The sequence below is a fragment of the Pseudomonas sp. No.21 genome, from assembly GCF_054558415.1.
The window spans coordinates 1-54,764 of sequence record NZ_BAAJNO010000013.1; the positions used below are offsets into that span (position 1 = coordinate 1).

Annotated in this window: 53 protein-coding genes and 2 pseudogenes (1 of these 55 running past the window's edge); 22 read left to right on the top strand and 33 right to left on the bottom strand. The window is 68.5% G+C overall.

Annotation, left to right across the window (positions count from 1 at the left end; genetic code table 11):
• Positions 1-150: 150 nt before the first annotated feature.
• The 3 genes from ACYJSS_RS24485 to ACYJSS_RS24495 all read right to left on the bottom strand — a co-directional run bounded on the left by ACYJSS_RS24485 (position 151) and on the right by ACYJSS_RS24495 (position 2,796).
• Positions 151-864: an ABC transporter ATP-binding protein gene (locus ACYJSS_RS24485; protein ID WP_178083036.1), complete on the bottom strand. Its 714-nt coding sequence runs from the start codon at positions 862-864 to the stop codon at positions 151-153.
• A 2-nt stretch (positions 865-866) separates the two neighbouring features.
• On the bottom strand, positions 867-1,706 hold the full coding sequence (locus ACYJSS_RS24490) for an ABC transporter permease (RefSeq protein ID WP_236206376.1): 840 nt from the start codon (positions 1,704-1,706) through the stop codon (positions 867-869).
• Between the two features lie 79 nt (positions 1,707-1,785).
• Positions 1,786-2,796 carry an aliphatic sulfonate ABC transporter substrate-binding protein gene (locus ACYJSS_RS24495; RefSeq protein ID WP_236206375.1) on the bottom strand — a complete coding sequence of 337 codons (1,011 nt, stop codon included), beginning with the start codon at positions 2,794-2,796 and terminating at the stop codon, positions 1,786-1,788.
• Positions 2,797-3,231: 435 nt separating this feature from the next.
• Here ACYJSS_RS24495 and ACYJSS_RS24500 point away from each other — a divergent pair, with 435 nt between their 5' ends.
• Positions 3,232-3,885 (top strand): gamma-glutamylcyclotransferase, encoded by a 654-nt coding sequence (locus ACYJSS_RS24500; protein WP_236206374.1) that lies wholly within the window; start codon positions 3,232-3,234, stop codon positions 3,883-3,885.
• A gap of 176 nt (positions 3,886-4,061) precedes the next feature.
• Here ACYJSS_RS24500 and ACYJSS_RS24505 read toward each other — a convergent pair whose 3' ends face one another.
• Together ACYJSS_RS24505 and ACYJSS_RS24510 are read right to left on the bottom strand one after the other, a co-directional pair.
• Positions 4,062-4,406 (bottom strand): cupin domain-containing protein, encoded by a 345-nt coding sequence (locus ACYJSS_RS24505; RefSeq protein ID WP_111264387.1) that lies wholly within the window; start codon positions 4,404-4,406, stop codon positions 4,062-4,064.
• 118 nt (positions 4,407-4,524) lie between these two features.
• Positions 4,525-5,283, bottom strand: coding sequence for an SDR family NAD(P)-dependent oxidoreductase (locus ACYJSS_RS24510; protein WP_111264388.1), 759 nt, complete (start codon positions 5,281-5,283; stop codon positions 4,525-4,527).
• Between the two features lie 114 nt (positions 5,284-5,397).
• On the opposite strand from ACYJSS_RS24510, the gene ACYJSS_RS24515 reads away from it, so the two are divergent.
• Complete coding sequence (locus ACYJSS_RS24515) at positions 5,398-6,297, top strand: LysR family transcriptional regulator (protein ID WP_236206373.1); 900 nt, start codon at positions 5,398-5,400, stop codon at positions 6,295-6,297.
• Between the two features lie 163 nt (positions 6,298-6,460).
• Entirely contained in the window at positions 6,461-6,622 is a 162-nt protein-coding gene (locus ACYJSS_RS24520; protein ID WP_305888072.1) for a PSPA7_2676 family Cys-rich small protein, read from the top strand.
• 67 nt (positions 6,623-6,689) lie between these two features.
• On the opposite strand, the gene ACYJSS_RS24525 is transcribed toward ACYJSS_RS24520, so the two are convergent.
• From ACYJSS_RS24525 to ACYJSS_RS24570, 10 genes are all read right to left on the bottom strand, one after another.
• Positions 6,690-7,340 carry a methionine ABC transporter permease gene (locus tag ACYJSS_RS24525; protein WP_111264390.1) on the bottom strand — a complete coding sequence of 217 codons (651 nt, stop codon included), beginning with the start codon at positions 7,338-7,340 and terminating at the stop codon, positions 6,690-6,692.
• Complete coding sequence (locus ACYJSS_RS24530; RefSeq protein WP_236206372.1) at positions 7,324-8,400, bottom strand: methionine ABC transporter ATP-binding protein; 1,077 nt, start codon at positions 8,398-8,400, stop codon at positions 7,324-7,326. Before ACYJSS_RS24530 ends, ACYJSS_RS24525 begins: the two co-directional genes overlap by 17 nt.
• A 313-nt stretch (positions 8,401-8,713) precedes the next feature.
• Positions 8,714-9,508, bottom strand: a complete 795-nt coding sequence (locus ACYJSS_RS24535) for a MetQ/NlpA family ABC transporter substrate-binding protein (RefSeq protein WP_111264392.1) — start codon at positions 9,506-9,508, stop codon at positions 8,714-8,716.
• Positions 9,509-9,532: 24 nt separating this feature from the next.
• Complete coding sequence (locus ACYJSS_RS24540; RefSeq protein ID WP_111264393.1) at positions 9,533-10,975, bottom strand: LLM class flavin-dependent oxidoreductase; 1,443 nt, start codon at positions 10,973-10,975, stop codon at positions 9,533-9,535.
• Positions 10,975-12,183, bottom strand: a complete 1,209-nt coding sequence (locus tag ACYJSS_RS24545; RefSeq protein ID WP_111264394.1) for an SfnB family sulfur acquisition oxidoreductase — start codon at positions 12,181-12,183, stop codon at positions 10,975-10,977. The genes ACYJSS_RS24540 and ACYJSS_RS24545 overlap by 1 nt, the downstream gene beginning before the upstream one ends.
• Before the next feature lie 10 nt (positions 12,184-12,193).
• Positions 12,194-13,429: an SfnB family sulfur acquisition oxidoreductase gene (locus ACYJSS_RS24550; RefSeq protein WP_236206371.1), complete on the bottom strand. Its 1,236-nt coding sequence runs from the start codon at positions 13,427-13,429 to the stop codon at positions 12,194-12,196.
• 72 nt (positions 13,430-13,501) lie between these two features.
• Entirely contained in the window at positions 13,502-14,272 is a 771-nt protein-coding gene (locus ACYJSS_RS24555; RefSeq protein WP_111264396.1) for a MetQ/NlpA family ABC transporter substrate-binding protein, read from the bottom strand.
• A 96-nt stretch (positions 14,273-14,368) separates the two neighbouring features.
• Complete coding sequence (locus tag ACYJSS_RS24560) at positions 14,369-15,034, bottom strand: methionine ABC transporter permease (RefSeq protein ID WP_111264397.1); 666 nt, start codon at positions 15,032-15,034, stop codon at positions 14,369-14,371.
• Positions 15,031-16,404, bottom strand: coding sequence for an LLM class flavin-dependent oxidoreductase (locus ACYJSS_RS24565; RefSeq protein ID WP_236206370.1), 1,374 nt, complete (start codon positions 16,402-16,404; stop codon positions 15,031-15,033). Before ACYJSS_RS24565 ends, ACYJSS_RS24560 begins: the two co-directional genes overlap by 4 nt.
• 8 nt (positions 16,405-16,412) lie before the next feature.
• The gene (locus ACYJSS_RS24570; RefSeq protein ID WP_111264399.1) at positions 16,413-17,636 is read right to left on the bottom strand and encodes an SfnB family sulfur acquisition oxidoreductase; all 1,224 of its coding nucleotides are present in this window, start codon (positions 17,634-17,636) and stop codon (positions 16,413-16,415) included.
• Between the two features lie 639 nt (positions 17,637-18,275).
• Between ACYJSS_RS24570 and ACYJSS_RS24575 the strand changes: the two genes are divergently transcribed.
• The 6 genes from ACYJSS_RS24575 to ACYJSS_RS24600 all read left to right on the top strand — a co-directional run bounded on the left by ACYJSS_RS24575 (position 18,276) and on the right by ACYJSS_RS24600 (position 23,436).
• Positions 18,276-19,619: an MFS transporter gene (locus ACYJSS_RS24575; protein WP_236206369.1), complete on the top strand. Its 1,344-nt coding sequence runs from the start codon at positions 18,276-18,278 to the stop codon at positions 19,617-19,619.
• 1 nt (position 19,620) lies between these two features.
• Positions 19,621-20,388, top strand: coding sequence for an ABC transporter permease (locus ACYJSS_RS24580; RefSeq protein ID WP_111264401.1), 768 nt, complete (start codon positions 19,621-19,623; stop codon positions 20,386-20,388).
• Between the two features lie 9 nt (positions 20,389-20,397).
• The gene (locus ACYJSS_RS24585) at positions 20,398-21,168 is read left to right on the top strand and encodes an ABC transporter permease (RefSeq protein WP_178083030.1); all 771 of its coding nucleotides are present in this window, start codon (positions 20,398-20,400) and stop codon (positions 21,166-21,168) included.
• A gap of 16 nt (positions 21,169-21,184) precedes the next feature.
• Positions 21,185-22,006 carry an ABC transporter ATP-binding protein gene (locus tag ACYJSS_RS24590; RefSeq protein ID WP_111264405.1) on the top strand — a complete coding sequence of 274 codons (822 nt, stop codon included), beginning with the start codon at positions 21,185-21,187 and terminating at the stop codon, positions 22,004-22,006.
• A gap of 10 nt (positions 22,007-22,016) precedes the next feature.
• On the top strand, positions 22,017-22,604 hold the full coding sequence (gene ssuE / locus ACYJSS_RS24595; protein WP_111264402.1) for an NADPH-dependent FMN reductase: 588 nt from the start codon (positions 22,017-22,019) through the stop codon (positions 22,602-22,604).
• Positions 22,605-22,914: 310 nt separating this feature from the next.
• A complete protein-coding gene (locus ACYJSS_RS24600) occupies positions 22,915-23,436 on the top strand; it encodes a hypothetical protein (RefSeq protein WP_111264403.1) in 522 nt (173 codons plus the stop codon).
• A gap of 254 nt (positions 23,437-23,690) precedes the next feature.
• On the opposite strand, the gene ACYJSS_RS24605 is transcribed toward ACYJSS_RS24600, so the two are convergent.
• The 3 genes from ACYJSS_RS24605 to ACYJSS_RS24615 all read right to left on the bottom strand — a co-directional run bounded on the left by ACYJSS_RS24605 (position 23,691) and on the right by ACYJSS_RS24615 (position 25,506).
• Positions 23,691-24,335: a helix-turn-helix domain-containing protein gene (locus tag ACYJSS_RS24605; RefSeq protein ID WP_236206368.1), complete on the bottom strand. Its 645-nt coding sequence runs from the start codon at positions 24,333-24,335 to the stop codon at positions 23,691-23,693.
• A gap of 3 nt (positions 24,336-24,338) precedes the next feature.
• Entirely contained in the window at positions 24,339-24,500 is a 162-nt protein-coding gene (locus ACYJSS_RS24610; RefSeq protein WP_173178928.1) for a hypothetical protein, read from the bottom strand.
• Between the two features lie 124 nt (positions 24,501-24,624).
• Positions 24,625-25,506: a LysR family transcriptional regulator gene (locus tag ACYJSS_RS24615; RefSeq protein WP_236206367.1), complete on the bottom strand. Its 882-nt coding sequence runs from the start codon at positions 25,504-25,506 to the stop codon at positions 24,625-24,627.
• 87 nt (positions 25,507-25,593) lie between these two features.
• Between ACYJSS_RS24615 and ACYJSS_RS24620 the strand changes: the two genes are divergently transcribed.
• Positions 25,594-26,298 carry a CTP synthase C-terminal region-related (seleno)protein gene (locus ACYJSS_RS24620; protein ID WP_111264871.1) on the top strand — a complete coding sequence of 235 codons (705 nt, stop codon included), beginning with the start codon at positions 25,594-25,596 and terminating at the stop codon, positions 26,296-26,298.
• Positions 26,295-26,651, top strand: coding sequence for an antibiotic biosynthesis monooxygenase family protein (locus ACYJSS_RS24625; RefSeq protein ID WP_111264872.1), 357 nt, complete (start codon positions 26,295-26,297; stop codon positions 26,649-26,651). Before ACYJSS_RS24620 ends, ACYJSS_RS24625 begins: the two co-directional genes overlap by 4 nt.
• Here the strand turns inward: ACYJSS_RS24625 and ACYJSS_RS24630 are convergent.
• The 4 genes and pseudogenes from ACYJSS_RS24630 to ACYJSS_RS24645 all read right to left on the bottom strand — a co-directional run bounded on the left by ACYJSS_RS24630 (position 26,618) and on the right by ACYJSS_RS24645 (position 30,604).
• Positions 26,618-27,247 (bottom strand): tRNA-uridine aminocarboxypropyltransferase, encoded by a 630-nt coding sequence (locus ACYJSS_RS24630; RefSeq protein ID WP_111264873.1) that lies wholly within the window; start codon positions 27,245-27,247, stop codon positions 26,618-26,620. The two genes, ACYJSS_RS24625 and ACYJSS_RS24630, sit on opposite strands and share 34 nt — an antisense overlap.
• A 742-nt stretch (positions 27,248-27,989) precedes the next feature.
• Positions 27,990-28,967 (bottom strand): annotated as a pseudogene (locus ACYJSS_RS24635) (methyl-accepting chemotaxis protein); the annotation flags it as partial.
• Positions 28,968-29,270: 303 nt separating this feature from the next.
• Positions 29,271-29,555 (bottom strand): annotated as a pseudogene (locus tag ACYJSS_RS24640) (PAS domain-containing protein); the annotation flags it as partial.
• A 155-nt stretch (positions 29,556-29,710) separates the two neighbouring features.
• The gene (locus ACYJSS_RS24645; RefSeq protein ID WP_111263544.1) at positions 29,711-30,604 is read right to left on the bottom strand and encodes a LysR family transcriptional regulator; all 894 of its coding nucleotides are present in this window, start codon (positions 30,602-30,604) and stop codon (positions 29,711-29,713) included.
• Positions 30,605-30,875: 271 nt separating this feature from the next.
• Here ACYJSS_RS24645 and speB point away from each other — a divergent pair, with 271 nt between their 5' ends.
• The 6 genes from speB (at position 30,876) to ACYJSS_RS24675 (ending at position 37,997) form a co-directional block, all read left to right on the top strand.
• Positions 30,876-31,835, top strand: coding sequence for an agmatinase (speB, locus tag ACYJSS_RS24650; protein WP_236206366.1), 960 nt, complete (start codon positions 30,876-30,878; stop codon positions 31,833-31,835).
• 2 nt (positions 31,836-31,837) lie between these two features.
• Positions 31,838-32,245 carry a YybH family protein gene (locus ACYJSS_RS24655; protein WP_111263542.1) on the top strand — a complete coding sequence of 136 codons (408 nt, stop codon included), beginning with the start codon at positions 31,838-31,840 and terminating at the stop codon, positions 32,243-32,245.
• Positions 32,246-32,269: 24 nt separating this feature from the next.
• Complete coding sequence (locus ACYJSS_RS24660; protein ID WP_236206365.1) at positions 32,270-33,787, top strand: purine-cytosine permease family protein; 1,518 nt, start codon at positions 32,270-32,272, stop codon at positions 33,785-33,787.
• Positions 33,788-33,944: 157 nt separating this feature from the next.
• Positions 33,945-35,333: a sodium:solute symporter family protein gene (locus ACYJSS_RS24665; protein WP_111263540.1), complete on the top strand. Its 1,389-nt coding sequence runs from the start codon at positions 33,945-33,947 to the stop codon at positions 35,331-35,333.
• Positions 35,334-35,467: 134 nt separating this feature from the next.
• Positions 35,468-37,069, top strand: coding sequence for a 5-guanidino-2-oxopentanoate decarboxylase (locus ACYJSS_RS24670; RefSeq protein WP_236206364.1), 1,602 nt, complete (start codon positions 35,468-35,470; stop codon positions 37,067-37,069).
• 202 nt (positions 37,070-37,271) lie between these two features.
• Positions 37,272-37,997 carry an MBL fold metallo-hydrolase gene (locus ACYJSS_RS24675; RefSeq protein WP_236206363.1) on the top strand — a complete coding sequence of 242 codons (726 nt, stop codon included), beginning with the start codon at positions 37,272-37,274 and terminating at the stop codon, positions 37,995-37,997.
• Between the two features lie 27 nt (positions 37,998-38,024).
• On the opposite strand, the gene ACYJSS_RS24680 is transcribed toward ACYJSS_RS24675, so the two are convergent.
• The 3 genes from ACYJSS_RS24680 to ACYJSS_RS24690 form a co-directional block, all read right to left on the bottom strand.
• Positions 38,025-38,159 (bottom strand): PA1414 family protein, encoded by a 135-nt coding sequence (locus ACYJSS_RS24680; RefSeq protein WP_256604856.1) that lies wholly within the window; start codon positions 38,157-38,159, stop codon positions 38,025-38,027.
• Between the two features lie 139 nt (positions 38,160-38,298).
• Entirely contained in the window at positions 38,299-39,594 is a 1,296-nt protein-coding gene (locus tag ACYJSS_RS24685; protein ID WP_111263537.1) for a PQQ-dependent sugar dehydrogenase, read from the bottom strand.
• A gap of 123 nt (positions 39,595-39,717) precedes the next feature.
• Positions 39,718-40,344, bottom strand: coding sequence for a cysteine hydrolase family protein (locus ACYJSS_RS24690; protein WP_236206362.1), 627 nt, complete (start codon positions 40,342-40,344; stop codon positions 39,718-39,720).
• 119 nt (positions 40,345-40,463) lie between these two features.
• Here ACYJSS_RS24690 and ACYJSS_RS24695 point away from each other — a divergent pair, with 119 nt between their 5' ends.
• Complete coding sequence (locus ACYJSS_RS24695) at positions 40,464-41,420, top strand: helix-turn-helix domain-containing protein (protein WP_236206361.1); 957 nt, start codon at positions 40,464-40,466, stop codon at positions 41,418-41,420.
• Between the two features lie 413 nt (positions 41,421-41,833).
• Here the strand turns inward: ACYJSS_RS24695 and ptrR are convergent, their stop codons facing one another.
• Positions 41,834-42,706, bottom strand: a complete 873-nt coding sequence (ptrR, locus tag ACYJSS_RS24700) for a putrescine utilization regulator PtrR (RefSeq protein ID WP_236206360.1) — start codon at positions 42,704-42,706, stop codon at positions 41,834-41,836.
• 102 nt (positions 42,707-42,808) lie between these two features.
• Here ptrR and ACYJSS_RS24705 point away from each other — a divergent pair, with 102 nt between their 5' ends.
• On the top strand, positions 42,809-43,978 hold the full coding sequence (locus ACYJSS_RS24705) for a YbfB/YjiJ family MFS transporter (protein ID WP_236206359.1): 1,170 nt from the start codon (positions 42,809-42,811) through the stop codon (positions 43,976-43,978).
• A 192-nt stretch (positions 43,979-44,170) separates the two neighbouring features.
• Here the strand turns inward: ACYJSS_RS24705 and map are convergent, their stop codons facing one another.
• The 4 genes from map to ACYJSS_RS24725 form a co-directional block, all read right to left on the bottom strand.
• On the bottom strand, positions 44,171-44,962 hold the full coding sequence (gene map / locus ACYJSS_RS24710; protein ID WP_111263534.1) for a type I methionyl aminopeptidase: 792 nt from the start codon (positions 44,960-44,962) through the stop codon (positions 44,171-44,173).
• Positions 44,959-45,180 (bottom strand): ParD-like family protein, encoded by a 222-nt coding sequence (locus ACYJSS_RS24715; RefSeq protein WP_236206358.1) that lies wholly within the window; start codon positions 45,178-45,180, stop codon positions 44,959-44,961. Before ACYJSS_RS24715 ends, map begins: the two co-directional genes overlap by 4 nt.
• A gap of 164 nt (positions 45,181-45,344) precedes the next feature.
• Positions 45,345-46,430, bottom strand: a complete 1,086-nt coding sequence (locus ACYJSS_RS24720) for an extracellular solute-binding protein (RefSeq protein ID WP_236206357.1) — start codon at positions 46,428-46,430, stop codon at positions 45,345-45,347.
• On the bottom strand, positions 46,427-47,467 hold the full coding sequence (locus ACYJSS_RS24725; RefSeq protein WP_043245835.1) for a histone deacetylase family protein: 1,041 nt from the start codon (positions 47,465-47,467) through the stop codon (positions 46,427-46,429). The genes ACYJSS_RS24720 and ACYJSS_RS24725 overlap by 4 nt, the downstream gene beginning before the upstream one ends.
• A gap of 434 nt (positions 47,468-47,901) precedes the next feature.
• On the opposite strand from ACYJSS_RS24725, the gene ACYJSS_RS24730 reads away from it, so the two are divergent.
• A complete protein-coding gene (locus tag ACYJSS_RS24730; protein ID WP_173178906.1) occupies positions 47,902-48,243 on the top strand; it encodes a BRO-N domain-containing protein in 342 nt (113 codons plus the stop codon).
• Between the two features lie 365 nt (positions 48,244-48,608).
• Here the strand turns inward: ACYJSS_RS24730 and ACYJSS_RS24735 are convergent, their stop codons facing one another.
• The 3 genes from ACYJSS_RS24735 to ACYJSS_RS24745 all read right to left on the bottom strand — a co-directional run bounded on the left by ACYJSS_RS24735 (position 48,609) and on the right by ACYJSS_RS24745 (position 52,403).
• The gene (locus tag ACYJSS_RS24735; RefSeq protein ID WP_236206356.1) at positions 48,609-49,628 is read right to left on the bottom strand and encodes an AraC family transcriptional regulator; all 1,020 of its coding nucleotides are present in this window, start codon (positions 49,626-49,628) and stop codon (positions 48,609-48,611) included.
• 14 nt (positions 49,629-49,642) lie between these two features.
• Positions 49,643-51,373: a bifunctional isocitrate dehydrogenase kinase/phosphatase gene (aceK, locus tag ACYJSS_RS24740; protein ID WP_111263528.1), complete on the bottom strand. Its 1,731-nt coding sequence runs from the start codon at positions 51,371-51,373 to the stop codon at positions 49,643-49,645.
• Between the two features lie 115 nt (positions 51,374-51,488).
• Positions 51,489-52,403, bottom strand: a complete 915-nt coding sequence (locus ACYJSS_RS24745; protein WP_111263527.1) for a LysR family transcriptional regulator — start codon at positions 52,401-52,403, stop codon at positions 51,489-51,491.
• A 106-nt stretch (positions 52,404-52,509) separates the two neighbouring features.
• Here ACYJSS_RS24745 and ACYJSS_RS24750 point away from each other — a divergent pair, with 106 nt between their 5' ends.
• Positions 52,510-54,252, top strand: a complete 1,743-nt coding sequence (locus ACYJSS_RS24750; protein WP_236206355.1) for an amidohydrolase — start codon at positions 52,510-52,512, stop codon at positions 54,250-54,252.
• Positions 54,253-54,353: 101 nt separating this feature from the next.
• Positions 54,354-54,764: the 5' portion of a TorF family putative porin gene (locus tag ACYJSS_RS24755; RefSeq protein ID WP_236206354.1), read on the top strand. It continues 333 nt past the right edge of the window; 411 of the gene's 744 nt are visible here — the first part of the coding sequence; it begins with the start codon at positions 54,354-54,356; its stop codon lies off the right edge, out of view.

A 54,764-nucleotide genomic window follows, 5' to 3' on the forward strand; every position in this document is an offset into this window, starting at 1 on the left:
CACCCATCCACCATTACGGAGCCCGTTTCCACACAGTGGTCGCCCGCCTGCTCTCGACGTGGGCCGGTGAAACCCGCGATGGAAATCCCATGCCCGCCGGTGAGCCCGTTTGGTGGATGAAAAGAGCGTCATCCACCCTACATCCGCCCCTCAGATCACATGCGCCAGATGCAGCTCGGTCAGCGCCTCGGCCTTGAGCCGCGCCAGCTCCGGATCGCGCCGGTCGCGGGGGCGCGGCAGGGGTACGGCCAGCTCCTGGCGCACGTTGCCCGGGCGGGCGCCCATCACCAGCACGCGGTCGCCCAGGTACAGGGCCTCGTCGATGTCGTGGGTCACCAGCAGCAGGGCGATGGCATGGCGCTCGGCCAGTTGCAGCAAGAGGTCCTGCAGCTTCATGCGGGTGAAGGCGTCCACGGCGCTGAAGGGTTCGTCCAGCAGCAGCACGCGGGGTTGCGAATAGAGCCCGCGGGCGATGGCCACGCGTTGCGCCATGCCGCCGGAAAGCTGCTTGGGCAACGCGTCGGCGAAGCCCTCCAGGCCCACCTCGCGGATCAGCCGCGCCACGCGCTCGCGGTCATAGCCGCTGTCGTCGGCGAAGCCGATGTTCTGCGCCACGGTGAGCCAGGGCATCAGCCTCGGCTCCTGGAACACGAAGGCCACCTCACCCTCGCCACGCAGGGTGCGGCCGAGGTAGTCGCGCTCCAGCCCGGCGACGATGCGCAGCAGGGTGCTCTTGCCGCAGCCGCTGGGGCCGAGCAGGCTCACCACCTCGCGCTCACGCAGCGTCAGGTGCACGTTCTGCAGCACGGTATGGCCGGCGAACTGCTTGCGCTCGACCTGGATATCCAGCAATGCCTCACCCATGTTCACCCCTCCCCGCCCTGGCCGGCGAAGGCGTCGCGCCAGGCCAGCAGCCGTGTTTCCAGCGCGGCCAGCAGGCCGTCGCTGAGCTTGCCCAGCAGCGCCAGGACGATGATCGAGGCCAGCACCAGGTCGGGCCGCGAGGTTTCACGACCGTCGGTGAGCAGGTAGCCCAGGCCCTTGGTGGCGGCGATCAGTTCGGCGGCGACGAGGAACATCCAGGCCAGGCTGAGACCGCTGCGCAGGCCGGTGAACAGCCCCGGCAGCGCTGCCGGCAGGAGGATGCGTCGCGCCAGGCGCGACGGGCCGAAGCCGTACATCTGTCCCACCTCCACCAGTTTGCGGTCGATGTTGCGGATCGCCGCCACGCCGTTGAGGTAGACCGGGAAGAAGGCACCGATGGCGATCAGCACCACCTTGGAGGTTTCGTCGATGCCCAGCCAGAGCAGCAGCAAGGGCACCCAGGCCAGGCTGGGAATGGCGCGCAGCGCGGCGAAGGTGGGTTCGAGGTAGGCCTCGGCCTCGCGGCTCAGGCCGACCCAGGCGGCGACGCCCAGGGCCAGCACCGCGCCGATGGCGAAGCCCGCCGCCACCCGCGCCAGGCTGACGCCGATATGGGTCCAGAGGGCGCCGCCGGCGAGGTCGCGCAGGGTGAGGACGATCTCGCTGGGCGCGGGCATCTGGTAGGACGGCACACAGCCGATGCGCACCAGCACCTCCAGCAGGGCGAGGGCCAGCAGCGGGATCGCCAGGCCCTTGAGGCGGCGCCGCAAGGCAACGCCGGAGAAGGTCGGTTTCCAGGTGCCGACGGGGCTCGCCGGCAGGGTCTTGCTCTTGCTGTTCATGTCTCTGCTCCCGGCGCCGGGGTGGTCCCGCAGGCGCCCATGCCGGGGCCGCGCGGACGCGCCCCGGCGGACGTGCGGATCACTGCCTGGCGATGGCCTGGGCGCTGAAGGCCGGGTCGATCAGCTGGTCCACCACCTGCTCGACCTGCACGCCACGGCGCACCAGTTCCTCGGTCACCAGGATCGGCGCGGCGGCCTTGAGCGCGGCGATGTGCTCCGGGCCCGGCTGGGCATTGGAGAAATCGGTGCGCGACAGTTGCAGGCGCGCCACCTCCAGCGGCAGGCCGGATTCCCTGGCCAGCAGCTGGGCCAGCTCCTCGGGGTTCTCGCGGGCCCATTTGCGCGCCTTCTCGTAGGCACCGAGCACGGTGGCGATGGCCTGCGGGTGCTCCTTGGCGAAGCGCTCGGTGACGTTGAGCACGCCGTAGCTGTTGAAGGCGACGTTGCGGTAGAGGATGCGCGAGCCGGCCTGGACCTGGCTCGCGGCCAGGTGCGGGTCGAGGCCCGCCCAGGCGTCGACGTCGCCCTTCTCCAGGGCCACGCGGCCGTCCGGGTGCTGCAGGTGCACCAGCTCGACGTCGTCCTTGCTCAGACCGGCCTGCTCCAGGCTGCGCAGGGTGAACAGGTAGGGGTCGGTGCCCTTGGTGGCGGCGATCTTCTTGCCCTTGAGGTCGGCGACGCTCTGGATGGGCGAGTCCTTGCGCACGGCCAGCGCGGTCCATTCCGGGCGGCTGGCGATATACACCGTCTTGATCGGGCTGCCGTTGGCGCGGCTGAGCACGGCGGCGAGGCCGGCGGTGGAGGCGAAGTCGATGCTGCCGCCGTTGAGGTATTCCAGCGAGCGGTTGCTGCCCTGGCTCAGCACCCAGCTGACCTTCGTGCCGGCCCCCACTTCCTGCTCCAGCCAGCCGAAGTGCTTGAGCACCAGGCTGGTGGGCGAGTAGTAGGCGTAGTCGAGGCGCAGCTCCTTGGGCAGCGCTTCGGCCTGGGCGGCGGACGCGCCGAACGCGAGGGCCGCCGAGGCGCCGAGCAGGCCGAACAAGCGGGCCAGTTTGCCGGGCGTGCGGGCCCGCGAGGTGAAGGTGTGCATGGTGTCGCTCCTTGCCGCTGGATGGGTGGCTGGGCGCGCCCTGCTTATTCTTTCGAGTAAGGTCCGGCCACGCTTTCGCTTTCTGCAAGGAATATTGCATCACTCGTGCCAGCGGGCCCGCAGCCCGCTCCACAGGGCTTCGCGCCCTCCTCCCCGCCATTCAACTGTCGCTGCAGCGACAGCCTGCTGATCGCCTGTTCGCCCAGCAACAGTTGCCTGTTTCACTTATGCACCCTGGTTATCAGGGCATCGCCATTCATTCCTTTATCCAGGGGTCGAGGCCGTGTTTAGCTGACCCGGCAGCAACAGCGACGGCCGCAGAGCGAAAAATCACGTCCAGGCGACGATTGCCCGTTCCTCCACAGGCCCCGCAACTGGTACAACAAGGGCGCGGCCTCGCCAGTGCCGCGCACCACCGAGAGATACGCGTCATCCATGTCAGGCCAGCACGATATTCACCCGCCCTACCCGCCCCAGCTGGATCAGCCGGTGCGGCTGACACCCGGCGAATTGCTGGCCTCCCTCGAAGCGACGATGAAAGCCCACCGTGGCGGGCCGGTCTGGCTGTTCGCCTACGGTTCACTGATCTGGCGGCCGGAATGCCCGACGGTGGAAACCCGGCGGGCACGCATCCACGGCTATCACCGCGGGCTCTACCTCTGGTCGCAGATCCACCGCGGCACCCCGGAATCCCCCGGCCTGGTGCTGGGCCTCGATCGCGGCGGCTCCTGCGCGGGCTTCGCCTACCGCCTGCCCGACGAGCAGTTGCACGAACACCTCTTCGCCCTCTGGCAACGCGAGATGCCCGACGCCGGCTACGAGCCGCGCTGGCTCAGCTGCCACCTGGCCGATGGACAGCGCGTGCAGGCGCTGGGCTTCGTGCTGCGGCGCAACCTTCCCTGCTACGCCGGCGCCCTGCCGGACCACGTGCTCACCCAGGTCTTCGCCGGTGCCTGCGGGCACTACGGCACCACCCGTGACTACGTGGAAAAGACCGTCAACAGCCTGCGGGCCCATGCGATGCCGGACCGCAAGCTGGAGGCGGCGTTGATGAGGTGCTGCAAGCAGGGGAGCCTGAGCCTGGGGTGAGGGCGGGAAACCTCACCGTAGGATGGGCGGGCGGCGTTCCGCGAGCTCCGCGAAACCCATCAATGCGAGGCCCCGGCATAAGCCTGTGCCGGTCCCGACTCCGCCGGATGAAAAAGCGCCATCCACCCGACGCCCCGTGAAGCTGGGTGCCACGCCCGGCACCCAGCGTTTCACGGTCAGGCGAAGACGAAGTACTTGCGCACCGTCTCCACCACTTCCCAGGTGCCCTTCATGCCCGGTTCGATGACGAAGACGTCGCCACCGCGCAGGTGCACCGGCGCTTCGCCTTCGGGGGTGATGATGCAGTAGCCCTCGAGGAAGTGGCAGAACTCCCACTTCTCGTAGTTCACCTCGAACGTGCCGGGGGTGCAGATCCAGGTGCCCATGATCTTGCTGCCGTCGGCCGAGAGGTAGGCGTTGAGGTTGACCGTGTGCGGGTCGCCGCCGATGCGTTTCCACTTGGTGGCGTCGACCACGGGGACGGGGCAGGTTTCGCGCAGGACGGTGATGAAATCGGACATGTGAGCTCCAGGCTTGGCGGAATCGAGCGGCCACCATAGGCAGGACGGCGGGCCGGGACTTGCCTGGAACCGCCGCCCGGGTGTCCAGAAGCGCAGCCGCTGTTTTCCCTGGGGTCGATCAGAGGAACATGCCGCCCGAGGCTTCGATGCGCTGGCCGGTGATCCAGCGACCACCGTCGGAGAGGAGCATGGCGATGGCGCCACCGATGTCGTCCGGCAGGCCGACACGGCCCAGGGCGGTGTTGCTGGCGATGAAACCGTTGACCTGGCTGTTGTCGCGCACCACGCCGCCGCCGAAGTCGGTCTCGATGGCGCCGGGGGCCAGCACGTTGACGGTGATGCCGCGCGGGCCCAGCTCCCTGGCCAGGTAGCGGGTCCACACCTCGATGCCGCCCTTCATCGCCGCGTAGGCGCCGTAGCCCGGCAGGGAGAAGCGCGCCAGCCCGGTGGAGACGTTGATGATGCGTCCGCCGTCGGCCAGCACCGGCAGCAGCTTCTGGGTGAGGAAGAACGGCCCCTTGAGCTGGATGTTCACCAGGGTGTCGAACTGCTCCTCGGTGGTCTCGGCGCAGCTGGCGTGGATGCCGATGCCGGCGTTGTTCACCAGGAAATCGAAGGTCTCGCGGCCGAAGTCCCGCTGCAGGGTCTCGCTCACCTGGGCGGCGAAGGCGCCGAAGCCCGCGCTGTCGCTCACGTCCAGGCGCAGCATGCGGGCGCGGCCACCGAGGCGCTCCACTTCGCGGGCCACGGCCTGGGCCTCGTCCGCCTTGCTGTGGTAGGTGCCGATGATGTCGACGCCCTGGGCCGCCAGGTGCAGGGCGGCGTTCTTGCCGAGGCCACGGCTGGCGCCGGTGATGAGTGCGATCTTGCGGGTCATGGGGGGCTCCTGGATGGGTTGGAAGTGGAGCCAGCTTATTGTCCGGAAGGATACTGATAAACGCCGCCAAATCGGAAATACTGATCGCCCCAACCGAACAAACGAGAGCGGGCCATGAACAAGCTCGAACTGCTGCGTACCTTCGCCCGGGTCACCGAGCTGTCCAGCTTCACCCAGGCCGGGGAAAGCCTCGGCCTGCCCCGCTCCAGTGTCTCCGAACAGGTGCAGGCCCTGGAGCAGTTGCTGGGCGCGCGCCTGCTGCAACGCACCACGCGCAAGGTGCAGGCGACCCAGGATGGCCTGGCGCTGTATGAACGCAGCAAGGCGCTGCTGGCGCAGATGGACGAGCTGGAGGGCATGTTCCGCCAGGACGGCGAAGTGCTCGCCGGCCGCCTGCGGGTGGACATGCCCAGCCGCATCGCCCGCCAGGTGGTGATGCCGCACCTGGGGGAGTTCCTCGACGCCCACCCGGGCCTGGAGCTGGAACTGAGCGGCACCGACCGCCGCGTCGACCTGGTGCGCGAGGGCTTCGACTGCGTGCTGCGCGCCGGCAACCTGGTGGACGAGACCCTGGTGGCGCGCGCCCTCGGCGCCATGCCCATGGTCAACTGCGCGAGCCCCGAGTACCTGGCCCGCCACGGCACGCCGCACAGCCTCGACGACCTCGCCCGGCACCGCCTGGTGCACTACCTGCCGGTGCTCGGCGCTCGGCCCGATGGCTTCGAGTACCTGCTGGGCGGCAAGGTCCACCGCGTGGCCATGGCCGGCAACCTGACGGTGAACAACGCCGATGCCTACGAGGGCGCCTGCCTCGGCGGCCTGGGGCTGATCCAGGCGCCACGCATGGGCCTGCGCGAGCACCTGGCCAGCGGCGCCCTGTTGGAGCTGTTGCCGGGCTACCCGGCGCCGCCGCTGCCGCTCAACCTGCTCTACGCCCACCGCCACCTGCCCCGCCGCGTGCGGGCCTTCATCGACTGGCTGGAAGGCCTGCTGGACCGCGAGAGGAACCGCTGATGCGCAACACCCTGAAGTGGCGGATCGCCCGCCGCCGGCAATTTAGGTTGTCCGTTCTAGACCGCAGCGCGGATGCTCCCCTGGCCGACACGCACAACAACAAGGCGCATGCACTGCACCCCAACCCCTGCCTGGTTGATCGGGGCGAGCCCCGGGAGGTTACATGCGACTCCATTGCTTTCTGTTCGGATGCAGTTGGACCGAAGGACACGAAACCGACGTGGGCGCCGAGCCCATGCTCTGTCAACGCTGCACACGCTGCGGCGCCCATCGCTACGTGAAGCGCGAGGTGCCCGACACGCCCGAGGAGCCTTCGCCCACTTAACAAGGCATTGAAAAACGTAGACGAGGCAGCCGTTTTCAACGCCGCAGCGGCAACGCAGTTAGTTTTTCTAGCGCTTGTTGAGCAGCCGCGCCAGGCGATCACCGCCAAACTGGATCAGGGTCACCAGCACCACCAGCAGGATGATCACCGTGAGCATGATCTGCGTATCGAAGCGCTGGTAGCCGTAGCGATACGCCAGGTCGCCCAGGCCGCCCGCGCCGATGGCACCGGCCATGGCGGAGGAGTTGATCATGGTCACCAGGGTGATGGTGAAGCCGCCGACGATGCCCGGCCGCGCCTCCGGCAGCAGCACGTTCCAGATGATGTGGCGGCGTTGGCAGCCCATGGCCTGGGCCGCTTCCACCAGGCCGAAGTCCACCTCGCGCAGGCTCACCTCGGCGATGCGCGCGAAGAACGGCGTGGCGGCGATGGTCAGCGGCACCACGGCGGCCCAGACGCCGTAGCTGGTGCCGACGATCAGCCGGGTGAAGGGGATCAGCGCCACCATCAGGATCAGGAACGGGATCGAGCGCAGCACGTTGACCACGCTGCCCAGCGAGCGATTGACCAGGCGCGCCTCGAAGATCCCGCCCGGCCCCGTGGTGACCAGCACCAGCGCCAGGGGTATGCCCACCAGGAACACGATCAGCGACGAGGCGCCGATCATCAGCAGCGTGTCGAGAATGCCCTGCAGCAGGCGGTCAAGCATGGGCGACATAGCCGAGCACCTCCGCCTTGTCCGCCAGGTGATGGGCCTGCTCCAGCACCCAGGCACCGCCCTGCCCCACATCGGCGATGCGCACCAGCAGGTGCCCCTGGGCGCGGCCCTGGATGCGGTCGATGCCGCCATGCAGCAGGCTCACCCGCGTGCCCAGGGCCTGGGTGATGGCCAGCAGGTCCGGCTCGCGGCCGCTGGCGCCGGTGAAGTGCAGGTCCAGCAGCAGGTCGGCGCCGGGCACCGGCTCGCCGGTCAGTCGATCCTGCAGATCATCCGGCAGTTCATGGCGCAGGGTGCCCAGCAGGGTACGGGTGACCGCGTGCTGCGGGTCGCCGAACACCTGCCAGACCTCGCCCTGCTCCACCACCCGGCCGCGCTCCAGCACCACCACGCGGTCGCAGATCTCGCGGATCACCCCCATCTCGTGGGTGATCAGCACGATGGTCAGGCCCAGGCGCCGGTTGATGTCACGCAGCAGCGCCAGGATCGACTGGGTGCTTTCCGGGTCCAGCGCCGAGGTGGCCTCGTCGCAGAGCAGGATCTGCGGCTGGTGCACCAGCGCGCGGGCGATGCCGACCCGCTGCTTCTGCCCACCGGACAGCTGCGCCGGGTAGGCGTCGCGCTTCTCCGCCAGGCCCACCAGGGCCAGCAGCTCGGCGACCTTGCGCTCGATGTCGGCCTTGGCCACGCCCGCCACCTTCAGCGGCAGGGCGACGTTCTGCCAGACGGTCTTGGCCGACATCAGGTTGAAGTGCTGGAAGATCATGCCGACGCGGCGGCGCAGCAGCACCAGCTGCTTCTCGTCGAAGGCGCCGATGTCTTCCTCGTCTATCACCACCTGGCCCACCGAGGGCTTCTCCAGGCGGTTGAGGGTACGGATCAGCGACGACTTGCCGGCGCCGCTGCGGCCGATGATGCCGAACACCTCACCCCGGCGGATCTCCAGGTCGATGCCCTGCAATGCCTGCACCGGCCCCTGGCTGCCCGGGTAGGCCTTGCCCAGCCCCTGCAGGCGGATGTGCGGCAGGTCCAGGCTGATGTTGCGGTTGAAACTGACCATAAGGGCCTCTCTGATTCAGGTGTGAAGCCAGGCTCCGCGGCCTCGCCTACCCCATTGGCTGTTCACTGGATTGCCGCGTTCGCGGGAATGACGGGGCGGGCGGGACCTCTCCATTCCGGTCATCCTCGCGAACGCGGGGATCCACTAAAACGCTTCGCAGTCAGTAGCCCGGGCTACATGCTGAGCGACGCAAGAACCGTGGGAGCGGACTCATCCGCGATGCAGGCCGCAGGGCTGCCCTGCAGGGGTCACCCTGGGCGCGCTGCGCGCTCCTTTCGCGAATGAATTCGCTCCCACGCCTATCCCAGGGGCGTCACTGCCAGCCGGGCTGGTAGAGAGAACCGTGGGCCTTATCCAGCGCCGCACGCACCTGCGGCGAGTGCTGGTAGACGTCGACGAACTTCGCCAGGCGGCCGTCGTCCTGGTAATCGCCACGGGTGACGAACTGGATGACGTACTCCTTGTTCTCGATGCCGTCGAAGAGCAGCGCGCTGTTGGGGTCGAGGGTGCCGGCCAGGCGGATGTAGTGCGGGTAGCCCTGGGCCAGGTCGACGTCGTCCAGGGCGCGCACCAGCTGCACGGCCTCCAGCTCGATGATGTCGATGTGCCTGGGGTTGTCGACGATGTCGTCCAGGGTCGCCTTGTAGCCCACGCCCTCCTTGAGCTTCAGCAGGCCCGCCTTCTGCAGCAGCTGCAGGCCGCGACCGCCGTTGATGGGGTCGTTGGCGATGGCCACCTTGGCGCCCTCGGGCAGGTCGGCGATGGCCTTGTACTTCTTCGAATACAGGCCGACGTTGTTGATCACCCCGGGGGCGAAGGCTTTCAGCTTGAAACCGCCTTCCTTGTTGGCGTTCTCCAGGAAGGGCGTGTGCTGGAAGTAGTTGGCGTCGATGTCGCCGTTGGCCAGGGTGATGTTCGGCGTGTTCCAGTCGGTGAACTCCACCAGCTCGACCTTGAGGCCCTGCTTGGCGGCCTCCTCCACCGCCACTTCCAGGGGCGGGGCGAAGGCGGCGGTGGTGCCGAGCTTGAGGGGCTGGTCGGCGGCCTGGGCGATGCCGCCGGCCAGCAGCAGGCCGAGGGCCAGGGTCTTGAGGGTGTGCTTGGGCATGGTTTCTATCCTTGGGTAATGGGTTCAGGTCGTGGGAGCGAATTCATTCGCGATGGAAGGCGCAGCCTTTCCCTGGGAGTCCGGGGTCGCCCCTTCGGGCCGATTCGCGAATGTATTCGCTCCCACACGGGCTCCCCGATGGTCCGCCGGCAGGTGATCCCCCGCGCCGAACAGCTTGTGGCGCAGGGTGCCGTCGGCGTAGGCGGTCTTGTAGGCGCCACGGGCCTGGAGCTCGGGGATCACCAGGTCGATGAAGTCGGCGTAGCTTTCCGGGGTGACGATGCGGGTGAGGTTGAAGCCGTCCAGCCCGGTCTCGTCGACCCAGGCCAGCAGTTCGTCGGCCACCTGGGTCGGCGAGCCCACCAGCAGGATGTAGCGGCCACCCAGGGCATGCTGTTCCAGGAGCTGGCGACGGGTCAGGCTGTTTTCGCGCAGCTTGTTGGTGGCCGACTCGATGGCGTTGGTCTTCACCGGGCGGATGGGCTCGTCCAGGCCGTATTCGGCGAAGTCGATGCCCGTGGAGCTGGCGAAGTGGGCGACGCCCGCCTCGGCGCTGGCGTGGGCCAGGTACTCGGCATGCTTGGCGCGGGCCTCGGCCTCGGTGGGCGCGACGATCACGCTGATGCCCATGAACACCTTCACCGCCTGCGGATCACGGCCGGCGGCCACGGCCGCAGCACGCACCTTGTCCACCTGGGCACGGGTCGCGGCCCTGTTGTTGCCGCTGATGAACACGCACTCGGCGTGCTCGCCGGCAAAACGCAGGCCGCGCGCCGAGGAGCCGGCCTGGAACAGCACCGGCGTGCGCTGCGGCGAGGGCTCGCACAGGTGGTAGCCCTCGACGTCGTAGAACTCGCCGTGGTGGTGGACCTTGTGCACCTTCTCCGGCTGCGCGTAGATGCGCCGCTGGCGGTCGCCCAGCACCGCGCCCTCCTCCCAGCTGCCCTGCCAGAGCTTGTAGAGCACCTCCAGGTATTCGTCGGCCTGGTCGTAGCGGCGGTCGTGCTCCACCTGCCGGGTCATGCCCATGGCCCGCGCCGCGCTTTCCAGGTAGCCGGTGACGATGTTCCAGCCCACGCGGCCTTCGCTGAGATGGTCCAGGGTGCTCATGCGCCGGGCGAACAGGTAGGGCGCGTCGTAGCTGAGGTTGGCGGTGAGGCCGAAGCCCAGGTGGCGGGTCGCCCCGGCCATGGCGGAGACCAGCAGCAGCGGGTCGTTGACCGGCAGCTGGATGCTCTCCTTGAGGGTCAGGTCGACGTTGCCCTGGTAGACGTCGTAGACGCCGACGATGTCCGCCAGGAACAGCCCGTCGAACAGCCCGCGCTCCAGCAGCTGCGCCAGCTCCGTCCAGTAGGAGAGCCTGCGGTAGTCCGTGGAGCGGTCGCGCGGGTGGGTCCACAGGCCGTGGTTGATGTGCCCCACGCAGTTCATGTTGAAGGCGTTGAGGAGGATCTGCTTGCGCGCCATCAGATCGTCCCCCGGCGCGGTGGCAGCACGTCGTTGAGGTAGTAGTTGCCCACCGCGTGGTACTTCCAGCGCACCGGGTCGTGCAGGGTGTGCACCCGGGCGTTGCGCCAGTGGCGGTCGAGGTTGTGCTCGGCGAGGCTGGCGCGGGTGCCGGCCAGTTCGAACAGCTTGCTGCCGGCACTGAGCGAGACCTCGGTGGTCAGCGCGCGGGCCTCGGCCACGGCGATGGAGGCGGCGGCCACGCTCTCGGCCGTCGGCTCCGCCGTGGCGGCGTCGAGGATGCGCCCGGCGCGGTCGAGGATGGCCTCGGCGGCGTGCAGGCGGATGGCCAGGCGGCCGAACTCGTGGATCGTCAGCGGGTCCTCGCTGGCCTTGTCCACCCCCGAGTCGATCCACGGCCGCGAGCGGGTGCGCACGAACGCCAGGGCGTCCTCGTAGGCTTCGCGGGCGATGCCGGCGTCGATGGCGGCATGGAGGATCTGGGCGAAGGGGCCGACCGTGGTCGGGCGCTCGAAGGCGGCCTGGAACGAGACCACGTCCTCGGCGGCCACCGGCACGTCGTCGAAGATCGCGGTGCCGCTGCCGGTGGTGCGCTGGCCGAAGCCGGACCAGTCATCGACGATGGAAAGCCCCGGCGCGTTGCGTTCGACGAAGGCGAAATGCTGGTGGCCGTCCTCGCCCACCGCCAGGGTCGGCACGCGCTGGGCGTAGAGCGCGCCGGTGCAGTAGAACTTGCGGCCCTGGATGCGGAAGTCATCGCCATCCGCGACCAGTTTGGTGATGCGGTCGTTGGAGGTGCGCGTGCCGATCTCCGCCAGGGCGTTGCCGAAGCGCTCGCCGGCCAGGGCGGCACCGAACAGGCGGCGCTGCTGGGCCTCGCTGCCGTTCACCCGCAGCACTTCGAGGGCGTAGAAGTGGTTCTGCGGGATCTGCCCGATGGAGCTGTCGGCGGCGCAGATGATCGCCAGCACGCGGGCCAGGGTGACGCGGGACACGCCGGCGCCGCCGAACTCACGGGGCACGGTGATGCCCCACAGGCCGGAGCGGCTGAAGGTGTCGAGCTCGGCATGGGGCAGGCGCCGTTCGCGGTCGCGCTCGGCGGCGCCGCTGCGGAATTGCCCGGCCAGTTGGCGGGCCACGGCCAGCGCCTCGGCGTCGTCGCGGATGATGGCCACCGCCGGGCCCTGTTGCGGTTGCAGGAGGGTCATGGGCGCTGCCTCATATCCAGGAATGACGCGCCGGGAAGGCGCCATTGAGGTGGTAGTTGCCAACGGCGTGGACCTTCCAGCGCACCGGGTCGTGCAGGGTGTGCACGCGGGCGTTGCGCCAGTGGCGGTCGAGGTTGAACTCGGCGAGGGTGGCGCGGCTGCCGGCCAGCTCGAACAGCTTCTCGCTGGCCAGCAGCGCGACCTCGGTGGTGAGCACCTTGGCCTCGGCCACGGCGATGGAGGCGCGCGCGGCGGCCTCGGCATCGATGGGCGCGGCGGCGACTTCGTCGAGCACCTGGCCGGCACGTTCCAGCAGTGCGTTGGCGGCGTTCAGCTCGACCTTCAGGCGGCCGATCTCGGCGATGGTGTAGAGCTCCTCGCTGGCCCGCTCGACGCCGGCGTCGACCCAGGGCCGCGAGCGCTCGCGGATGAAGGCGATGGCGTCGTCGATGGCGGCCTCGGCGATGCCGGCGTCGATGGCCGCCTGGATCAGCTGCGACAGCGCGCCCTGGATGCTCGGCACCTCGGCCAGGCGGCCGTTGTGGAACACCAGGTCGTCGGCCACGGGGGCGCGGTCCAGCCGCACGGTGCCGCTGGCGGTGGTGCGCTGGCCGAAGCCGGACCAGTCGTCGACGATGGCAAGCCCCGGCACGCCGCGCTCCACCAGGGAGAGCACGCCGACGCCGCTGTCGTCGATGGCCTTGACCGCCACCCAGTGGGCGAACAGCGCGCCGGTGGAATAGAACTTCTCGCCGCTGACCTCGAGCCCGGCGTCACCCCGGGTGATGCGCGCCTTGATTTCCAGGGTGTGCTTGGTGTTGCGCTCGGGGCCGGCATTGGCCAGGCGGCGTCCTTCGAGGATGCCGGCGAAGACCTTGCGCTTCTGCGCCTCGCTGCCGACGTACTCGATGACGCTGAGCAGGCCGAACTGGTTCTGCGGGATCTGCCCCAGCGCCGGGTCGGCGGCGCAGAGGATGCGGAACACCTCGGCGAGGGTGACGAAGGACACCTCGGCGCCGCCGTAGGCGCGCGGGATGCGGATGCCACCCAGGCCGAGCCGGGTGAACAGTTCCAGCTCGCGCCAGGGCAGCAGGCGTTCGCGGTCACGGTGTGCAGCCCCTTCCTTGGCCAGCTTCGCCACTTCGTGGGCGGCGAGCAGGGCCTGGGCATCGTTCTCGATCAGCGCCGCCGGGTGTAGCGGCGGTGCTTCATCACGAAGAACCTTGGGTTCGGTTTCGTTGGTCATGGTGTGGCCTTGGGTTGCGGATTACGCCCCGCGCCGTTGACCCCGGAGGGCGGCCGGCACGGGGCCGGTGAGTCAGAACGCCGGGGCGATCTGGCCCTTGTAGCGGGAGAGGATGAACTGGCGGACCTCCGGCGAATTCAGCGCCTTGGCCAGCTTCTGCACGCCCGGGTCCTCGCGGTTGTCGGGGCGGGCGACGAGGAACTCGGCGTAGAGGTCCTTGCCCTTCTCGACGATCAGCGCGCTGTTGGTGTCGATGCCGGCTTCCAGGGCGTAGTTGGCGAAGACGAAGGCGAGGTCCACCTGGCTCACCGAGCGGGCCAGCAGCGCGCCTTCGAGTTCGCGGATCTTCAGCTTCTTCGGGTTCTCGGCGATGTCGCGCTGGGTGGCCAGGGTGTTGCTCGGGTCCTTCAGCTTGATCAGCCCGGCCTCGTGCAGCAGCACCAGGGCGCGGCCGGTGTTGACCGGGTCGTTGGGGATGGCCACCGAGGCGCCGTCCTTCAGCTCGTCCAGCGACTTGATCTTGGTGGAGTAGGCGCCGAAGGGCTCGATGTGGATGCCCACCACCGGCACCAGGTCGGTGTGGCGGCTCTTGTTGAACTCATCGAGGAACGGGCGGTACTGGTAGTAGTTGGCGTCGAGGTTCTTCTCCGCCAGCTGCACGTTGGGCTGGATGAAGTCGGTGAACACCTTGATGTCCAGGTCGACCCCTTCCTTGGCCAGGGCAGGTTTGACGAATTCGAGGATTTCCGCGTGGGGCACGGGGGTGGCGCCCACCACCAGTTTCTCGCCCGCCTGGGCGGTGAAAGCGACGACGGCGGCCAGTACGGCGATAGCCTTTTTCATGGGTGTTGCTCCTGGGGCAGTGTTGGGTTGGCCGTCGTGGGGCGGACGTGGGGCCGTGTTCGGCAGCGGGACCCGGCTGCCGCGCGGGATAGGGATTCAGCGGCGGCTGTAGCGCACCACCAGGCGGTCGCCGCTCATCTGCAGGGCCTGTACCAGCACCACCAGCAGGGCCACGGTGACCACCATCACGTCGGTCTGGAAACGCTGGTAGCCGAAGCGGATGGCCAGGTCGCCGAGCCCGCCGCCCCCGATCACCCCGGCCATGGCGGTGTAGTCCACCAGCACGATGGCGGTGACGGTGACGGCGGCGATCAGCCCGGTGCGCGCCTCGGGCAGCAGGGTGTGCCAGATGATCTGCCAGGTGCTGGCGCCCATGGACTGGGTGGCCTCCACCAGGCCGCGATCGACTTCGCGCAGGGCGGTTTCCACCAGGCGGCCGAAGAACGGCGTGCAGCCGGCCACCAGCGGCGGGATGGCCCCGGCGACGCCGAGGGAGGTGCCGGTGAGCAGCGTGGTCAGCGGGATCATCACGATCAGCAGGATGATGAAGGGCAGTGAACGCAGCATGTTCACCAGGGCCGAGGCGAGGCGGTAGAAGCCGGGTTTCTCGTGCAACTGCTTCTTGCCGGTGAGGTACAGCAGCACGCCCAGGGGCAGGCCCAGCAGCACGGTGAAGCCGAGGGCCAGGGCGAGCATGGTCAGGGTGTCGATGCAGGCCTGGCCGATCTCCACCCAGTCGAGGTTGGCGAGCAGTTCGTTCATGCGTCGCCCCTTCTGCGCAGGCGCGCCGCCGGGTGCGGCTCGGCGAGGCGGTCACCCTGGCCGAACAGCTTGTGGCGCAGGCTGCCGGTTTCGTACTCGCGCTTGAACAGCCCGCGCGCCTGCAGCTCCGGCACCAGCAGGTCGACGATGTCGACGAAGGTTTCCGGCGCCACGATGCTGGAGAGGTTGAAGCCGTCGACGTCGGTTTCCTCGACCCAGGCCTGCAGTTCGTCGGCGACGCTCTGCGGCGAGCCCACCAGCAGCGGGCCGTCGCCACCCAGGGCGCAGTAGTCGGCGATCTCGGCGGTGGTCCAGGTGCGGCTCGGGTCGGCGGCGGTGAAGGCGTCCACCGCCGACTGGATGGCGTTGCTCTCGACCTGGCGCAGCACCTGGTCCGGCGCGTACTGGCCGAAGTCGATGCCGGTCCAGCCGGACATCAGGGTCAGCGCGCCGTCCTGGCTGGCGTACTCGCGGTATTCGCGCAGCCTGGCCTGGGCCTCGGCGTCGGTGGGCGCGACGATCACCGTGAGCTGGTTGAACACCAGCAGGTCGCTGCCCTTGCGGCCGTTGGCCTCGGCCTGGCGGCGCAGGTCGGCGACCTGGTTGCGGAGGATGTGCCGGGTGGGCGCGGCGACGAACACGCACTCGGCGTTGCCGGCGGCGAAGGCCTTGCCCCGGCTGGAGGCGCCGGCCTGGTAGAGCACCGGGGTGCGCTGCGGCGAGGGCTCGCTGAGGTGGAAGCCGGGCACCTGGAAGTGCGCGCCCTTGTGGGCGATGGGGTGCACCTTGGCCGGGTCGGCGTAGACGCCGCGCTCGGCATCGGCGACCACGGCGTCATCCTCCCAGCTGGCTTCCCAGAGCTTGTAGCAGACCTCCAGGTACTCGGCGGCCAGGGCGTAGCGCTGCGCGTGGTTGGGCTGCTGCGTGAGGCCGATGTTGCGCGCGCCGCTTTCCAGGTAGGAGGTGACGATGTTCCAGCCGGCACGGCCACGGGTCAGGTGGTCCAGGGTGCTCATGCGCCGGGCGAAGGGGTACGGGTGTTCGAAGGACACCGAGGCGGTGACGCCGAAGCCCAGGTGTTCGGTGGCCGCGGCCATGGCCGGCACCAGTTGCAGCGGGTCGTTGGCCGGCACCTGCGCGGCGTGCTGCAGGGCGTGCTCGGGGCCGCCGTGGTAGACGTCGTAGACGCCCAGCACGTCGGCGATGAACAGGCCGTCGATCTTGCCGCGCTCCAGGGTGCGCGCCAGCTCGATCCAGTAGTGGATGTCGGTGTAGCGCCGCGCCTGGTCGCGCGGGTGGCGCCAGAGGCCCGGGGACAGGTGGCCGACGGTGTTCATGGCGAAGGCGTTGAGGCGGATCTGCTTGCTCATGGGGCGCCTCAGGACCAGTCGTGGCGCGGCGGCTTGACGCCGTTGAGCAGCCAGTTGCCGACGATGTGGTACTTCCAGCGCACCGGGTCGTGCAGGGTGTGCACGCGGGCGTTGCGCCAGTGGCGGTCGTGGTTGTGCTGCTGCAGGGTGGAGCGGGTGCCGCCCAGTTCGAACAGGCGGTTGGCGGCCTCGATGGCGATCTCGGTGGTCAGCACCTTGGCCTTGGCCACGGCGATGGAAGCCAGGGCGACGTTGTCGGCATCCGGCGCCGGGCGCGCGGCGTCCATCACCTTGCCGGCGCGTTCCAGCAAGGCTTCGGCGGCCTCCAGGCGGATGCCCAGGTTGCCGATCTGGATCAGGGTCAGCGGGTCTTCGCTGGCCTTCTCCACCCCGGCGTCGATCCAGGGGCGCGCGTGCTCGCGGACGAAGGCCAGGGTGTCGCGCAGGGCGGCGCGGGCGATGCCGGCGTCGATGGCGGCGGTGGTGATCTGGGCGAAGGGCCCGGCCAGGGTCGGGCTCTCGTAGGAGCGGTAGGTGGGGAACAGGTGCTCGGCCGGCACCCGCAGGTTCTGCGCCAGTACCGTGCCGCTGGAGGTGTTGCGCTGGCCGATGCTGGACCAGTCGTCGACCACCACCAACCCCTCGCTGCCACGCTGGACGAAGGCCAGCTGGCCCTTGTCGTCCTCGTCGACGGCCAGCACCGCCAGCCAGTGGGCGTAGAGCGAGCCGGTGCAGTAGCCCTTGCGGCCGTTGATCACATGAGCGTCGCCGTCGCGGCGGATGCGCGTCTGGATGTCCTGCACGTTCTTGCCGCCGGTCTCCGACAGGGCGTTGGCGAAACGGTTGCCCTTGAGCGCCAGGCCGAAGAACACGCGCTTCTGCTCGTAGGTGCCCTGCAGGCGGATGTCTTCCAGCAGGCAGTAGTGGTTCTGCGGGATCTGCCCGAGGGAGGCGTCGGCGGCGGAGATGATGGCGATCACCTCGGCCAGGGTGGCGTAGCTCACCTCCGCGCCACCGAACACCTTGGGCACGGTGATGCCCCAGAGGCCGCTGTTGGAGAAGACGTCCACCACCTCCGGCGGCACCTCGCGGGTACGGTCGCGCTCGGCGTCGCCCTCCAGCAGGAAGGCTGCCACGCGGTGGGCGACCTCGATGGCCTCGGCATCGCTGCGGATGATGTGGGCGTCCGGGATGCCCAGGGCATAGGGGGCGGAAATGACGTCTTGGGACATGGCTCTCTGCTCGTGCTGTTGGATCGCGAACACCCGCGACCTTGCTTGCCAAGAGACAAAGCACAAGCCGTGCCTGATTTTTATTTCCTTCAAATTCAACGAGATAGAGTTTTTGCCCAACACTTCATGGCTGCTGGAGCAGGCAATCTGTTGGTCAGGTGTTGCTGGAGCAACAGTTGACGAGCGAAGACCTCACCGCAGGAGCGAGCGCTGCTCGCGAAGCCTTTGCGCGGAGTTGGTGGGCTGAAGCGGAGCGCCGCCCGGCCCACCTTACAGACCCCGGGCCTTGCGGTTGCCCCTGTGGGGTGGATGACGCTTTTTTCATCCACCAGCGGAGCCCCGCATGACCGCGATTGGTGGACCGATAGAGCGTGGTCCACCCTACATTTCGGGCGAGTCCGAGGGTGGCTGATGGCACCGCATCGCGAATGAATTCGCGCCTACAGGATGAAGGCGGAAACCCGCGTGTGCTCCGCCGCGCCCCCAAACAAACACACCCTGTCGCTGCACTGCTGCCCCAGCAACACCGCGCAAGCACCGGGCTGCTGGCCTTGCAGCACGGCATCCGCAATCGCGCCGCCCATCAAAATAAATCCCTTTTAATTCAATGGCTTGAGTTGAAATCAAAAAGCGGCACGCATGCTGCTATGTCACCTGGCCCATGCGGTCGATGCGCCTTGCGCTACCGACCGCCAGCTGTTCGCCCAGGATCCAACCCATGCTGCCGATACCCGTTCCACCCTCGCCCGTCACGGCGCCGTTCCCGCAATGCGGGGCGCGACCATGAGCCAGCGGCCATCCGCCTTCCTCTTCAACTTCCTGCTGCTGGCCGCCTTCAGCGGCGCCACCATCGGCATGGCGAAGATCGTCACCACCCTCTATGCACTGGAGCTGGGCGCCAACTCGATGCAGATCGGCGTGATCGCCGCCATGGAATCCCTGGGGATGATCTTCGTCACCTTGCCCGCCGGCTTCGTCATCGCCCGATTCGGCGCGCGGCGGGTGTACTTCCTCGCCAGCCTCGGGCCGATGCTGCTGAACCTGCTGATCCCCGTGTTCGCCAGCTGGCTGTGGCTGGCGCTGGCGCGGCTGCTGATCGGCCTGTGCATCCCCTTCCGCATCGTTTCGATGAACAGCGCCTTCCTCCGCCAGCTGCGCCACATCGGCCACGCCAAGGCCGGTTGGTACCGCGGCGCGCTGACCCTGGGCATGGGCCTGATCGGCCCGCTGCTGGGCAACGCCCTGAGCGGCACCGGCAGCTTCACCCTGGGCTTCGTGGTGATCGGCCTGTGCTTCGGCGCCATGGCCGCCTACAGCCTGGGCTTCTGGGAAGAGGACGCCGGCGACGAGGCCGTGGCCAGCGTGCCGGGCACCGGCCTGCTCGATGAGGTGCGCAGCATGCTGGGCAACCCGGCGATCGGCGAGAGCTGCCTGATCGAGGCGGTCAGCGCGTCCACCGGCTCGCTCTACGGCACCTTCATCCTGCTGCTGGCCATGCAGGTGGCCGGGCTGACCCAGGGCCAGGCGGTGAGCCTGGTGATGATCCAGGGGCTGGCCTCGGTGCTCGCCCTGTTCGGCCTCGGCCGCCTGGTGCAGCTCGGCGGCCGCGCCTTCGCCTATGGCTCCAGCCTGCTGGCGGCGGTGGCGGCCCTGGCCCTGCTGGGCCTGGCCCACCACTACTGGCTGCTGGCCCTGGGCGCGGTGCTGCTGAGCATCGCCGCGGCGCAGGTGCACCTGGTGAACATGGCGCAGCTGGCCAGCCACGCCATGGACAAGAGCAAGATCTCCGGCCTGTTCAACCTCGCCACCATGCTCGGCGGCTTCGGCGGCGCCATGCTCGGCGGGCTGGTCAGCCACCTGGTCGGGCTCGGCAACCTGTTCCTCTGCTGGATTCCCCTGGTGCTGGCCACCGCCCTCGCCTGCTGGCTGCGCACCCGGCGACGGCCCCCGGCACCCGCCCCTTCGCTGTTGAACGAGGCCTGACATGACCGCGACCCTGAAACGCCTGCCGGGTGCGCTCACCTGGCTGATCTCGCCCCTGGCGCTGCTCGCGCTATGGGCCATCGTGGCCGACGCCGGCCTGTTCCCGCGCCAGTTGCTGATCCCGCCGCTGCACGTGCTGCAGGCCTTCGAGGAGCTGCTGCAGAGCGGCGAGCTGCAGGAGCACCTGGGCGGCAGCCTGTCGCGCCTGGGCCTGGGCTTCTGCTTCGGCGCCGCTGGCGGCCTGGCCTTCGGCGTGCTGATGGCGCTGTCGAAACAGGTGGAGGCCTATTGCGGCCCGCTGTTCCATTGCCTGCGGCAGATTCCCAGCATCGCCCTGATCCCGATGTTCGTGCTGTTCTTCGGCATCGAGGAGACCTTCAAGATCGTCATCGTCGCCAAGGCGGCGTTCTTCCCGGTGGCCCTGGCCGCCAGCGAGGGGGTGAAGGCCATCCCGCGCAGCTACTTCGAGGTGGCCGACGTGTATCGCCTGAGCTGGCCGACCCTGGTGCGCGAGGTGGCCTTCCCCGCTGCCGCGCCACCGATCATCACCGGCCTGCGCATCAGCCTGACCCGCGCCTGGGTGGTGCTGGTGGCCGCCGAGCTGCTGGCCGCCGACAGCGGCCTGGGGCAGATGATCGAGATGGGCCGGCAGATGCTGCGCATCGATGTGGTGATGGTCGGCGTGCTGGTCACCGGGGTGATCGGCTTCAGCCTCGATTTCGTTTTCCGCCTGCTGGAACGTCGCCTGTTCCGCTGGCAGTCGCGCTAGGAGATGCCCATGTCCCGAATCCTTTCATGGCTGCCGCGCCTGCGTGGCCTGGTGCTGCCGCTGGCCCTGGTGGCCGGCTGGGAAGCCCTGTCGCGCCAGGACGCCGCCAACGCCTATGCCTTCGTCCCGCTGAGCCGCATCGGCCAGGCGCTGGTGGAGCTGCTGGGCAACGGCGAGCTGCTGGTCAATCTCTTCGCCAGCCTGGCGCGCACCAGCGGCGGGCTGTTGTTCGGCGTGCTGTTCGGCCTGGGCCTGGGTGTGCTGATGGCGCTGTCGAAGGTGGCCGACCGGGTCATCGGCCCGCTGTTCCACTCCATCCGCCAGGTGCCGATGCTGGGCTGGATCCCGCTGATCGCCATGTGGTTCGGCAATGGCGAATTCTCCAAGGTGTTGATCGTCTCCCTCGCCGCCTTCTACCCGATGGTGCTCAACACCTACGAGGGCTTCACCCAGGTGGAGAAGCGCTACCGCGAGGTGGGCCGGGTCTTCGAGCTGGGCCCCTTGCAGCAGTTCCGCCACGTGCTGCTGCCCGCCGCGCTGCCGAGCATCGCCACCGGCCTGCTGCACGCCCTGGCCTTCGCCTGGGTGACGGCGGTGGGCAGCGAGCTGTTCCTCTCCTCCGGGGCCGGCCTGGGCAACCTGATGATGAGCGCCGAAGCCGGCTCGCGCATGGAGGTGATCGTCCTCGCGGTGCTCTGCATCGGCCTGCTCGGCTACCTGATGAACCTCACCTTTTCCCGCCTGGCGCGCCATCTGCTGCGCTGGCGCAACACCCGTTGAACGCAGGTTGATGACCATGACAGCACTCCCACAGAAGGCCCCGCTGGGGCAGCCCCACACGCTGACCGGTGCCCTGGAGATCCGCGGCCTGAGCAAGCAGTACCGCATCGAAGGCCGCACCCTGCCGGTGCTCGAAGGCATCGACCTGAAGGTCGCCCCCGGCGAGTTCGTCAGCATCGTCGGCGCCAGCGGCTGCGGCAAATCCACCCTGCTGCGGCTGATCGTCGGCCTGGAGAACGACTACGAGGGCGAGATCCTCCTGGACGGCCAGCGCATCGCCGCCACCAGCCTGGAGCGCGGCATCGTGTTCCAGGACCACCGCCTGTTCCCCTGGATGACGGTGCGCGAGAACATCGCCCTGGCCCTGAAGAACCACCGCCTCAGCGCCGCCGAGAAGGAGCGCCTGGTGGCCGAGCACATCGCCCTGGTCAACCTGCAGGGCTTCGAGAACGCCTGGCCGCACCAGCTTTCCGGCGGCATGGCGCAACGTGCGGCCATTGCCCGGGCGCTGGTGAACAAGCCCAAGGTGCTGCTGCTCGACGAGCCCCTGGGGGCCCTCGACGCCCTCACCCGCGTGCACCTGCAGCGCGAGCTGCAACGCATCTGGATCCAGCAGCGCAGCACCATGATCATGGTCACCCACGACGTCGAGGAGGCGCTCTACCTGGGCGACCGGGTGATCGTCCTCGACTCGCACCCGGGGCGCATCAGGCACGAGATCCGGGTCAACCTGCCGCACCCGCGCGACCGCGCCTCGCCGCTGCTGCAGAAGCTCAAGGAAGAACTGCTCACCGAGCTGACCGGCCACGACACCCCCGCCACCGGCCAGGCGGCCTGAGGAGCGCAGCATGCGGATCGTCACCCTCGCCGGCAGCCCCGGCCTGCGCTCACGCTCCGGCGTGATCCTCGCCCACGGCCAGCGCTGGCTCGTCGAGCACGGCGCCACCGTGCGCCACTTCGGCATCCATGACTTCAAGGCCGAGGACCTGCTCCACGCGCGCTTCGACAGCCCCGATGTGCAGGCGCTGATCGAGGCGGTGGCCGGCGCCGATGCGCTGGTGATCGCCACGCCGGTGTACAAGGCGTCCTTCTCCGGCGCACTGAAGACACTGCTCGACCTGCTGCCGGAGCGCGCCCTGTGCGACAAGCCGGTGCTGCCCATCGCCAGCGGCGGCAGCCTGGCCCACATGCTCGCGGTGGATTACGCGCTCAAGCCGGTGCTCTCGGCCCTCAAGGCGCAGCAGGTGTTGCACGGCATCTTCGCCGTCGATGCCCAGGTCACCTATGACGAGCAGGGGGGAGCCCTGGCCGACGACCTGCGCCAGCGCCTGGGGGACGGCCTGCAGCAGTTGCTGGAAATCCTCCAGCGTCGCCCCGCACGGCTGCAACCACACCAGTTGGGCGAGAGCCTGAAGGCGGCGCGCTGGGGCATCTGATGCAGCGCCCTCCGCCTCGCCGCGAAAAACCGGCGGCTGGTTAGATCGATTATTCACTTCAGTTCTTTGCATAGCGCTGAAGTGAATATCCATAACGTCGATCCGGCCTTCCCCACGCCCTGTCCGTTCGCTTTGGCAGACGAATGGACGCCCCTGCTTCGAAACTCCCTGCCATACCGTCATGGGCGCTGCCGAGGCGGGCTCGATCGCTGCTCCATGCGCATCTTGTTGGCCCTGCCGCGCCGCCTAGAATCGGCCCCACGAAACCTTTCGACCCATCCGAACAATTCTGGCTTCAGGGAGTTTGAACATGATGAACGCGATGCAGATGCCGATGAACGCCGGCATGAACATGAACGGCATGATGATGCCCATGGGCATGCCGATGATGATGGCCACCATGTCCTGCACGATGATGGACGATTGCATGGAATGCACCATGATGCCGGCCGCCGGCATGGACATGGCCATGTTCCGCAACAGCTGCGAAATGATGTCGATGATGATGGATTGCGGCATGCCGATGATGATGCACTGCGGCAACATGTCGATGATGTGCATGTCCCAGGCCGGCATGGCGATGATGCCCATGATGGGCATGCCGCAGATGACCATGATGCCGATGATGATGGGCATGCCCATGCCGTCGATGAAGTGCATGATGACCTGCTCCATGCAGGGCAACGGCATGCTGTGCAAGATGATGCCGATGCAGGGCATGAACATGGACATGTTCAAGAACTGCTGCGCACTGATGATGAAGATGATGGAGTGCGGCATGCCGATGATGATGAGCTGCAACGGCATGCCGGTGATGTGCTGCACCTGCTGACACCGCCCCCATGAAAAAGCCCGGCCAGGGAAACCTGGGCCGGGCTTTTTTCATCTCGCGCGGCCATGACCGGACCGTAGGATGGCGTAGAGCGCAGCGAAACCCATCACCGGCCTTGCACCCGACTCACAGGTTCATACCCCTCAGTGGGAGCGGCTTCAGCCGCGAAAGACCCGCCGCAGGCACAGGGCTGCGAATGGCCGGTATTCCATCGCGAATGAATTCGCTCCCACAAAAGCGTTGTTGGCGCCGGCCTAATCCAGGCTTTCCGGGTAGGTCATGACCAGGTAGATCACCGCTTCGCTGTTGGCCGGGTTGCGGTAGCTGTGGGGCTGGTCGGCGTAGAAGAGGATCGAGTCCCCGGTGGAGAGCAGGTAGCGCTCGTCGTTGACGCTGACTTCCAGCACGCCCTGGGCGACCACCAGGTTCTCCTGGGTGCCCGGCGCATGGGGCTGGGCTTCCTCGGTGGTGAGGCCGGCCAGGCGCACTTCGTAGAACTCGGCCTGGCGCTTCACCTCGAAGGGGAACAGCGCGCGGCTTACGAAGCCCTCGCCGGCGCTGACCAGGCGCTTGCTCTGCGCCGCCGGCAACACCGCGACACCGGAGAAGGCGCGGTCGTCGAGGAAGGCGGCGACCGAGACCTTGAGCCCCTGGGCGACCTTGCACAGCACCTTGATGGACGGGACGCTGCGCCCGGACTCGATCTGCGCCAGCATCGCCCGGCTCACGCCGGAGAGCCGCGCCAGGGCGTCGAGCGACAGTTGCCGCTTGCTGCGCAGGCGCAGCAGGTTGTGGGCGACCCGCTGGCTGATCAGGTCGTCGTCGCGGTTGCCGGCGTTGGGTGGGGCGAGTTCGAGGGCGGGGCTTTCCGGGGCGAGGAATGAGCTGGGGGCGCTCATGCCTCAGGCCTCCCGCGAGCGATCCAGCGACCCGCTCTGGACGAGCTGGTGGGCCGCGTAGCCGGAACGCAGGGCGTACATGCTCCACATCAGCTCGGCCATGCGGCGCGCCTGGCGGCGTACACGGTAGCTGTTGAGGTCGATGACGTCTGCGGTGCGGCTCATGGATGTCTCCTCGGGAGCGCTGGAGTGACTCGATGGGAAGGAGACTATCACCGCACTTTTTATATCCATAAATAATCAATTTTCATTTGTTAATTACCTATGGAGCTAAGAGAGCACACCCCTTTCAAGGTCCCAGCCGGATGCTGCGGCCCAGCTCGTCGAACAGCGTCACCACCGAGCGCAGGGCGCGGCAGTCCGGGCGGGTCAGCAGCCACAGGGCGGTGTCGCACGGGCTCAGGTCGGCCTCCAGCGGTTGCAGCCCGTCCTCGATGAGAAAACGCGGCAAGGCCGCGACGCCAAGGCCGGCCCGGGCCATCTGGGCGACCGCGAGCATGCTGTTGCAGCGATAGGCCGGCACCAGCGCCGGGTAGCGCTGGCGGCGCCAGACCACGCTGGGGTGGTTGGGCAGGAATTCGTCCGGGGCGATCCAGGCCATGGCTGCCAGGTCCGCCGGGTCGCGCCCATGCAGGTAGGCGGGGCTGGCGCAGAGGGCGTAGGGCACGGCACCGAGGCAGCGCCCCACCAGATGCTGCGGGGGCGCGGTGGTCAGGCGCAGGGCGATGTCGGCGTCGCGGCGGCTGAGGTTGGCGAAGTCGTTGGAGGTGGCCAGTTCCAGGTGCAGGGCCGGGTAGCTGGGCATGAAGCGCGCCAGCGCCGGCAGCAGCAGCCCGTGCAACACCGAGTCGGTGCAGGTCAGGCGCACCGTGCCGGCGAGCACCTCGCGCCCCTGCTCCAGCGCGACCCGTGCAGCCTCCAGGGCGTGCTCGGCCTGCTCCGCCTGCTGCGCCAGGAGCAGCGCGGTACTGCCGGGCAGGTAGCCGGCGCGGCTTTTCTCGAACAGTTCCTCGCCCAGGGCCTTCTCCAGCCTGCGCACCGCGCGGAACACGGTGGAGACGTCCACCTGCAGCAGCTCGGCGGCGCGCGCCAGGCTGCCGCCACGGACCAGGGCGAGCACCAGGGCGAGGTCGCCGTGCTCGAGGCGATAGTGCGCAGCTGCAATGATCAATTGTGTTTTCGCCAATATTGAGTGCCGAGGCGCAACTATATAGTCCGCCTGCCACCGCGCATATCGCGCCGCAGACAAGGAACGGACATGGCCCGCCCTCGCACTTCCCGCATCCGCCTCGCCCTGATCGGCGACCAGGACCTTTCGATCACCGCCCACCAGGCGATTCCCGAAGCGCTGTCGCTGGCCGCATCGCTGCTGGATATCGGCCTGGATCACGCCTGGCTGGCCACCGACCGCGTCGACGCCGCCGCCCTCGCCCGCTTCGACGGCTTCTGGTGCGTGCCGGGCAGCCCCTACCGCGACACCGGGGGCGCACTGCGCGCCATCGAACATGCCCGGGGCCACGGCGTGCCCTTCCTCGGCACCTGCGGCGGCTTCCAGCACGCGTTGCTGGAATACGCGCGCAACGTGCTCGGCTGGACCGACGCCGAACACGGCGAGACGGCACCCGACGCGGGCCGCCAGGTGGTCGCGCCACTGGCCTGCCCGCTGGTGGAGGCCATCGACGCGGTGCACCTGGCGGCGGGATCGCGCATCGCCCGGGCCTACGGCGCGCAGCTGGCCTTCGAGGGCTACCGCTGCCGCTACGGGCTCAACCCGCAGTTCGAGGCGGCGTTGCTCGGCGGCCCATTGCGGGTGGGCGCACGGGACGCTACCGGCGAGGTGCGCGCGGTGGAGCTGGAGGGGCACCCCTTCTTCGTCGCCACGCTGTTCCAGCCGGAACGTGCGGCCCTGGCCGGGCGCCTGCCGCCGCTGGTGGCGGCCTTCGTCGAGGCCTGCGCGCAATGAGCGGCGGCGAGCAGGGGTTCGCCCGGACACCGGCGGCGCCCTACTACGCGGTGATCTTCACCTCGCGACGCACCGCCACGGATGACGGCTACGGCGATACGGCCGAGCGCATGGTCGAGCTGGCACGCCAGCAGCCGGGCTTCCTAGGCGTGGAGTCGGCGCGTGGCGTGGATGGGCTGGGCATCACGGTGTCCTACTGGGAGAGCGAGGCGGCGATCCTCGCCTGGAAGCGCCAGGGCGAGCACGGCCTGGCGCGTGCCCGGGGCCGGGCGGATTGGTACAGCGCCTTCGAGGTGCGCATCGCCCGGGTGGAGCGCGCCTACGGCTTCTCTCGCGAGGGGGAACCGGCCTGAGGCTGGCCGTGGTTGCGCTGGAAGGTCTCCTCGCCCATGGCGGCGATCTGGCCGTCGATCAGCGCGTCGAAGGGCTTGAGCAGGGCATCGAAGCTGGCCGGTGCTTCCAGCAGGTCCAGCGCCTGGGCGATGGCTTCGACGGTGGACAATGCCCCGGGCGCCGGGGCCTTGCGCAGGCGGTAGCGGGAGAGGCCCCCGGCCGGCAGCGTCACCCGGGGCAAGGCCGCCAGGGCGGGGTTGCTGTGCAGCAGCTTGCGCGCCTTGCGCCAGGTGCCGTCGGGCACCACCAGCAGCAACGGGCGGCCGGCGCTACCGGCCACCTCCGCCAGCGACACGGCCTCGTCCCCCGGGAACAGCAGCCGCGCGTCATGGCGCGGATCGGCCAGTTCGGCCGCCAGCTCAGGGAAATGCTCACCCACCCGCAGCTCGGCATTCTCCAGGCCCAGCGCCGCCAGCCGCGCGGTGTTCAGCGCATGCTCCACCTCGCTCGGGTGCTGCAGGACGAGCACGCGGGTACGGCTGGGCAGGCTGGGGATCAGCGGGCACAGGCAATGGCTGGCGGGTCGTTGGCAGCGGGGGCATTGGGGGCGGGACATGGGCGGGGATTTTGCCATGGATGCCGAGCACGGCGCGGGGCATTTTCGCGAATGAATTCGCCCACGGGAGGGGCGGCGCTATGCGCCGTTGGGCGAATGAATTGGCTCTGTCTGCGTTAGCTGTTGTGGTTTTAATGCAAGCGCTCAAGCACAGCCCTTTCCGGGCGCCCAAGGGTTCGTGCCCCCCCACCGCATGGGTTTCGCTTCGCTCTACACCATCCTACGAAAGCCTGTGCGCACCTGTGGTGATGCGCTGGACGAAGAAAGTTGGAGCAGCCGCCAACGCCCCTCCAGGAGGCCGAACGCAGTCGTTGCGCAGGGGGACGAGCGGCATGGATGCCGCGAGAGGCGCGCCAGGCCATGGATGGCCCATCGCGCCGGCCCCCGATAGCGACGATGGAGTGAGGGAACCCCGGCGAAGCCGGGGCCGGATGATGGGGCAAGCCCTTTTGGTTCCTTTTCTGGCGACTGAGAAAAGGGACTCGCCCGGGGGGGCGAAACCAGAAACATCACCAGAACTCGACAATCAGCTGAGCTCAAATCCTCTAGCAACACTTAACGCCGACAGAGCCAATGAATTCGCGCCCACGAGGGCGGCGGATGGACTCGACCTTCGCGAGCAGAGCTCGCTCCTACGAGGTAACAACGCTGCGGAGGCGCCTGGGGGCGTAGCGGGAAAGTGGGGCATCCCTGCCCCGGGAGCCGCACCCTCCTGCGTGGCTCCGCCGCCCATGCCAGGTCGCTATCGGTTGAACCGCTCCGCCAGGCTGTGCAGGTACTCGGCCATATGTTCGAGGTCCTGGCTGATCTGCGCGCCTTCCTGGGCCTGCCCGGCGCTGTGGTCGGAGAGCTGGGCGATCCGCGTGATCTGCCGGCTGATGTCGTCGGCCACGTGGCTCTGCTGTTCGGACGCGGCGGCCATCTGCTGGCTCATGCCGGTGATGCGGGTCACCGCCTGGCTGATGCCGTCGAGTGCCTTGCCGACGGCCTCGACGCTGCCGACGCTGTCACGGGAGATTTCCTCGCCCCGGTTGGCGGTGGCCACCGCGCGGTCGGCCCCGGAGCGCAGCGAGGCGATGATCTGGTGGATCTGCTCGGTGGACTGGCGGGTGCGCGAGGCCAGCGAGCGCACCTCGTCGGCCACCACCGCGAAGCCCCGGCCCTGCTCGCCGGCCCGCGCCGCCTCGATGGCGGCGTTGAGCGCCAGCAGGTTGGTCTGCTCGGCGATGGAGGTGATGACGTCGGCCACGCTGCCGATGGACTGGGTGGAGTTGGCCAGCTCGTTCACCGCCTGGCCGATCTCGCTCACCGCGCTGGCCATGTGCTGCATGGCGCTCAGGCTCTCCCCGGCCAGGCCGCGCCCCTGCTGCGCCAGGCGGTCGGCCTCCTCGGCGGCATGGGCGGTGTTCTGCACGTTGTGCGAGACCTCCTGGATGGTCGCCGCCATCTGGTTGATGGCGGTGGCGGACTGGTCGGTCTCGGAGCGCTGCTGCTCCAGCAACTCGGCGCTGGAGCGTGACAGCCGGGAGGAGTCCGAGGCCCGCAGCTTGACGTTGATGCCGGCATCCTCCAGCCGTGTGAGGGCCGTCTGCAGGCGCGCTTCCTCGCTGATCATGGCCATGTCCAGCAGCGCCTGCGCGCCTTTGTTGCTGGAATAGGTCAGCGACACCAGGCCGCTGGTGAAGGCCTTGGGATGCTCGGCCAGGGTGCGGCGGATGGTCTGCCGCTTGCTGTAGAGCTGGTAGGAGCCGAGGGCGAACATGGTCACCAGCATCAGGGCGATGAGCGCCGGACCGCCAATGAGCAGATGACCGCCGAGGATCACCAGGGTGGCGAGGATCACCGGCCAGGAACGGACCAGATCGTAGGTCCAGTACTCGATCCAGGGCACCGGCGCCTTGCCGGCCCGCAGGCGCGCGTAGAGGGCATCGGCGCGCTGCACCTGCTCGCGGGTGGGCAGCGAGCGCACGGACTCGTAGCCGACCATCTGGCCGTTCTCGTACACCGGGGTGACATAGGCGCTGACCCAGTAGAAGTCGCCGTTCTTGGAGCGGTTCTTCACCAGGCCCATCCAGGGCTTGCCCTGCTTGAGGGTGTCCCACATGTGGCCGAAGACGGCGGGCGGCATGTCGGGGTGGCGCACCAGGTTGTGCGGCTGGCCGAGCAGTTCCTCGCGGGAGAAGCCGCTGATCTCCACGAAGGCGTCGTTGCAGTAGGTGATCTTGCTGCTGAGATCGGTGGTCGAGATCAGGCGTTCGGTGGCCGGGAAGGTTCTTTCACGCTGGGTGACGGGTAGATTCTGGCGCATGCGCAAATCCCTGTGATTGGTACGTGTGTACGTCCTGGCCCACAGAAATTAGGTCTAGCACAGGCTTGCAGGGCCGCCAGAGGCACCAGCCATTATTTTGGCATCAACGCGCAGGGCGCTTCGCAAGCGTCAGGGAAACGCCAGCGAAGCGGCGGTCAGCGCAGGTTCAACTGGGCCCGCAGCAGGTCGCGGAAGGTGACGATCAGGGGCTCGCGGGCGCGGCCCCGGCGCAGGATCATCGAGAACGGCGCCTGGTAGCCGAAGGTGGCCGGCAGCAGGCCGCGCAGGCGCTGCTGGTCGACCCAGGGCTGGGCGTAGTGCTCCGGCAGGTAGCCGATGTAGGCGCCGGAGAGCACCAGGATCAGTTGCGCCTCCATCGATTCCACCGTCGCCGCGCTGTGCTTGAAGCCGTGGCGCGCCAGCTCCGCCTGGCTCCAGTAGCCGCGCCCGACCATGCGCTGCTGGGTGATGACCTCGGCGGGGATGCGCCGCTCGGAAAACAGCGGGTGGCGATCGCTGCAGTAGAGCCAGTGCTGCTCGCGGTACAGGGGCTGGTAGACCAGGCCGTTCATGCGCGTGGAGAAGGCGCCGATGGCCAGGTCCAGGCGGTTCTCCAGCACGCCGAGCTGCAGGTCGTAGGGGCTCATCACCGAGAGGTGCAGGTGCACGGCGGCGTGTTCGCGGCTGTAGGCGCCGATGACCTCGGCCAGCGGCAGGGCCGGGTCGCTGACGGTGGAGTCGAGCACGCCCAGGTTGAGGGTGCCGCGCAGCTCGCCCTTGAGGGAGGCGGAATAGCGCTCGAAGCCTTCCAGCTCGCCGAGCAGGCGCAGGGTCTCCTGGTAGAACAGCTCGCCCTTGCTGGTCAGGCTGAAGCCGCCCCGGCCGCGATGGCAGAGGGTCAGGCCCAGGTGCCCTTCGAGCTGGCTCATGTAGGTGCTGATGGCGGAGGTGGAGAGGTTCAGCTCCTGCTGCGCGGCGGCGAAGCCCTGGTTGCGCACCACGGTGGCGAAGATGCGCAGCAGCTTGAGGTCGGGGAGGGTGTTGGACATGGGGCTCCGGCAAAACTATCGGCTATGGGGCTCGGTGGGAGCGAATTCATTCGCGATGCGGGCCGCAGGCCCGCCCAGGCGCCGCTTTGCGGCGTTTCGCGGATGAATCCGCTCCCACGATCACGACGCGCCTACGACAGATCGGCGCAGTCTACCCGTTGCGGATAGTTTAGAAATACCTGAAGTGATTATTTGCCCGTGGGGATTCTTCCCGCATCGCCAGGTCACCAGAATCGCCCCACGACAACCACAACAAACGTGAGGCCACCCCGTGGACAAGAAACTCCACCAGCCCCTGGGCGGCAATGAAATGCCCCGTTTCGGCGGCATCGCCACCATGCTTCGTCTTCCCCACATCCAGCCCCCCGCCGAGCTCGATGCCCTGGACGCCGCCTTCGTCGGCGTGCCGCTGGACATCGGCACCTCGCTGCGCTCCGGCACCCGCTTCGGCCCCCGCGAGATCCGCGCCGAGTCGGTGATGATCCGCCCCTACAACATGGCCACCGGCGCCGCCCCCTTCGATTCGCTGAACGTGGCCGACATCGGCGACGTCGCCATCAACACCTTCAACCTGCTCGACGCCGTGCGCATCATCGAGGAGGAGTACGACCGCATCCTCGGCCACGGCATCCTGCCGCTGACCCTCGGCGGCGACCACACCATCACCCTGCCCATCCTCCGTGCCATCAAGAAGAAGCACGGCAAGGTGGGCCTGGTGCACATCGATGCCCATGCCGACGTCAACGACCACATGTTCGGCGAGAAGATCGCCCACGGCACCACCTTCCGCCGCGCGGTGGAAGAGGACCTGCTCGATTGCGACCGCGTGGTGCAGATCGGCCTGCGCGCCCAGGGCTACACCGCCGAGGACTTCAACTGGAGCCGCAAGCAGGGCTTCCGCGTGGTGCAGGCCGAGGAGTGCTGGCACAAGTCCCTCGAACCGCTGATGGCCGAGGTGCGCGAGAAGGTCGGCGGTGGCCCGGTGTACCTGTCCTTCGACATCGACGGCATCGACCCGGCCTGGGCGCCCGGCACCGGCACCCCGGAGATCGGCGGCCTGACCACCATCCAGGCGATCGAGATCATCCGTGGCTGCCAGGGCCTGGACATCATCGGCTGCGACCTGGTGGAGGTCTCCCCGCCCTACGACACCACCGGCAACACCTCCCTGCTGGGCGCCAACCTGCTGTACGAGATGCTCTGCATCCTGCCCGGCGTGGAGCGTCGCTGAGCATGGACCGCCACGCCCAGGTCATGGAGGCCGCCAGGGAACTGGTGGCCGCCTTCGCCCGCAACGACACCGAGGCCTATTTCGCCGCCTTCAGCGAGGACGCCAGCTTCCTGTTCCACACCACCCCCGGTGTGCTGCAGGGCCGCGCGGCCTACCGCGAACTCTGGGATGCCTGGCAGCGCGAGGGTTTCCGCGTGCTGGGCTGCGAATCGCGCAATCCGCTGCTGAGCCTGCAAGGCGAGGTGGCGATCTTCATGCACGACGTGGTCACCCGCCTGCGTGTGGGCGGCGAGGCGATCACGAGCCTGGAACGGGAGACCATCGTCTTCCGCCAACAACAAGAACAGGGCCGTTGGCTGGCCTGTCACGAGCACTTGTCGGCCATGCCGGAGCACCTGCCCCAAACCTGATGAGGCTCCCCCGGGAGAACAACGATGCATAACAACAATAACGAGCAAAGCCTGACCCGAATCGAAACCTTCGGTGTCGAGCAGATCCCCGACCACGAACGCAACGCCAGGCCCGTCGACCTGTTCCGCATGATCTTCGGCGGCGCCAACACCTTCGCCACCGCCGTGCTGGGCAGCTTCCCGGTGCTCTTCGGCCTGTCCTTCGAGGCGGGCGTGTGGGCCATCCTCCTGGGCGTGGTGGTGGGCTCGCTGATCCTCGCGCCGATGGGCCTGTTCGGCCCGCTCAACGGCACCAACAACGCGGTCTCCTCCGGTGCCCACTTCGGCGTGCACGGGCGGATCGTCGGCTCCTTCCTTTCGCTGCTCACCGCCATCGCCTTCTTCTCCCTCTCGGTGTGGAGCTCGGGCGATGCACTGGTCGGCGGTGCCAAGCGCCTGATGGGCCTGCCGGAAACCGACCTGACCCTGGGCCTGGCCTACGGCCTGTTCGCCGTGCTGGTGCTGACGGTGTGCATCTACGGCTTCCGCTTCCTGCTGTGGGTCAACAAGGTCGCGGTGTGGAGCGCCAGTGCGCTGTTCCTGCTGGGCATCTTCGCCTTCGCCGGCCCCTTCGACGCCAGCTACGCAGGCTCGGTGCAGGTGGGCAGCGAGGGCTTCTGGGCCGCCTTCATCGGCGCCGCCCTGCTGGCCATGAGCAACCCTGTGTCCTTCGGCGCCTTCCTCGGCGACTGGGCACGCTACATCCCCCGCGAGGCGAGCAAGGGCCGCATCATGGCCGCGGTGATCGCTGCGCAGCTGGCCACCCTGATCCCCTTCTTCTTCGGGCTGGTCACCGCGACCATCGTCGCCGTGCAGGCACCGGACTACATCGCGCAGAACAACTACGTCGGCGGCCTGCTGGCCGTCTCGCCCACCTGGTTCTTCCTGCCGGTGTGCCTGATCGCGGTGATCGGCGGCATGTCCACCGGCACCACCTCGCTGTACGGCACGGGCCTGGACATGTCCTCGGTGTTCCCGCGCCTGCTCAACCGCGTGCAGGCCACGGTGATGATCGGGCTGATGTCCATCGCCTTCATCTTCATCGGCCGCTTCGCCTTCAACCTGGTGCAGAGCGTGTCCACCTTCGCCGTGCTGATCATCACCTGCACCAGCCCCTGGATGGTGATCATGATCCTCGGCCTGGTGATCCGCCGCGGCTTCTACTGCCCGGACGACCTGCAGGTCTTCACCCGTGGCGAGAGTGGCGGCCGCTACTGGTTCCACAACGGCTGGAACTGGCGCGGCATGGGCGCCTGGATTCCCAGCGCGCTGGTGGGCCTGTGCTTCGTCAACCTGCCGGGGCAGTTCGTCGGCCCGCTGGGCGAGCTGGCCGGCGGCATCGACGTCAGCCTGCCGGTGACCCTAGGCATGGCCGCCCTCCTCTACCTGGCGCTGCTCAACCTGTTCCCCGAGGCCGCCGAGGTCTACGGCCCCAAGGGCCCGCGCTGGGTACGCGTGAAACGCGCCAGCGCCACCGGCCTGGTTGACGCCAGCGCCGCCTGAACACACCCGATACACCGGCGGCCAGGGTCCGGCCGCCGGCGACGCCACCGACCCGGGGACTGCCGCCCCGGTGCATCACCGATGGATCGACCGCGAGCCACGCACCCTCGGGCCTTACCCGCCCGAGCTACAACAATGAGAAAGAGAGAGCTGAACAATGGCCTTGGATATCTTCGTCGTACTGCTTTACGTAGCCGCGATGCTCACCCTGGGCTGGTACGGCATGCGCCGCGCCAAGACCCGTGACGACTACCTGGTGGCCGGGCGCAACCTCGGCCCGGGCTTCTACCTCGGCACCATGGCCGCCACCGTGCTCGGCGGCGCCTCCACCATCGGCACCGTGCGCCTGGGCTATGTCCATGGCATCTCCGGTTTCTGGCTCTGCGGCGCCATCGGCCTGGGCATCGTCGGCCTCAGCCTGTTCCTCGCCAAACCGCTGCTGAAACTGAAGATCTACACCGTCACCCAGGTACTGGAGCGCCGCTACAACCCCGCCGCGCGCCATGCCAGCGCGCTGATCATGCTGGTGTACGCGCTGATGATCGGCGCCACCTCGACCATCGCCATCGGCACCGTCATGCAGGTGCTGTTCGGCCTGCACTTCTGGGTCGCCATCCTCATCGGCGGCGGCGTGGTGGTGCTCTACTCCACCATCGGCGGCATGTGGTCGCTGACCCTCACCGACATCGTGCAGTTCCTGATCATGACCGTCGGCCTGGTATTCCTGCTGATGCCCATGTCCATCAGCGATGCCGGTGGCTGGAATGCCCTGATGGACAAGCTGCCCGCCAGCTACCTGGACTTCACCGCCATCGGCTGGGACACCATCGTCACCTACTTCCTCATCTACTTCTTCGGCATCTTCATCGGCCAGGACATCTGGCAGCGCGTGTTCACCGCCCGCAGCGAGGGCGTGGCCAAGGTGGCCGGCACCGCCGCCGGCCTCTACTGCATCCTCTACGGCCTGGCCGGTGCCCTGATCGGCATGGCCGCCAAGGTGCTGCTGCCGGACCTGGACAACGTCAACAACGCCTTCGCCAGCGTCGTCGAGCACAGCCTGCCCAACGGCATCCGCGGCCTGGTCATCGCCGCCGCCCTGGCCGCGCTGATGTCCACCGCCAGCGCCGGCCTGCTGGCCGCCTCCACCACCATCACCCAGGACCTGCTGCCGCTGCTGCGCAAGGGCCACGAGGGTGGCAACGGCGACGTGCACGAGAACCGCATCGCCACCCTGCTGCTGGGCCTGGTGATGCTCGGCATCGCCCTGGTGGTCAGCGACGTGATCAGCGCCCTGACCGTGGCCTACAACCTGCTGGTGGGCGGCATGCTGATCCCGCTGATCGGCGCCATCTACTGGAAGCGCGCCACCACCGCCGGCGCCATCACCAGCATGGTGCTCGGCTTCGTCACCGTCCTCGCCCTGATGGTCAAGGACGGACTCGACGCCAACACACCGATCTACTACAGCCTGGCCGTCGGCCTGGTCAGCTTCGTGCTGGTCAGCCTGCTGTCCCGCCGCCCGGCGGCCAGCACCAGCCTGGCCTGAGTTTGCGTGAACGGCCGCACCATCCCGGCGGCCACCCTTGGATTCCGGCCTGCGCCCGCAGGCCGGGATTCGTTTTATCAGTCGAGTGGGTCCCCGCTTTCGCGGGGTTCCACTGAAAGAGCAAGGAACCTGCCATGACCACCTGCGGTGAATTCCTCGTCAAGCAACTGCAAGCCTGGGGCGTCGACACCGTGTTCGGCATCCCCGGCGTGCACACCGTCGAGCTGTATCGCGGCCTGCCCGGCAGCGGCATCCGCCACATCACCCCGCGCCACGAACAGGGCGCCGGCTTCATGGCCGACGGCTACGCGCGCGTCTCCGGCAAGCCGGGCGTGTGCTTCATCATCACCGGGCCGGGGATGACCAACATCACCACCGCCATGGGCCAGGCCTACGCCGACTCCATCCCCATGCTGGTGATCTCCAGCGTCAACGAGCGTTCGCGCCTGGGGCTGGGCAACGGCTACCTGCACGAGCTGCCCAACCAGCGCGCCCTGGTGGCCGGCGTCGCCGCCTTCAGCCACACCCTGATGAGCGTCGAGGAACTGCCGGCGGTACTGGCCCGCGCCTTCGCCGTGTTCGACAGTCAGCGCCCACGCCCGGTGCACATCGAGCTGCCGCTGGACATCATCACCGCCCCCGCCGACCACCTGCGGGGGCAGCCCCGCGCCGCCCTCTCGCGCCCGGCCCCGGCCATGGCCCAGCTGCGTGATGCCGCCAGCCGCCTGCGCAACGCCAGGCGCCCGCTGCTGCTGCTCGGCGGCGGCTGCGTCGAGGCCCAGGCGGAAGCCCGCGCCCTGGCCACCGCGCTGGACGCCCCCACCGCGCTGACCATCAACGCCAAGGGCCTGCTGCAACCCGACCACCCGCTGCTGGTGGGCAGCAACCAGTCGCTGGTCCCGGTGCGCCAGCTGGCCCTGGACGCCGACGTGGTGCTGGCCATCGGCACCGAGCTGGGCGAGACCGACTACGACGTGGTGTTCGACGGCAACTTCCGCATCGGCGGCGAGCTGATCCGCATCGACATCGACCCGCAGCAACTGGTGCGCAACCACACCCCGGCCCTGGCCATCCACAGCGATGCCCGCCTGGCCATGCGCGTGCTGCTGGCCGAGTTGCCGGCGCGCGAGGCCAGCACCAGCAGCCCGGGCGCACAGCGCGCCGCCGGGGTACGTGCGCAACTGGCCGAGGACTTCTCCGGCTGGGCGCACTACCGCCGGCTGTTCGAGTGCATCCTCGACACCCTGCCGGACGCCCGCTTCGTCGGCGATTCGACCCAGACCGTGTACAGCGGCAACCACCTGGTGGAACTGGACGGCCCGCGCCGCTGGTTCAACGCCTCCACCGGCTACGGCACCCTGGGCTACGGCCTGCCGGCGGCCATCGGCGCCAAGCTGGCCGAACCGGGCCGCCCGGTGATCAGCCTGATGGGCGACGGCGGCATCCAGTTCACCCTGCCGGAACTGGCCAGCGCCGTGGAAGCGCGGGTCGGGGTCATCGTCCTGCTGTGGAACAACCAGGGCTACGGCGAGATCAAGCGCTACATGGAACGCCGCGACATCACCCCGCTGGGCGTGGACATCTACACCCCGGACTTCATCGCCATCGCCCGCGGCTTCGGCTGCCAGGCGGAGAAGGCCCGCGACCACGCCCACCTGCAGGAACTGCTGCGCAATGCCCCGGGCGACCGCCCGCTGATCATCGAGGTCGCCGAGGCCCCGCCCTTTGCACCGTGAAACCGGGCTCCCGGGCTGAAGCCCGGGCTACGTGCGGGGGCGTTTCGCGAATGAATTGGCTCCCACAGTCGTAGGGTGGAGGTCGCTCTTTACCTCCACCAGGCGGAGCCGGGTGCTGCACGCGCCTGTGCCGTAAACGCCACCTCCATGGCCTGCACCGGACAGGTATGCTGCCCCCACAACCACAACAAGGGAGCCCCCGATGAAGATCGTCAGCCGCGACCGCTGGTTCGAGGTCGAGCACCTCTACGACGGCGTCAGCCTGATCAGCGAGCCCTATGTGCGCCCCTTCTACCGCTGCAACCTGTGGCATGTGCAGGGCCGCGACCGCGACGTGCTGGTGGATTCGGGCTCGGGCCTGGTGAGCCTGCGCGAGCAGTTGCCCTGGCTCACCGAACGCCCGCTGCTGGCGGTGGCCAGCCACACCCATTTCGACCATATCGCCGGGCACCACGAGTTCGACCAACGCCTGGTGCACCCCGCCGAGGCGGACATCCTCGCCATGCCCGATGGCGACAACACCCTGGCCCGTGCCTTCGTCGGCGACGAGATGTTCGAGGCGCACCCGGACTGCCCGCTGTGCTACGCCGAGTACCGCGTCAAGGCAGCGCCGGCCACGCGGCTGATCGAAGAAGGCGATGTGCTGGACCTGGGGGACAGGACGCTCGAGGTGCTGCACACCCCCGGGCATTCACCCGGTGGCATCAGCCTGTGGGAAGAGCGGACCGGCACCCTGTTCAGCGGCGATATCGTCTACGACGGGCCACTGATCGAGGACGCCTACCATTCGGACCTGGATGACTACGCGAAAAGCCTCGCACGGCTGCGCGAACTTCCGGTTCGCACCGTGCATGGCGGGCATTTCCCGAGCTTCTCCGGGGAGCGTCTGCGCGAACTGATCGGTGCCTGGTTCAAGGCGCACGACTGACCGCGCAGGCGACCCGCACAAGGCGCCCTAGCGGCGCCGGCGTTGCTCGGCCAGACGACGCTGCTCGTCGCTGCGTACGGGGATGGGTTGCAGACGCGGGCGCTCGCTCAGCCCAAGGGTCACGGACAACTGCCAGGCGATATGGCTCAGCCAAGCTTTCATGGGCCCCTCCAATCGATCAAAAGGTTGGTCGGGCGGCCCGAGTCAGGTTGGCCGCCCTCGGCGAACGGAACGATTCCGCTGCCAAGTACAGAGTAGTCCTGCCGCGCCAAAGCGAAAATGCCCTGGATCAAATTTACCCTCAGGGTTCGGCACGAACCTGCCACAAGCTGTTGCCGGCATCGTCCGCCACCAGCAGCGCGCCGCTGGGCAGCACGGCGATGCCCGCCGGGCGACCGAAGACCTCGGCCTTGTCCGCATCCTTGACGAAGCCGGTGAGGAAATCCTCCGGCGCACCGGCCGGTTCACCGTTCCTGAAGGGCACGAACACCACCTTGTAGCCGGCGAGCGCGCGGCGGTTCCACGAGCCGTGCTGGCCGATGAAGGCGCCCTCGCGGTAGCGCTCGGGGAAGGCCTGCTGGGTGTAGAAGGCCAGGCCGAGCGATGCGGTATGCGCGCCCAGGGAGAGTTCGGGCCTGCGCGCCTTGGCCACCAGGTCCGGGCGCTTGCCGGCCAGGCGCGGGTCCTCGTGGGGGCCGAAGTAGGCGTAGGGCCAGCCATAGAAGGCGCCCGCCTCCACCTTGGCCAGGTAGTCCGGGACCAGGTCCTCGCCGAGGTTGTCGCGCTCGTTGACCACCGTCCACAGGTCCTGCGTGCCCGGTGCCCAGCCCATGCCCACCGGGTTGCGCAGGCCGCTGGCGAAGATGCGCTCGCCGCTGCCGTCGGGGTTGATCTCGAGGATGTTGGCGCGGCGCTCTTCCTCCTGCATGCCGTGGTCGCCCAGGTTGCTGGCCGACCCCACCGAGATGTAGAGCTTGGAATTGTCGGCGTTGGCGAGGATGTTGCGCGTCCAGTGGTTGTTGTAGCCGCCGGCCGGCAGGTCGAGGATCTTCTCGCCCTCGCCGTGGATCTTCAGGTCACCCGGCTGGTAGGGGTAGCGCCACAGCGCATCGGTGTTGGCCACGTAGAACCAGTCGCCCACCACCTGCATGCCCAGCGGCTGCCTGAGGCCGTCGAGGAAGGTCACCCGCTGCTCGGCCACGCCGTCGCCGTCGGTATCGCGCAGCAAGGTGATGCGGTCGGCGCTCCTGCCGTAGTTCTGCGATTGCAGCTTGCCGTCCTTGCGCGCCTTTTCCCGGGCCTTGTCGTCCTTCAGCTCGGTGTTGGCCTCGGCCACCAGCACGTCGCCGTTGGGCGTCACGTACAGCCAGCGCGGGTTGTTCAGCTCGCCGGCGTAGCGGTTGACGCGAAAGCCCTCGGGGGCGACGGGCGCCTGCCCATCGGCCCAGCCCTGGACCTTGCTGTAGTTCTTCACCTTGTGGGTCGGGTCGGGGGGCGGCAAGGCGTCATCGGCCCGGGCGAAGCCGGCCAGGACGATCACCAGGAACAGCCCGGCGGCAAGGCTGAAGACGACATTGAGGGGATTGGGCTCGCCCATGGCTCGGTCCTTTTCGTGTGAGGGGCACACTGCATCGACCGGGCCCTGCCAGCAGGGTTCAGGGAATATTTCTGCAACGCCGGCAGGCCCGTCCCAGAGCGCCGGGACGGGCCTGCCGCTGCGTCAGCCGCGCGCCTTCACCGCGCGCTGGTTGGAGAGGTAGAGGTTGTCCGGCTGCAGCGCCTCACCGGTGGCGACCGCGGCGAGCCATTGCTCGGTGCTGGCCACGGCGGCGAAACCGGTGTGGGAGACCAGGGTGAACACCCGGTGGATCTCCTCGGCGCTGGCCGAGCCGAGGTCGTTGGCGAAGGGCACCGAGCCGGTGGCGTCATGCAGCAGCTCGACGTTCCAGCCTTCATGGCGGGCCTGGCGCGCGGTGGACTCGTCGCAGTGCTGGGTCATGTAGCCGACGATGGCCAGGGTGTCGATGCCGCGCTCGCGCAGCCAGGGGCCCAGGTCGGTGCCGGTCAGGGCGCTGGGCAGGGCCTTCTGCACCCGATGGTCGTGGGCACGGTCGGCCACCAGCGCGTGCAGTTCGGCACCGCGGCTGCCCCGGGCGAAGATCGGCGAATCCTCCGGCGCCAGGTGCTGCACCAGCACCACGGGGATGCCGGCGGCGGTGGCGGCGTCCATCGCCCGGCCGATATTGGCCAGGGACTGGTCCACGGGCGGGTATTCGATCAGCAGGTCGCCGCTGACGTATTCGTTCTGCACATCGATGACGATCAGCGCACGCTTCGGCTGGGCCATGGTGGAGCTCCTTGTGGTGATTGGACTGGAGCGCATTCTTCGCCCTGGCGCCCTCGACGGGTGAGTGGCCCGACTGCCAACTTCCGCTAATATCGGGCCAACCCAAGGAGCCCCCGCCCATGCAGGAACACGTGATAGTCGTGGTCGCGTTCGACCGCATCATCCCCTTCCACCTCTCGGTGCCCTGCCTGGTATTCGGCGAGACCTGCCCGGAGATGGCGCCCTTCGACCTGCGCGTGTGCGCGGCCGAAGCAGACCCGTTGCGCACCACCGCCGGCTTCACCATCGCCGTCGAGCTTGGCCTGGAGGCCATCGCCAGCGCCGACACGGTGATAGTGCCCAGCTGGCGCCACCCCGACGAACGCCCGCCGCAGGCCCTGCTGGACGCCCTGGTCGCCGCCCACGCGCGTGGCGCGAAGATGGTCGGCCTGTGCCTGGGCGCCTACGTGCTGGCCGAAGCCGGCCTGCTCGATGGCCGCCGCGCCACCACCCACTGGGCCTGGGCCCGCGACTTCGCCGAGCGCTACCCGCAGGTGCAGCTGGACCCGGACGTGCTCTACCTCGAAGACGGCGAACTGCTGACCTCGGCCGGCACCGCCGCCGGCATCGACTGCTGCCTGCACCTGCTGCGCCAGCACTGCGGCGCCGAGACCGCCAACCGCGTGGCCCGGCGCCTGGTGGTGCCGCCCCACCGCCAGGGCGGCCAGGCGCAGTTCATCGAGCAGCCCCTGCCGACGAGCCCGCGCGACGACCGCCTCACCTGCGTGCTGGATTGGGTGCGCAGCAACCTGGAGCAGGAGCACAGCCTCGACAGCCTGGCCCAGCGCGTGCTGATGAGCCGGCGCACCTTCAGCCGCCACTTCCGCCAGCTCACCGGCAGCACCCTTGGCGAGTGGCTGCTGGCCGAGCGCCTGGCCCTGACCCAGCGCCTGCTGGAGAGCACCGACCAGAGCGTGGAAAAGATCGCCACCCTCGCCGGCTTCGGCTCGCCCGTCTCGCTGCGCCACCACTTCGGCCGCGCCTTCGGCGTCTCGCCCTCGGCGTGGCGGCAGAGTTTCCAGGGGAGCGTGGCGTAGCCCGCGATCGGCTCACCGTAGGTTGGCGCCGAGCACAGCGAGGCCCAACGCTGGGTATCGGGCCTCGCGCAGGGGTCGAGTCTGATCGCGGATGAATCCGCTCGCACGATCTGGCGCCGCTGGGCGAGTAAAAATCCACGTTCTTAGAACGTGGCTTTGCTTTTTGCTCCCTGGAAGGGGCGCATCAGACCTCGGAACATGCAGCCGCCACTCACTCCAGACGTAGGGTGTGCTGCGCGCACCTCGGACTCGCCGGAAGCACCTCGCGGAGGTGCGCACGGCACACCCTACGGCACGCGTTCATCCTGCTGGGTTCTTAATTCAAATCGCCACAGGCAGAGCCGATGACTTATGAACACGCCCGAAGGACGTGGTTTCCCACGCTCAAATAAATTCGCCCCTGCAGGCAAGGGTTACGCGGGTTGCATGGGCTCTACGTCCATCACCTCGATCCACGCCTTGAGGTTGGCGCCGAGCATGCCCTTGCGCCACATCAGCCAGGTGGTGGTGTGGTCGAAGGGTTCGGCCAGGTGATGCACCGCCACCGCTTCGCGGCCGGGCAGGGTCTCGAGCATGGACAGCGGCATCAGCGCCACGCCGCCACCGGCGACCACGCAGGCGAGCATGCTGTGGTAGGACTCGATCTCCATGATCTGCCCCATGGGCACCCGCGCGGCGGCGAACCAGCTTTCGATGCGTTTGCGGTAGGAACAGCGCGGGCGGAAGCTGTATACCGCCTCGCCCAGCACATCCGCCGCCGAGGCCACCGGGGCGTGGCCGAGGCTGGTGATGAGCACCAGGGTTTCTTCGAACAGCGGCAGGCCGTCCAGCTCGGCGTAGTCCATGGGGCCGTCCACCAGTGCCGCGTCGAGCCTGCCACTCACCAGCCCCTCGATCAGCTCGCCGCTGGGCAGCGTCTGCACCTGCAGGTTGACCGCCGGCCAGGCCCGGTGGAAGCGCGCCAGCATCCCTGGCAGGTGGATGGCGGCGGTGCTGTACATGGAGCCGATGACGAATTCGCCCGCCGGCTCACCGCCCTTGAGCGCTGCCTCCGCCTCGGCCTGCAACCTGAACATGCGCTCGGCGTAGCCCAGCAGCACCTTGCCCTCGGCTGACAGCTGCAGGCGCTGGCGTTCGCGCAGGAACAGGTCCACGCCCAACACCTCTTCCAGCTGGCGCAGGCGGGTGGAGAGGTTCGACGGCACACGATTCATGCGCACCGCGGCCTTGGCGATGGAGCCTTCTTCGGCGACCGCCTGGAAGATGCGCAGCTGACTGAGTTCCACGGCAAATATTCTCTTTAGTTGAACAAGTTGTTCTTTATTATTCGTTTTAACTGAACAAGTCAAAACCCTAGCATGGCTTCCATCGCCACTCCGGAGGCCGCCATGTCGCCCATCATCCGCATCCTCGCCAGCACCCTCGCCCTGTTCGTCGCCATGGGCGTGGGGCGCTTCTCGCTCACCCCACAGCTGCCGCACCTGATCGCCGAGGGCCAGGTGGACCTCACCGGCGCCGGCCTGATCGCCGCCGCCAACTACCTCGGCTACCTGGTGGGCGCCCTCGATGCCCTGCGTGCCACGGCGCCGGCCCAGGCCCATCGCCGCCTGTTCGGCGGCCTCTGGGCGGGCGTCGCCATCACCCTCGCCTCTGCCTGGGCGTTCGGCTTCTGGCCCCATGTGGCGCTGCGTTTCGCCGCCGGCGTGGCCAGCGCCTGGGTGCTGGTGGTGCTCACCGCCCTGGCCGCCCAGGTGGCGGTGCAGGCCGGCCGCCCGCGCCTGGCCGGGCTGATCTTCACCGGGCCGAGCCTGGGTGTGCTGGCCACCGGGCTGATGGCCCTGGCGCTGAACCTGCTGGGCCAGGGCTCGTCCAGCGCCTGGCTGCTGTACGGCGTGACCGCGCTGGTGCTGACCCTGGCCATCCACCCGCTGCTGCCGCGTCCGCAGGAGCGCGCCAATGCCGCGCTGCAGCCATCGGGCCCGCGCCCCAAGGCCTTCTACCCGCTGCTGGTGGCGTACTCGCTGGTGGGCATCGGCTACATCATCCCCGCCACCTTCCTTTCGCAGATGGCCGCCGCGCAGTTCCACGGCCAGTGGCTGGCCGACCTGTTCTGGCCCGCCTTCGGCCTCATCGCCACCCTCGGCGTGCTGCTGGTGAGCCTGCGCCGCCCGGGTTCCGGCAACACCGGCCGCTGGCTGGTGGGTGCGCTCTGGCTGCAGGCGCTGGGGGTGCTGGCCTGCCTGTTCCCGGGGATGACCGGGCTGGCACTGGGGGTGATCTTCTGCGGCGGCCCCTTCCTCGCCAGCATGCTGCTGGTGATGCAGCGGGCCCGGGAGATCGACCCGCTGGGCCACGCCCGCAACGTCGGCCTGCTCACCGCCGGCTTCGCCCTGGGCCAGCTCGGCGGCCCGCTGCTGGCGGCCCTGAGCAGCCACTTCAGCGGCGGCCTGCGCCCCGCCCTGCTGCTCGCCGCCGGCGCCCTGCTGCTGGCGGGTGGCTTGATGCTCAAGGCGCGGGAAGAGGTGAAGGTGGAAGCCGTGGCGGCGTGCCGGGGGTGAGCGAGCGATAACCGGCCGCTCCGCATCGATGGGTTTCGCGGAGCTCTACCCATCCTACAAAGGCTCCAATGCACGCTTCGTAGGATGGCGTAGAGCGAAGCGAAACCCATGCGGTTGCGCGCCCACAAGGTACCGACCAGCCCCCTTTGCGCAGCGCGCTCCCGGGCTGAAGCCCGGGCTACAGGTTGCCTGCTACGGCGTCGCCGGGAAGGCGTCGCGCTCTTCCTCGCGCAGGGTGAGCACGCGAAAGCCGGTTTCGGTGACGAGGATGGTGTGTTCGAACTGGGCGGAAAGGCTGCCGTCGCGGGTGATGACGGTCCAGCCGTCGGCGAGGGTGCGGACGCTGCGGCGGCCCTGGTTGATCATCGGCTCGATGGTGAAGGTCATGCCCGGCTGCAGGCGCAGGCCCGTGCCGGGATGGCCGACGTGGACCACCTGCGGGCTTTCGTGCATCTGCCGGCCGATGCCGTGGCCGCAATACTCGATCACCACCGAGTACCCCGCCTCCTCGGCACGGCTCTGGATGGCGTGGCCGATGTCGCCCAGCGTGGCGCCCGGGCGCACCAGGCGGATGGCGTCGTAGAGGCACTGCCGGGTGGTGTGCACCAGGCGCCGGGCGTCGTCGCTGATGGTGCCGAGGCAGTACATCTTGCTGGTGTCGCCGTAGAAGCCGTCCTTGATCACCGTGACGTCGACATTGACGATGTCGCCCTCCTGCAGCACCTCTTCCGCCGAGGGCCAGCCGTGGCAGACCACCTGGTTGACCGAGGTGTTGACGGTGAAGGGGTAGCCGTACTGGCCCTTGCTGCCGGGGATGGCCTTCAGGGTCTCGACGATGTAGCGCTCGGCGAAGGCGTCGATCTGCGCGGTGGTGACGCCGGGGACGATGAAGTCATCCAGCGCCTCCAGCACCCGTGCCGCCAGGCGGCCGGCGACGACCATGCGCTCGACCTCCGCGGCGTTCTTGAGGGTGACCTTGCTCACTCCACCGCCTCCACCGGCGGCGTGGCGGAGAGCTCCAGCTCGCGGGCCTCTTCCATCAGGCGCTTGATGATGTCGGCGTAGGTCAGCTCCGGCTGGGCCTCGGCGAGCATGCCGATGCGCATCCAGTGCTCGGCCTGGGCATTGATGGAGCGGGACATGGCGCGGCAGGCGATGCGCGCCTCTTCGTGCAGTACATCGGAAATCTTGACGATACCCATGGCAATCGATCCATATACGAAACGCTACATAACATAGCATTTCATTTTGGAATCGCAAATGAGAAAGGGCCGCGGTGCGGCCCTTCTTTGCTGCTCGCCATCACCTGGGACAGCGATGGGTTTCGCTTCGCTCAACGCCATCCTACGGCGCGAGCGCGGGCGCCTCAGGTGCCGGTCTTGATCTTGGTCCAGGTGCGGGTACGGATGCGTTCCAGCTTGGGCGGCAGCATCTCCACCGAGAACAGCTTGGCCTGCACCTCCGCCGGCGGGTAGACGTTGGGGTTGTCACGCAGGGTGGGCGAGATCAACCCGTCCGCCGCCTGGTTGGGGTTGGCGTAGGCCACGTGGTCGGAGATGGGCGCCACCACCTCCGGGCGCAGCAGGTAGTTGAGGAAGGCGTGGGCCTGCTCGACGTTCTGTGCGTCCTTGGGGATGGCCAGCACGTCGAACCAGGCGGCGGTGCCTTCCTTGGGAATGCGGTATTCCACCTTCACCCCGTTACCGGCTTCCTCGGCGCGGGCGGCGGCCTGCATGGCACCGCCGGACCAGGCCAGGGCGACGCAGATCTCGCCGTTGGCCAGGTCGCTGACGAACTTCGAGGAGCTGAAGTAGGTGACGCTCGGGCGCAGGCGGGTGAGCAGTTCCTCGGCCTTGGCGTAGTCCTCGGGGTTGCGGCTGTTGGGCGGCAGGCCCAGGTAGTGCAGCACCTCGGGGATCACCTCGGTGGGCGAGTCGAGGAAAGCCACGCCGCACTGCTTGAGCTTGGCCAGGTTGTCGGGGTTGAAGATCAGCTCCCAGGAATCCACCGGTGCGTTCTCGCCCAGCACCGCGCGCACCTTGTCGAGGTTGTAGGCGATGCCGTTGGTGCCCCACATGTAGGGCATCACGTACTGGTTGCCCGGGTCCTTGGCGGCCAGCACCTTGAGCAGCGCCGGGTTGAGGTTCTTCCAGTTGGGCAGCTTGCTCTTGTCCAGGGGCTGGAACACGCCGGCCTTCATGTAGTTGGGCAGGAAGCCGTCGCTGGGCACCACCAGGTCGTAGCCGGAGTGGCCGGAGAGCAGCTTGGCCTCCAGCACCTCGTTGCTGTCGTAGACGTCGTACTTGGGGGTGATGCCGCTGTCCTTGCGGAAGTTCTCCAGGGTGTCCGGGGCGATGTAGTCGAACCAGTTGTAGATGCGCACCACGGGCTCGGCGGCGGCGTTGAGGGAAGTGCCCAGCAGCGCCAGGGCGACGAGATGGCGGGCGTTCATCGGGCCACCTCCTCAAAGCCCTGCAGCACGTTGACGGCGTTCACGCCGATGGCCTCCACCGCGTAGCCGCCTTCCATGATGAACAGCGTCGGCAGGCCGAGGGCGGCGATGCGCCGGCCCATGGCCAGGTAGTCGGGCGAATCCAGCTTGAACTGGGAGATGGGGTCGTCCTTGTAGGTATCGACGCCGAGGGAGATCACCAGCGCGTCCGGCGCGTAGGCGGCGATCTTGCCGCAGGCGTCCTCCAGCGCGGCGGCCCAGCCGTCCCAGCCGGTGCCGTGGGGCAGCGGGTAGTTGTGGTTGCAGAGCGCGCCTGCGCCTTCGCCGCGCTCGTCGGCGTGGCCCAGGTAATAGGGGTATTCCACCAGCGGGTCGCCGTGGATCGAGGCGAAGAGCACGTCGCCGCGGCTGTAGAACAGCTCCTGGGTGCCGTTGCCGTGGTGGTAGTCGACATCGAGGATGGCCACGCGGCGCGCGCCCTGGTCGAGGAAGGCCTGGGTGGCGATGGCGGCGTTGTTGAAGAAGCAGTAGCCGCCCATGAAGTCGCTGCCGGCGTGGTGGCCCGGCGGGCGGCACAGGGCGAAGGCGGTGTTGGCGCCGTTGCGCATGTGGTCCTGGGCGGTGAGCGCGACCTGCGCCGAGCTGTACACGGCCTGCCAGGTGCCGGCGGTGATGGGCGCCTCGGTGTCGAAGCAGTAGTGGCCGAGCTGGCCGTGCAGCGCGGTGGGGATGGGCCCGTCACGGCGTAGGCGGCGCGCGGGGAAGGTGCTCGGCAGCATGTCGCAGCTGTGGCCTTCGGCGGCCCAGCGCGCCCAGGCGCCCTTGAGGAAGTCCACGTAGGCGGCGTCGTGCACCCGCAGGATGGGTTCCAGGCCGAAGTCACGGGGCTCGATCACCTCGCCCAGCGCCTGGTGGCGCACCCGCGCCAGCACGGTGTCCGCACGGCTGGGCATCTCGAAGCAGGGCTGGAGCTTGCCGTCCACCAGTTCGGACTGGCCGAAATGGAGACGGTGGTCGTCGCTGTACACGGTCAGCATGCCGGGAACCTCATCTTGTTATGGGTGGATGGATTCTGTGGCCGATCGTGGCCCCTTGCGCAGGGGGACGGGCGGCCAATAGGGGATCGAAATGGCCAACCTGACTGGCCACAGGGTTGCGGCCGGGCAGGCTCCGACAGTTCTGACATGACAACTGCATTGCCGTCCTACAAGGGGCTTGGGCAGCATCCCGCTCCGTTGCAACCTTGGTTGCAACCGGGATTAGAACCCCGGATGAGTGATTGCAGAACACGCCATAAGCAGGATCGACGGGCCTCGGCTCGTGGCTTCTGGCCGTCTATGGCGGACTGTGCAAGGCGGGCTTTGCCCGGCCGGTCGTTGCTCCCGGTGGTTCTAACCTTGCACGGTCCGCCACCCCAACACCCGGATGGCCGGGGGTGGCGGCTCCAATGGATTCGACAGGGAGCTGCATCATGACCAACCGCTATTTCGACACCCTCCGCTTCTTCCGCTACCGCCGCCTGCTGCGTGCCACCCTCATCCAGCACGAACCCTGGTTCGCCGCCCGCGACCTCGCCCGCCTGATGGGCATCCACTTCGGCGACAAGGTCCAGGCGCGCCTCGACCCCGACCAATGGCGCCTCGGCCTCATCGCCGCCGGCGACGGTACGGTGGGCGAGGAAATGATGGTCAGCGAATCCGGCGCCTACGCCCTCCTCCAGCGCCACTTCCCCCACCCCGAGAACCGCAACCTGCGCCAATGGCTCACCCAGGAAGTGATCCCGGCGCTGCGCCAGGCACGGGCGATCGCCTGACTCCTCGCATGGGCCATCCCGGGCTGAAGCCCGGGCTACCCGGTGCGCAGGGCCACCGGGTAGCCGGTGCCACCCCACCGAGCCGGATGTACCGCCCCACCTTCACTGGATCCCCGCGTTCGCGAGGATGACGGGGTTACCCGAACCTCCCCGCCCATACGTCACCCCCGCGAACGCGGGGGCCCACTGAACACAATGCGGACGCAAGCAATGTGGGGGGCGGGAAACGGCAGCGGTGGGCTGAAGCGGAGCACCGCCCGACCCACCCCACGCGTCACGTGTGGGTTCAACGCGATTGGGGGCTCCGCTTGGTGGATGGGAGAAGCGCCATCCACCCTCCCCCCCGGGTTGGTCTGCGCCGGGGCTCAGCCGCGGAACTGGCTGGGGGGTTGGCCGCTCCAGCGCTGGAAGGCGTGGCGCAGGCTGGCGGTTTCGCTGAAGCCGAGTTCTTCGGCGATGCGGTAGATGGGCAGCTCGCCCTGCTGCAGCAGTTCCTTGGCGCGGGCGAAGCGCAGGTCGTCGAGCAGTTGCTGGTAGCTGGTCTGCTGCTGGGCCAAGTGGCGGCGCAGGCTGCGGGCGGAGCAGTTCATGGCGCGGGCCAGTTCCTCCAGCCCCGGCGGCGAGGCCAGGCGCTGGGCCAGTTGCTCGCGCACACGCTCCAGCCAGGCGCGGCGGGTGGCGAATTCGGCATTCTGCCGGCGGCACTGTTCGAGCATTTCGCGGTGGGTGACCGGGTCGGCCAGGGGCAGCGGGCGCTCTAGCCATTCGCGGGGGAAGCCGAAGCCGCTGCGCGCGCGGCCGAAGCGCGGGGCGCGGTCGAAGGCCTGGCGGTAGAGCGGCGCGGCGCCGGGGGGCTCGGGGTAGTCCAGCTCCAGCGCGGCCACCGGCAGCGGCTGGCCGAGCAGGTCGGCGCAGATCACCCGCAGCGAGCCCAGGCAGAGTTCGGTGTTGAAGGGTTTCAGCGCCTCGCGCTCGCCGTAGCCGCTGGCCAGCAGCCAGGCCAGGTCGCCCTCTTCCACCAGGCGCAGGTGGAAGTAGGTGCCCAGCAGCACCGGGTAGCCGAGGCCGATGCGCAGGGCCTCGCCCAGGGTGGGCGCCGAGAGCAGCGCGTAGCCCAGCAGGCCGTAGGCGGAGATGCGCGTGCGCTGGCCCAGTTCCAGCCCCAGCGCGGGGGTGTCGGCGAGGCGCAGGGCGTTGGCGAACACCTGCTGCTCCTGCCCGGGGTTGATCAGCCGTTGCAGGGCGCGCAGGTCGTCCTCGGTGATGCCGCTGCCTTCCAGCAGGCTGGCGGCGTCGATGCCGCGCTCACCGAGGCAGGCCACGGTGAGCGTCGACATGTGCAGCGAGTTGAGCCAGGTGGCCCGGGAGAACAGCGAGTCGCCCACGGCCGTTCAGGCCGTCACTGGATGGCGTCCGGGCGCTCCTTGCGCCGGTAGGGGAAGACGTCGATCACCTTGCCGGCGCGGATGGCGTCCTGGAGGCTCTTCCAGTAGTCGGCGTCGTAGAGGTCGCCGTGCAGCTGGTTGAACAGCTTGCGCTGGCCGATATCGGCGAACAGGAAGCGCGGGAACTCCTCGGGGAACACGTCGTGCGGGGCCACCGAATACCAGGGCTCGGAGGACATTTCGTCCTCGGGGTAGCGCGGCGGCGGGATGAAGCGGAAGTTGACCTCGGTGAGGTAGCTGATCTCGTCGTAGTCGTAGAACACCACGCGGCCGTGACGGGTGACGCCGAAGTTCTTCAGCAGCATGTCGCCGGGGAAGATGTTGGCGGCGGCCAGTTGCTTGATGGCCAGGCCGTAGTCGTCCAGCGCCTCGCGCACCTGGGGCTCGCTGGCGCTTTCCAGGTAGATGTTCAGCGGGGTCATGCGGCGCTCGGTCCAGCAGTGGCGGATGAGCACGGTGTCGCCTTCCAGCTCGACGGTGGACGGCGCCACCTCCAGCAGCTCGGCCAGGCATTCGGGCTCGAACTTGGCCTTGGGGAAGCGGAAGTCGGCGAACTCCTGGGTATCGGCCATGCGCCCGACGCGGTCGACGCTCTTCACCAGGCGGTACTTCTCGATGACGGTGTTGCGGTCGACGTTCTTCGACGGCGAGAAGCGGTCCTTGATGATCTTGAACACGGTGTTGAAGCCCGGCAGCGTGAACACGCTCATGACCATGCCGCGCACGCCCGGGGCCATGATGAAGCGGTCGTCGGTGTTGGCCAGGTGGTTGATCAGGGCGCGGTAGAACTCCGACTTGCCGTGCTTGTAGAAGCCGATGGAGGTGTACAGCTCGGCGATGTGCTTGCCCGGCAGGATGCGCTTGAGGAAGCTGACGAACTCCGCCGGCACCGGCACGTCCACCATGAAGTAGGAGCGGGTGAAGGAGAAGATGATCGAGACGTCGGCTTCGTCGGTGATCAGCGCGTCCACCTGGATGCCCTTGCCCTCGCGGTGCAGCAGCGGGATCACCAGCGGCCACTGCTCGTCGCGGGTGTAGATGCGGCCCACCAGGTAGGCGCCCTTGTTGCGGTAGAGGGTGGAGGAGAACAGCTCGACGCACAGCTCCGGGTCCTTGATCACCCAGTCCGGCAGGCTGTCGCGCAGCTGGACGACGAGGCGATCGAGGTCACGCTCCAGGTCGTCGAAGGGCACGGCGAAGCGGTAGTCGTCGAGGATCTGCAGCAGCGCCGCCTTGAGGTCGCCGCGCGGGTGGTAGCTGCGGGTCTGCGGCGCGCGCTCGTGGGGGCGCAGGGACGGCCGCGTGGTGTGGATGAACATGCAGCCATCGCTGATCTGGTCATGGCTGAACAGGCCGCAGAAGATCGAGTTGAACCAGGTTTCCGAGAGTTCGTCGTCGAAGCGCAGGTCGATCAGCTTGATGTAGGCGCTCTTGACCAGCGGCCAGAGCTGCACGTCCAGCAGCACCTCTTCGTCGAAGGCGCTGCGCAGGCGCTCGCTGACTTCGCTGACCTTTTCTTCGTAGAGGGCGATCCGCGCGGCGGCCGCCTGCTGGATCTCCTGCCACTGCGCCTGTTCGAAGCGGGCACGGGCGCCGTCGGTGATCTGACGGAAATGTTCACGGTAGTCGTCGAAACCATCGAGGATCAGTCGCGCGATATCTGCGGCCGGCCATTGCTGCGCCATGGGGAACACTCAGCTGGGAATTCGGAAGACGGAGCTTAGCCAGAGCCCGCCCCGAAAAAAAGCTCTGCCTGCATCAGCCCCGGCCGGGCCGCTCGCGACCCGCGGGTCACGGCACTCAGGCCAACCCCCGCGCCTCGAGGAAGGCGGCCAGGTAATCGATGAACGCCAGCACCTTGCCGGTGGCCCGGCGATGGCTGGGGTAGACGGCGAGGATCTGGTCGCCGAAGGCGTCCGGGTCGATCTCGTGGTCGGCCAGCAGGCGCACCAGGCGGCCGTCGGCGATATAGGGGGCCGCGCTCCACAACGGGGTGTGCAGCACGCCGACGCCGGCCAGGGCATTGGCCAGCAGCAGGTCGTAGTTGTCGCTCTCCAGCCGTGGCGCGGCAGGCTGGGCCAGGCGCGTGCGCTGGCCGTCGCACTCCACCCACCAGTACTGCCGGCTCAACGCCGGATGACGGTAGGCGAGCCAGTCGTGGCGCTCGAGGTCATCGAGCGTCGGCACGCCCTTGCGTGCCAGGTAGGCGGGGCTGGCGCAGAGGGCCAGGCGGTTGCGCCCGACCACCCGGGCGATCAGCCCCGGCAGGTCGCTCTGCCCTTCGCGCAGGGCCAGGTCGTAACCCGCCTCCACCAGGTCGACGAAGGCGTCGCACAGATCGACCCGCAGGCTGATCTGCGGGTAGGCCGCGAGAAAACCCGCGCACACCTCATCGAGGAAGGCACGGCTGAAGGCCAGCGGCGCAGTCATCCGCAGGCTGCCCTGCAGGCCGTGCTGCAGCTGGCCGATCTCCTCGCCCACGTCGTGCAGGCGCTGCAGCAGCTGACGCGCGGTGTCCAGGTAGAGGCGCCCCGCTTCGGTGAGGACGATGCGCCGGGTGCTGCGCTCGAACAGGCGCGCGCCCAGCTCGGCCTCCAGGTGGCTGACGGCCTTGGTCAGGGCCGAGGGGGTCTTGCCCAGTTGCTCGGCGGCACGGCTGAAGCTGCCCTGTTCGGCGGTGGCGACGAACATGGCGATGGCACCGAGCTTGTCCATGGTTTTTCCATCCAGGCAAAAGGGTTTTGCACGCTGCCGGCGTTCTGCCAGCCCCGGGGAGCCGCTAGTCTCGCTGGCAGACCGATAAAAACAAAGGGGGGAGCCCGTGAAAAACTTCGTTCCACGACTACTGGCGGCTGCGGTGGCTTTTGCCTCGATGGAAGCCATGGCCGGCGCCGATATGGTGCTGTTCAACGGCAAGGTGTTCACCGCCGACAAGGCGCGGCCCATGGTGCAGGCCCTTGCCGTGGAGAACGGCAAGGTGCTGGCGGTGGGCAGCGATGCCGAGATCAAGGCCCTGGCGGACGCGTCCACCCAACGCATCGACCTGGCCGGCAAGGCGCTGATGCCGGGCCTGATCGACACCCACTCCCACGCCATCTTCGGCGGCCTGGAGATGTCCACCGCCAACATGGGCGATGAGCAGGTGAGCCTGGAGGAGTTGGAAAAACGCCTGCGCACCTGGCGCGACGACGGCACCGCGCGCCACGGCGACACCCTCTACGTGGCGGGCATGACCTCCGCCTACTGGGCCCAGGCCGAGGCCATGGGCCAGCGCTTCGACCAGGGCGAGTGGGCGGGTGTGCCCATCGTCTTCGTCGGCAGCGACCACCACACCGCCTGGGCCAACGCGGCCATGCGCAAGCGCGCCGGCATCGATGCCAAGCTGGTCGCCGCCCTGCCCGAGGCCGAGCGCGGCACCATCGGCCTGGGCAAGGACGGCGCGCCCAACGGCTTTTTGGTGGACGCCGGCTGGGACCGCGTCGCCGCCGTGCTGCCGCCCATGGACCCGGCCCTGCTGCTGCGCGCCGGCGAGAATGCGGTGCGCACCAACAACAGCCTGGGCATCACCGCCTGGATGGACCCGGCCGCCAACGGCGCCCCCGGCGAACCGCTGTTCGCCCTCAAGCCCACGGAGAAGTCGGTCGGCGTGCTGCCGGTGTACAAGGCCCTGGCCGAGAAAGGCGAGCTGACCGCCCACGTCGCCGCGCTGCTGGTGGCCCACCCGAAGAGCCGCCCCGCCGACCTGGACACCCTGGAGAAGGTGCGCCAGCAGTTCCAGGGCATCGACAACCTGAGCCTGCCGGGGATCAAGATCTTCGCCGACGGCGTGCTGGAGTACCCGGCGCAGAGCGCGGCGCTGATCGACCCCTACAGCAACAGCCACAAGCAGGGCGAGCTGCTGATCGACCCGGCGCACTTCGGCGAGCTGGTGAGCGCGGCGGATGCACGCGGCTGGCTGGTGCACATCCACGCCATCGGCGACCGCGCGGTGCGCGAGGCGCTCAACGGCATCGAGCAGGCACGCAAGGACCGGCAGAGCGGCGTGGTGCACTCCATCACCCACCTGCAACTGGTCAACCCCAAGGAGTTCGCGCGCTTCAAGCCGCTCGACGTGATCGCCTCCATGCAGCTGCTCTGGGCCGCCGGCGACGACTACACGCTGGACATGGTCAAGCCCTACGTCAGCGCCTTCGCCTTCCGCTACCAGTACCCGGCCCACTCGCTGCTGCAACAGGGCGCGACCCTCGCCGGCGCCAGCGACTGGCCGGTGTCCTCGCCCAACCCCTGGGCGGCCATGGCCCAGGCGGTGACCCGCGAAGGCGAGAAAGGCGTGCTCAACGCCGAGGAGCGCCTGGACCGCGACACCATGTTCTACGCCTACACCCTCAACGCCGCGCGGACCATCGGCCAGGAGAAGCACATCGGCTCGCTGGCCGCCGGCAAGCAGGCCGACTTCATCCTCCTCGACCGCGACGTGTTCACCGTGGACCCCAAGGCCCTGGCCGAAACCCGGGTGCTCAAGACCTGGTTCGGCGGCCGCGAGGTCTACACCGCCGCCCGATAACAAGACCGCACCACCGCTGATGCCTGGCCCCCGCTGCATGGGGGTCGGGCGAAGCCTTGCCCCTCATCTGCCCATAACAACCACAAGATCGGGAATCCACCATGAAGCGCTCCACCACCCTCCTCCTCGCCGGCCTCGCCCTGGCCCCGCTGTACAGCCGGGCCGCGTTGCCGATCACCGACGACTTCGCCGTGCAGGTCGACCTCAACCTGGCCAGCGACTACCGCACCCGCGGCATCTCGCAGACCCAGAACGACCCCGCCGCCCAGGCCGGCGCCACGCTGCTGCACTCCAGCGGCCTGTACGCGGGGGCCTGGACCTCCAACGTCGACTTCGGCTTCGGCCTCAAGACCCGCCAGGAAGTGGACTACTACGCCGGCTGGTACTGGCAGGCCACGGACGAGGTGAGCCTCGACCTGGGCGTGATCAAGTACGCCTACCCGAAGGAGAGCCAGTTCAACCAGAGCGAGCTGTACGCCATCCTCAGCGCCTACGGGTTCAAGGCCGCCGCC

Excerpts from the sequence above, each read along its gene's own strand:
- ACYJSS_RS24680 (WP_256604856.1), bottom strand. The coding sequence starts at position 38,159 with ATGAAAGCTTGGCTGAGCCATATCGCCTGGCAGTTGTCCGTGACCCTT.
- ACYJSS_RS24645 (WP_111263544.1), bottom strand. The coding sequence starts at position 30,604 with ATGTCCAACACCCTCCCCGACCTCAAGCTGCTGCGCATCTTCGCCACC.
- ACYJSS_RS24625 (WP_111264872.1), top strand. The coding sequence starts at position 26,295 with ATGAGCGGCGGCGAGCAGGGGTTCGCCCGGACACCGGCGGCGCCCTAC.
- ACYJSS_RS24545 (WP_111264394.1), bottom strand. The coding sequence starts at position 12,183 with ATGACCCTCCTGCAACCGCAACAGGGCCCGGCGGTGGCCATCATCCGC.
- ssuE (WP_111264402.1), top strand. The coding sequence starts at position 22,017 with ATGCGGATCGTCACCCTCGCCGGCAGCCCCGGCCTGCGCTCACGCTCC.
- ACYJSS_RS24495 (WP_236206375.1), bottom strand. The coding sequence starts at position 2,796 with ATGCACACCTTCACCTCGCGGGCCCGCACGCCCGGCAAACTGGCCCGC.
- ACYJSS_RS24695 (WP_236206361.1), top strand. The coding sequence starts at position 40,464 with ATGCAGGAACACGTGATAGTCGTGGTCGCGTTCGACCGCATCATCCCC.
- ACYJSS_RS24610 (WP_173178928.1), bottom strand. The coding sequence starts at position 24,500 with ATGAGCCGCACCGCAGACGTCATCGACCTCAACAGCTACCGTGTACGC.
- ACYJSS_RS24690 (WP_236206362.1), bottom strand. The coding sequence starts at position 40,344 with ATGGCCCAGCCGAAGCGTGCGCTGATCGTCATCGATGTGCAGAACGAA.
- ACYJSS_RS24705 (WP_236206359.1), top strand. The coding sequence starts at position 42,809 with ATGTCGCCCATCATCCGCATCCTCGCCAGCACCCTCGCCCTGTTCGTC.
- ACYJSS_RS24720 (WP_236206357.1), bottom strand. The coding sequence starts at position 46,430 with ATGAACGCCCGCCATCTCGTCGCCCTGGCGCTGCTGGGCACTTCCCTC.
- ACYJSS_RS24520 (WP_305888072.1), top strand. The coding sequence starts at position 6,461 with ATGCGACTCCATTGCTTTCTGTTCGGATGCAGTTGGACCGAAGGACAC.
- ACYJSS_RS24575 (WP_236206369.1), top strand. The coding sequence starts at position 18,276 with ATGCTGCTATGTCACCTGGCCCATGCGGTCGATGCGCCTTGCGCTACC.
- ACYJSS_RS24550 (WP_236206371.1), bottom strand. The coding sequence starts at position 13,429 with ATGACCAACGAAACCGAACCCAAGGTTCTTCGTGATGAAGCACCGCCG.
- ACYJSS_RS24725 (WP_043245835.1), bottom strand. The coding sequence starts at position 47,467 with ATGCTGACCGTGTACAGCGACGACCACCGTCTCCATTTCGGCCAGTCC.
- ACYJSS_RS24560 (WP_111264397.1), bottom strand. The coding sequence starts at position 15,034 with ATGAACGAACTGCTCGCCAACCTCGACTGGGTGGAGATCGGCCAGGCC.
- ACYJSS_RS24655 (WP_111263542.1), top strand. The coding sequence starts at position 31,838 with ATGGACCGCCACGCCCAGGTCATGGAGGCCGCCAGGGAACTGGTGGCC.
- ACYJSS_RS24590 (WP_111264405.1), top strand. The coding sequence starts at position 21,185 with ATGACAGCACTCCCACAGAAGGCCCCGCTGGGGCAGCCCCACACGCTG.
- ACYJSS_RS24670 (WP_236206364.1), top strand. The coding sequence starts at position 35,468 with ATGACCACCTGCGGTGAATTCCTCGTCAAGCAACTGCAAGCCTGGGGC.
- ACYJSS_RS24570 (WP_111264399.1), bottom strand. The coding sequence starts at position 17,636 with ATGTCCCAAGACGTCATTTCCGCCCCCTATGCCCTGGGCATCCCGGAC.
- ACYJSS_RS24510 (WP_111264388.1), bottom strand. The coding sequence starts at position 5,283 with ATGACCCGCAAGATCGCACTCATCACCGGCGCCAGCCGTGGCCTCGGC.
- ACYJSS_RS24685 (WP_111263537.1), bottom strand. The coding sequence starts at position 39,594 with ATGGGCGAGCCCAATCCCCTCAATGTCGTCTTCAGCCTTGCCGCCGGG.
- ACYJSS_RS24565 (WP_236206370.1), bottom strand. The coding sequence starts at position 16,404 with ATGAGCAAGCAGATCCGCCTCAACGCCTTCGCCATGAACACCGTCGGC.
- ACYJSS_RS24525 (WP_111264390.1), bottom strand. The coding sequence starts at position 7,340 with ATGTCGCCCATGCTTGACCGCCTGCTGCAGGGCATTCTCGACACGCTG.
- ACYJSS_RS24505 (WP_111264387.1), bottom strand. The coding sequence starts at position 4,406 with ATGTCCGATTTCATCACCGTCCTGCGCGAAACCTGCCCCGTCCCCGTG.
- ACYJSS_RS24620 (WP_111264871.1), top strand. The coding sequence starts at position 25,594 with ATGGCCCGCCCTCGCACTTCCCGCATCCGCCTCGCCCTGATCGGCGAC.
- ACYJSS_RS24515 (WP_236206373.1), top strand. The coding sequence starts at position 5,398 with ATGAACAAGCTCGAACTGCTGCGTACCTTCGCCCGGGTCACCGAGCTG.
- ACYJSS_RS24490 (WP_236206376.1), bottom strand. The coding sequence starts at position 1,706 with ATGAACAGCAAGAGCAAGACCCTGCCGGCGAGCCCCGTCGGCACCTGG.
- ACYJSS_RS24605 (WP_236206368.1), bottom strand. The coding sequence starts at position 24,335 with ATGAGCGCCCCCAGCTCATTCCTCGCCCCGGAAAGCCCCGCCCTCGAA.
- ACYJSS_RS24535 (WP_111264392.1), bottom strand. The coding sequence starts at position 9,508 with ATGCCCAAGCACACCCTCAAGACCCTGGCCCTCGGCCTGCTGCTGGCC.
- ACYJSS_RS24745 (WP_111263527.1), bottom strand. The coding sequence starts at position 52,403 with ATGGACAAGCTCGGTGCCATCGCCATGTTCGTCGCCACCGCCGAACAG.
- ACYJSS_RS24500 (WP_236206374.1), top strand. The coding sequence starts at position 3,232 with ATGTCAGGCCAGCACGATATTCACCCGCCCTACCCGCCCCAGCTGGAT.
- ACYJSS_RS24585 (WP_178083030.1), top strand. The coding sequence starts at position 20,398 with ATGTCCCGAATCCTTTCATGGCTGCCGCGCCTGCGTGGCCTGGTGCTG.
- ACYJSS_RS24675 (WP_236206363.1), top strand. The coding sequence starts at position 37,272 with ATGAAGATCGTCAGCCGCGACCGCTGGTTCGAGGTCGAGCACCTCTAC.
- aceK (WP_111263528.1), bottom strand. The coding sequence starts at position 51,373 with ATGGCGCAGCAATGGCCGGCCGCAGATATCGCGCGACTGATCCTCGAT.
- ACYJSS_RS24600 (WP_111264403.1), top strand. The coding sequence starts at position 22,915 with ATGATGAACGCGATGCAGATGCCGATGAACGCCGGCATGAACATGAAC.
- ACYJSS_RS24580 (WP_111264401.1), top strand. The coding sequence starts at position 19,621 with ATGACCGCGACCCTGAAACGCCTGCCGGGTGCGCTCACCTGGCTGATC.
- ACYJSS_RS24630 (WP_111264873.1), bottom strand. The coding sequence starts at position 27,247 with ATGTCCCGCCCCCAATGCCCCCGCTGCCAACGACCCGCCAGCCATTGC.
- ACYJSS_RS24665 (WP_111263540.1), top strand. The coding sequence starts at position 33,945 with ATGGCCTTGGATATCTTCGTCGTACTGCTTTACGTAGCCGCGATGCTC.
- ACYJSS_RS24660 (WP_236206365.1), top strand. The coding sequence starts at position 32,270 with ATGCATAACAACAATAACGAGCAAAGCCTGACCCGAATCGAAACCTTC.
- ACYJSS_RS24540 (WP_111264393.1), bottom strand. The coding sequence starts at position 10,975 with ATGGCGCGCAAGCAGATCCTCCTCAACGCCTTCAACATGAACTGCGTG.
- ACYJSS_RS24555 (WP_111264396.1), bottom strand. The coding sequence starts at position 14,272 with ATGAAAAAGGCTATCGCCGTACTGGCCGCCGTCGTCGCTTTCACCGCC.
- ACYJSS_RS24530 (WP_236206372.1), bottom strand. The coding sequence starts at position 8,400 with ATGGTCAGTTTCAACCGCAACATCAGCCTGGACCTGCCGCACATCCGC.
- ACYJSS_RS24485 (WP_178083036.1), bottom strand. The coding sequence starts at position 864 with ATGGGTGAGGCATTGCTGGATATCCAGGTCGAGCGCAAGCAGTTCGCC.
- ACYJSS_RS24730 (WP_173178906.1), top strand. The coding sequence starts at position 47,902 with ATGACCAACCGCTATTTCGACACCCTCCGCTTCTTCCGCTACCGCCGC.
- ACYJSS_RS24715 (WP_236206358.1), bottom strand. The coding sequence starts at position 45,180 with ATGGGTATCGTCAAGATTTCCGATGTACTGCACGAAGAGGCGCGCATC.